The 57,671-nt window shown below is 61.9% G+C and carries 51 protein-coding genes, 1 other RNA gene and 1 pseudogene (2 of these 53 only partly in view); 21 read left to right on the top strand and 32 right to left on the bottom strand.

From position 1 onward, the window contains the following. The 6 genes from ASC80_RS01560 to ASC80_RS01540 all read right to left on the bottom strand — a co-directional run. A protein-coding gene (locus ASC80_RS01560) for a TRAP transporter large permease (protein WP_056292227.1) crosses the window boundary here: on the bottom strand, positions 1 to 907 show its 5' portion. Its footprint begins 386 nt before the window's first position; only the first 907 of its 1,293 coding nucleotides appear in the window; it begins with the start codon at positions 905 to 907; its stop codon lies off the left edge, out of view. Then, complete coding sequence (locus tag ASC80_RS01555; RefSeq protein ID WP_056292224.1) at positions 904 to 1,461, bottom strand: TRAP transporter small permease; 558 nt, start codon at positions 1,459 to 1,461, stop codon at positions 904 to 906. Before ASC80_RS01555 ends, ASC80_RS01560 begins: the two co-directional genes overlap by 4 nt. Positions 1,462 to 1,547: 86 nt before the next feature. After that, on the bottom strand, positions 1,548 to 2,540 hold the full coding sequence (locus ASC80_RS01550) for a TRAP transporter substrate-binding protein (RefSeq protein WP_056292221.1): 993 nt from the start codon (positions 2,538 to 2,540) through the stop codon (positions 1,548 to 1,550). Between the two features lie 196 nt (positions 2,541 to 2,736). Then, positions 2,737 to 4,299: a 2-isopropylmalate synthase gene (locus tag ASC80_RS01545; protein WP_056292218.1), complete on the bottom strand. Its 1,563-nt coding sequence runs from the start codon at positions 4,297 to 4,299 to the stop codon at positions 2,737 to 2,739. 99 nt (positions 4,300 to 4,398) lie between these two features. Further along, a complete protein-coding gene (locus ASC80_RS24505; protein ID WP_283805031.1) occupies positions 4,399 to 4,524 on the bottom strand; it encodes a hypothetical protein in 126 nt (41 codons plus the stop codon). 163 nt (positions 4,525 to 4,687) lie between these two features. Further along, on the bottom strand, positions 4,688 to 5,638 hold the full coding sequence (locus tag ASC80_RS01540) for a polyphosphate kinase 2 family protein (RefSeq protein WP_056292216.1): 951 nt from the start codon (positions 5,636 to 5,638) through the stop codon (positions 4,688 to 4,690). Between the two features lie 108 nt (positions 5,639 to 5,746). On the opposite strand from ASC80_RS01540, the gene ASC80_RS01535 reads away from it, so the two are divergent. Next, positions 5,747 to 6,532, top strand: coding sequence for an ATP-binding cassette domain-containing protein (locus ASC80_RS01535; protein WP_056292212.1), 786 nt, complete (start codon positions 5,747 to 5,749; stop codon positions 6,530 to 6,532). Next, positions 6,529 to 8,085, top strand: a complete 1,557-nt coding sequence (locus ASC80_RS01530) for a glycine betaine ABC transporter substrate-binding protein (RefSeq protein WP_056292209.1) — start codon at positions 6,529 to 6,531, stop codon at positions 8,083 to 8,085. Before ASC80_RS01535 ends, ASC80_RS01530 begins: the two co-directional genes overlap by 4 nt. Positions 8,086 to 8,142: 57 nt before the next feature. On the opposite strand, the gene ilvC is transcribed toward ASC80_RS01530, so the two are convergent. From ilvC to miaA, 6 genes are all read right to left on the bottom strand, one after another. Then, on the bottom strand, positions 8,143 to 9,162 hold the full coding sequence (gene ilvC / locus ASC80_RS01525) for a ketol-acid reductoisomerase (protein ID WP_056295430.1): 1,020 nt from the start codon (positions 9,160 to 9,162) through the stop codon (positions 8,143 to 8,145). 151 nt (positions 9,163 to 9,313) lie between these two features. Next, positions 9,314 to 9,919, bottom strand: a complete 606-nt coding sequence (locus ASC80_RS01520) for a LysE family translocator (RefSeq protein ID WP_056292207.1) — start codon at positions 9,917 to 9,919, stop codon at positions 9,314 to 9,316. Positions 9,920 to 9,930: 11 nt separating this feature from the next. After that, complete coding sequence (locus ASC80_RS01515) at positions 9,931 to 10,806, bottom strand: EamA family transporter (protein WP_056292204.1); 876 nt, start codon at positions 10,804 to 10,806, stop codon at positions 9,931 to 9,933. Between the two features lie 24 nt (positions 10,807 to 10,830). After that, a complete protein-coding gene (ilvN, locus tag ASC80_RS01510; RefSeq protein ID WP_056295427.1) occupies positions 10,831 to 11,373 on the bottom strand; it encodes an acetolactate synthase small subunit in 543 nt (180 codons plus the stop codon). A gap of 17 nt (positions 11,374 to 11,390) precedes the next feature. After that, a complete protein-coding gene (locus tag ASC80_RS01505) occupies positions 11,391 to 13,169 on the bottom strand; it encodes an acetolactate synthase 3 large subunit (RefSeq protein WP_056292200.1) in 1,779 nt (592 codons plus the stop codon). A 260-nt stretch (positions 13,170 to 13,429) separates the two neighbouring features. Beyond that, complete coding sequence (gene miaA, locus ASC80_RS01500) at positions 13,430 to 14,407, bottom strand: tRNA (adenosine(37)-N6)-dimethylallyltransferase MiaA (protein WP_056295423.1); 978 nt, start codon at positions 14,405 to 14,407, stop codon at positions 13,430 to 13,432. Between the two features lie 11 nt (positions 14,408 to 14,418). Here miaA and serB point away from each other — a divergent pair, with 11 nt between their 5' ends. Both serB and arsC read left to right on the top strand, forming a co-directional pair. After that, positions 14,419 to 15,312: a phosphoserine phosphatase SerB gene (gene serB / locus ASC80_RS01495; RefSeq protein WP_056292198.1), complete on the top strand. Its 894-nt coding sequence runs from the start codon at positions 14,419 to 14,421 to the stop codon at positions 15,310 to 15,312. A 30-nt stretch (positions 15,313 to 15,342) separates the two neighbouring features. Then, on the top strand, positions 15,343 to 15,771 hold the full coding sequence (gene arsC / locus ASC80_RS01490; RefSeq protein WP_056292197.1) for an arsenate reductase (glutaredoxin): 429 nt from the start codon (positions 15,343 to 15,345) through the stop codon (positions 15,769 to 15,771). Between the two features lie 54 nt (positions 15,772 to 15,825). Here the strand turns inward: arsC and ASC80_RS01485 are convergent, their stop codons facing one another. The 7 genes from ASC80_RS01485 to ASC80_RS01455 form a co-directional block, all read right to left on the bottom strand. Beyond that, a complete protein-coding gene (locus tag ASC80_RS01485; protein WP_056292196.1) occupies positions 15,826 to 17,340 on the bottom strand; it encodes a DegQ family serine endoprotease in 1,515 nt (504 codons plus the stop codon). A gap of 138 nt (positions 17,341 to 17,478) precedes the next feature. Next, complete coding sequence (locus ASC80_RS01480) at positions 17,479 to 17,685, bottom strand: DUF2065 domain-containing protein (protein ID WP_056292195.1); 207 nt, start codon at positions 17,683 to 17,685, stop codon at positions 17,479 to 17,481. Positions 17,686 to 17,727: 42 nt separating this feature from the next. Beyond that, on the bottom strand, positions 17,728 to 18,639 hold the full coding sequence (hflC, locus tag ASC80_RS01475) for a protease modulator HflC (RefSeq protein ID WP_056292193.1): 912 nt from the start codon (positions 18,637 to 18,639) through the stop codon (positions 17,728 to 17,730). Beyond that, entirely contained in the window at positions 18,636 to 19,805 is a 1,170-nt protein-coding gene (gene hflK / locus ASC80_RS01470) for an FtsH protease activity modulator HflK (protein WP_056292191.1), read from the bottom strand. Before hflK ends, hflC begins: the two co-directional genes overlap by 4 nt. 144 nt (positions 19,806 to 19,949) lie before the next feature. After that, positions 19,950 to 20,462, bottom strand: a complete 513-nt coding sequence (locus ASC80_RS01465; RefSeq protein ID WP_200941163.1) for a dihydrofolate reductase — start codon at positions 20,460 to 20,462, stop codon at positions 19,950 to 19,952. A gap of 20 nt (positions 20,463 to 20,482) precedes the next feature. After that, on the bottom strand, positions 20,483 to 21,277 hold the full coding sequence (locus ASC80_RS01460) for a thymidylate synthase (protein WP_056292184.1): 795 nt from the start codon (positions 21,275 to 21,277) through the stop codon (positions 20,483 to 20,485). 149 nt (positions 21,278 to 21,426) lie between these two features. Continuing rightward, positions 21,427 to 22,413 carry a tripartite tricarboxylate transporter substrate-binding protein gene (locus tag ASC80_RS01455; RefSeq protein WP_056292183.1) on the bottom strand — a complete coding sequence of 329 codons (987 nt, stop codon included), beginning with the start codon at positions 22,411 to 22,413 and terminating at the stop codon, positions 21,427 to 21,429. On the opposite strand from ASC80_RS01455, the gene ASC80_RS23460 reads away from it, so the two are divergent. After that, positions 22,412 to 22,627 (top strand): hypothetical protein, encoded by a 216-nt coding sequence (locus tag ASC80_RS23460; RefSeq protein ID WP_156464213.1) that lies wholly within the window; start codon positions 22,412 to 22,414, stop codon positions 22,625 to 22,627. The genes ASC80_RS01455 and ASC80_RS23460 overlap by 2 nt on opposite strands. A gap of 33 nt (positions 22,628 to 22,660) precedes the next feature. Here ASC80_RS23460 and ASC80_RS01450 read toward each other — a convergent pair whose 3' ends face one another. Both ASC80_RS01450 and ASC80_RS01445 read right to left on the bottom strand, forming a co-directional pair. After that, positions 22,661 to 23,194: a chromate transporter gene (locus ASC80_RS01450; RefSeq protein ID WP_056295420.1), complete on the bottom strand. Its 534-nt coding sequence runs from the start codon at positions 23,192 to 23,194 to the stop codon at positions 22,661 to 22,663. Beyond that, positions 23,191 to 23,804, bottom strand: a pseudogene (locus ASC80_RS01445) (chromate transporter). The gene ASC80_RS01450 and the pseudogene ASC80_RS01445 overlap by 4 nt, the downstream one beginning before the upstream one ends. Positions 23,805 to 23,918: 114 nt before the next feature. Between ASC80_RS01445 and ssrA the strand changes: the two are divergent. The 6 genes from ssrA to ASC80_RS01420 all read left to right on the top strand — a co-directional run bounded on the left by ssrA (position 23,919) and on the right by ASC80_RS01420 (position 27,888). Next, positions 23,919 to 24,284: a transfer-messenger RNA gene (ssrA, locus tag ASC80_RS22875) on the top strand. A gap of 201 nt (positions 24,285 to 24,485) precedes the next feature. Next, complete coding sequence (locus ASC80_RS01440) at positions 24,486 to 25,007, top strand: SspB family protein (protein ID WP_056292180.1); 522 nt, start codon at positions 24,486 to 24,488, stop codon at positions 25,005 to 25,007. A 118-nt stretch (positions 25,008 to 25,125) separates the two neighbouring features. After that, entirely contained in the window at positions 25,126 to 26,529 is a 1,404-nt protein-coding gene (fumC, locus tag ASC80_RS01435; RefSeq protein ID WP_056295417.1) for a class II fumarate hydratase, read from the top strand. Positions 26,530 to 26,814: 285 nt separating this feature from the next. Next, positions 26,815 to 27,003: a DUF4169 family protein gene (locus tag ASC80_RS01430; RefSeq protein ID WP_056295414.1), complete on the top strand. Its 189-nt coding sequence runs from the start codon at positions 26,815 to 26,817 to the stop codon at positions 27,001 to 27,003. Beyond that, positions 27,000 to 27,248: a ribbon-helix-helix domain-containing protein gene (locus tag ASC80_RS01425; RefSeq protein ID WP_056292179.1), complete on the top strand. Its 249-nt coding sequence runs from the start codon at positions 27,000 to 27,002 to the stop codon at positions 27,246 to 27,248. Before ASC80_RS01430 ends, ASC80_RS01425 begins: the two co-directional genes overlap by 4 nt. Positions 27,249 to 27,549: 301 nt before the next feature. Next, positions 27,550 to 27,888 carry a ribbon-helix-helix domain-containing protein gene (locus tag ASC80_RS01420; RefSeq protein ID WP_244487159.1) on the top strand — a complete coding sequence of 113 codons (339 nt, stop codon included), beginning with the start codon at positions 27,550 to 27,552 and terminating at the stop codon, positions 27,886 to 27,888. Here ASC80_RS01420 and ASC80_RS01415 read toward each other — a convergent pair. From ASC80_RS01415 to ASC80_RS01405, 3 genes are all read right to left on the bottom strand, one after another. After that, positions 27,885 to 31,448: an AsmA family protein gene (locus ASC80_RS01415; protein WP_056292178.1), complete on the bottom strand. Its 3,564-nt coding sequence runs from the start codon at positions 31,446 to 31,448 to the stop codon at positions 27,885 to 27,887. The two genes, ASC80_RS01420 and ASC80_RS01415, sit on opposite strands and share 4 nt — an antisense overlap. A gap of 149 nt (positions 31,449 to 31,597) precedes the next feature. Further along, positions 31,598 to 32,377 carry a 2-keto-4-pentenoate hydratase gene (locus ASC80_RS01410; RefSeq protein ID WP_056295410.1) on the bottom strand — a complete coding sequence of 260 codons (780 nt, stop codon included), beginning with the start codon at positions 32,375 to 32,377 and terminating at the stop codon, positions 31,598 to 31,600. 45 nt (positions 32,378 to 32,422) lie between these two features. Then, a complete protein-coding gene (locus ASC80_RS01405; protein ID WP_156464212.1) occupies positions 32,423 to 33,832 on the bottom strand; it encodes an FAD-binding oxidoreductase in 1,410 nt (469 codons plus the stop codon). 106 nt (positions 33,833 to 33,938) lie between these two features. Between ASC80_RS01405 and ASC80_RS01400 the strand changes: the two genes are divergently transcribed. Beyond that, positions 33,939 to 34,454: a thioesterase family protein gene (locus ASC80_RS01400; protein ID WP_056292176.1), complete on the top strand. Its 516-nt coding sequence runs from the start codon at positions 33,939 to 33,941 to the stop codon at positions 34,452 to 34,454. Positions 34,455 to 34,458: 4 nt separating this feature from the next. On the opposite strand, the gene ASC80_RS01395 is transcribed toward ASC80_RS01400, so the two are convergent. Continuing rightward, the gene (locus ASC80_RS01395; RefSeq protein ID WP_082512466.1) at positions 34,459 to 34,632 is read right to left on the bottom strand and encodes a DUF1328 domain-containing protein; all 174 of its coding nucleotides are present in this window, start codon (positions 34,630 to 34,632) and stop codon (positions 34,459 to 34,461) included. Between the two features lie 408 nt (positions 34,633 to 35,040). On the opposite strand from ASC80_RS01395, the gene ASC80_RS01390 reads away from it, so the two are divergent. The 3 genes from ASC80_RS01390 to ASC80_RS01380 all read left to right on the top strand — a co-directional run bounded on the left by ASC80_RS01390 (position 35,041) and on the right by ASC80_RS01380 (position 39,367). Next, on the top strand, positions 35,041 to 37,596 hold the full coding sequence (locus tag ASC80_RS01390; protein WP_056292174.1) for an ATP-dependent helicase: 2,556 nt from the start codon (positions 35,041 to 35,043) through the stop codon (positions 37,594 to 37,596). Between the two features lie 70 nt (positions 37,597 to 37,666). Beyond that, a complete protein-coding gene (locus ASC80_RS01385) occupies positions 37,667 to 38,587 on the top strand; it encodes an ABC transporter ATP-binding protein (protein ID WP_056292173.1) in 921 nt (306 codons plus the stop codon). A gap of 18 nt (positions 38,588 to 38,605) precedes the next feature. Further along, positions 38,606 to 39,367, top strand: coding sequence for an ABC transporter permease (locus tag ASC80_RS01380; RefSeq protein WP_056292171.1), 762 nt, complete (start codon positions 38,606 to 38,608; stop codon positions 39,365 to 39,367). 74 nt (positions 39,368 to 39,441) lie between these two features. Here the strand turns inward: ASC80_RS01380 and ASC80_RS24280 are convergent, their stop codons facing one another. Further along, entirely contained in the window at positions 39,442 to 39,747 is a 306-nt protein-coding gene (locus tag ASC80_RS24280) for a hypothetical protein (RefSeq protein ID WP_056295408.1), read from the bottom strand. 225 nt (positions 39,748 to 39,972) lie between these two features. On the opposite strand from ASC80_RS24280, the gene ASC80_RS01370 reads away from it, so the two are divergent. After that, entirely contained in the window at positions 39,973 to 40,794 is an 822-nt protein-coding gene (locus tag ASC80_RS01370) for a L,D-transpeptidase (RefSeq protein WP_056292169.1), read from the top strand. 39 nt (positions 40,795 to 40,833) lie between these two features. Here the strand turns inward: ASC80_RS01370 and ASC80_RS01365 are convergent, their stop codons facing one another. After that, a complete protein-coding gene (locus ASC80_RS01365; RefSeq protein WP_056292166.1) occupies positions 40,834 to 43,110 on the bottom strand; it encodes a spermidine synthase in 2,277 nt (758 codons plus the stop codon). Between the two features lie 239 nt (positions 43,111 to 43,349). Here ASC80_RS01365 and ASC80_RS01360 point away from each other — a divergent pair, with 239 nt between their 5' ends. The 5 genes from ASC80_RS01360 to ASC80_RS01345 all read left to right on the top strand — a co-directional run bounded on the left by ASC80_RS01360 (position 43,350) and on the right by ASC80_RS01345 (position 49,650). Then, the gene (locus ASC80_RS01360; protein WP_056292165.1) at positions 43,350 to 44,951 is read left to right on the top strand and encodes a phytoene desaturase family protein; all 1,602 of its coding nucleotides are present in this window, start codon (positions 43,350 to 43,352) and stop codon (positions 44,949 to 44,951) included. 225 nt (positions 44,952 to 45,176) lie between these two features. Then, the gene (locus ASC80_RS01355; protein WP_056292162.1) at positions 45,177 to 46,088 is read left to right on the top strand and encodes a 50S ribosomal protein L11 methyltransferase; all 912 of its coding nucleotides are present in this window, start codon (positions 45,177 to 45,179) and stop codon (positions 46,086 to 46,088) included. A gap of 21 nt (positions 46,089 to 46,109) precedes the next feature. Next, positions 46,110 to 46,265 (top strand): hypothetical protein, encoded by a 156-nt coding sequence (locus tag ASC80_RS23455; RefSeq protein ID WP_156464211.1) that lies wholly within the window; start codon positions 46,110 to 46,112, stop codon positions 46,263 to 46,265. Between the two features lie 232 nt (positions 46,266 to 46,497). Then, positions 46,498 to 48,333, top strand: coding sequence for an aminopeptidase P family protein (locus tag ASC80_RS01350; protein WP_056292158.1), 1,836 nt, complete (start codon positions 46,498 to 46,500; stop codon positions 48,331 to 48,333). Positions 48,334 to 48,372: 39 nt separating this feature from the next. Continuing rightward, a complete protein-coding gene (locus tag ASC80_RS01345; RefSeq protein WP_056292155.1) occupies positions 48,373 to 49,650 on the top strand; it encodes a multidrug effflux MFS transporter in 1,278 nt (425 codons plus the stop codon). On the opposite strand, the gene ligA is transcribed toward ASC80_RS01345, so the two are convergent. The 5 genes from ligA to ftsZ all read right to left on the bottom strand — a co-directional run. Next, positions 49,651 to 51,804, bottom strand: a complete 2,154-nt coding sequence (gene ligA / locus ASC80_RS01340; protein WP_056292152.1) for an NAD-dependent DNA ligase LigA — start codon at positions 51,802 to 51,804, stop codon at positions 49,651 to 49,653. It lies immediately after the preceding gene. A gap of 11 nt (positions 51,805 to 51,815) precedes the next feature. After that, positions 51,816 to 53,489 (bottom strand): DNA repair protein RecN, encoded by a 1,674-nt coding sequence (gene recN, locus ASC80_RS01335; RefSeq protein ID WP_056292151.1) that lies wholly within the window; start codon positions 53,487 to 53,489, stop codon positions 51,816 to 51,818. A gap of 12 nt (positions 53,490 to 53,501) precedes the next feature. Beyond that, positions 53,502 to 54,395: an outer membrane protein assembly factor BamD gene (locus ASC80_RS01330; RefSeq protein WP_056292148.1), complete on the bottom strand. Its 894-nt coding sequence runs from the start codon at positions 54,393 to 54,395 to the stop codon at positions 53,502 to 53,504. A 239-nt stretch (positions 54,396 to 54,634) separates the two neighbouring features. Further along, the gene (lpxC, locus tag ASC80_RS01325) at positions 54,635 to 55,603 is read right to left on the bottom strand and encodes a UDP-3-O-acyl-N-acetylglucosamine deacetylase (RefSeq protein ID WP_056292145.1); all 969 of its coding nucleotides are present in this window, start codon (positions 55,601 to 55,603) and stop codon (positions 54,635 to 54,637) included. A 329-nt stretch (positions 55,604 to 55,932) separates the two neighbouring features. After that, positions 55,933 to 57,671, bottom strand: partial view of a cell division protein FtsZ gene (gene ftsZ, locus ASC80_RS01320; RefSeq protein WP_056292142.1) — the 3' portion only. Its footprint extends 37 nt past the window's final position; only the last 1,739 of its 1,776 coding nucleotides appear in the window; its start codon lies off the right edge, out of view — the gene reads right to left on this strand; its stop codon occupies positions 55,933 to 55,935.

The raw sequence follows: 57,671 nt of genomic DNA, 5'->3' as shown, positions 1-57,671 counted from the left end.
GAGCAATATCCTGCGGGATCTGGGCCGTTGTCAGCACGTGGCCGAACAGGAAGGCATTGGCGATGATGAACATGAGCATCACGGTCACGCGCGACGAGTCGGTCAGCACCTTCGGCACATCGCTGAGCTTGAGGTCCCGATAGATGAAGACCGCCGCGAAGAACGCGTAGACCGCAGCGACGGCGGCCGCTTCCGTCGGCGTAAAGATGCCGCCATAGATGCCGCCCATCACGATAAAGATCAGCAGCAAGCCCCAAATCGCTTCCCTGAACGAACTTATGCGCTCACCCCATGAAGCCTTGGGCTGGCGCGGCAGATTCTTAATCCGCGCCACGATATAGATTGCCACCATCAGCAAGGTTCCGAGCAGGATGCCCGGCACAACGCCTGCCATGAACAGCCGGCCGACCGATGTTTCGGTCGTTGCCGCATAGACCACCATCACAATCGAGGGCGGGATAAGAATGCCTAGCGTGCCGGCATTGACGATCACGCCGGTGGCAAATTCCTGCGTGTAACCCACACGGACCATGCCCGCGATGACGATCGAGCCGATCGCCACCACAGTTGCCGGCGAAGATCCGGACACAGCGGCGAAGAACATACACGCCATAACCGACGCGATGGCCAGACCGCCCGGCAAGTGACCGACCGTGGACACCGCGAAATTAATCATGCGCTTGGCTACGCCGCCAGTGGTGAGGAAGTTGCCCGCCAGAATAAAGAACGGAATGGCGAGCAGCGTGCTTTGCTCCATGGTCTGGAAAAATTTCAGAACAAGCGACGCGATACTGTCCGGCTGGAAGAACAGGATGACCGCGAGCGATGACAGGCCGAGCGCAATCGCGATCGGCATACCAAGGAACAGGAAAACGAAAAGAAGGATAAAAAGGACTGCTGTCGTCATCGTGACACCACGGTCGCGTCAGGGTTCTCGTCACCGCCGACATCGCGAATGGCATCGCGCGCCTCATCAGCGAGTTCGTAGCCGGGAGATTGGCCTGTAACGATTCGCCACGTCATTTCGAGCAATCGATAGAACAACAAGGCAAATCCGATTGGCAGGCACAGGCTGAGGATCCATCGCTCGACCGGAATATCTTCGGCCTCGACGGCCATAATGTGCAGGCGGTCAATATATTCGTAAGAGCCGTAGAGCATCAGTCCGGTGTACAGGAGTGCGAGACCTACAACGAGAATGCCGATGGCACGCTGCGTCGGCGCCGGAAACAATCGCACCAGAGCGTCGACGCCGATGTGTGCCTTGACGCGCACGCCATATGAGATACCGAGCAAGACGAGCCAGCCGAACAAATAGAAATTAACCTCAAGCGCCCAGAGCCAACCGGAGTTGAACCCGTAGCGCAGCACAACCTGGACGAATGTGAGCACAGTCATCGCGCACAACAGTGCAGCGAGAATGCTCTCTTCAAGTCGATGCAGAATCGAACGAAATGTCATGACGCCCCTCCCCCGGGAACATACAGACCAGACTAGAAATAGAAAAAGCGACCGCGGGATTTCCGCGGTCGCTTGATCTTAGATCATTAGCTCTTGCCGCCACTGTTTGATTTCTTGGCGGCCTCGATCAGATCCTTACCGATGCCGCCTTCAAACTTGGCCCACACCGGCTCCATGGCCTTTTTCCATTCCTGACGCTGCGCCGCAGTCAATTCATGAACCTTCGCTTGCGAAGCTTCGATCTTCTTGCGCGCATCGCTGTTGAGCTTGCCCGCAACGTCGTTGTTGACCTTCGTTGCCTCTTCCATCGCCTTCTTCAGGCCGGCCTGGATATCCTTCGGCAGCTTATTCCACCAGCCGGTGTTGGTGACGACCATATAATCGATCACGCCATGCTCGGTCGCAGTGAAGTCAGACTGCACTTCCTGATACTTCTGCGAGAAACAGTTGGACCAGGTGTTTTCCTGTCCGTCGACAGTGCCCAGCTGCAGGGCCTGATAGACTTCGGCGAACGCCAGCTTTTGCGGATTTGCGCCAAGCTGCTGGAACTGTGCGGCCAGCACGTCGGACGCCTGAACGCGGAACTTCAGACCCTTGGCATCGGTTGGAACCAGCAGCGGCTTCTTGGCCGACAGCTCCTTCATGCCGTTGTGCCAATAGGCCAGCCCAAGAAAGCCCTTCGACTCCATGGCGTGCAGCAGCTTCTGTCCTTCCGGACCATGCTGAAAACGATCGACCGCCTCGATGTTGTCGAACAGGAACGGCAGGTCGAACACCTGAAGCTTTTTGGTGTACTTGTCGAATTTCGACAGTGAGGGCGCGATGAACTGCACGTCACCGAGCGCGAGCGCTTCCATTTCCTTGCCATCGCCGTAAAGCTGCGAGCTCGGATAGACCTCGACCTTCACCTTGCCGGGCAGAAGCTTTTCAGCCTCTTCCTTGAACTTCAGAGCTGCCTGCCCCTTCGGAGTGTGCTCCGCCACGACGTGGCTGAACTTGACGACGATGGGGTCCGCTGACGCGGATCCCGCGAACGCGAGCGCCGCAACCGACGCAGCAGCAAGAATAAACTTATTCATGTGTCCTCCTCAGGTTTATTGGGAGAGCCGACGCTGCCGCCTCTCCAACGAAATCTGGCCGAACCGGATCATTGCAGAGCCGCCGGGTCAAGGCCATTGCCCGTTAGCAGGGGGTGAAACAGCGTTATGCTGCAACGCAAACGCGGCGTACCGTTGAGTACGCCGCGCTGTTCCTAGACTGCGACCGATTGAAGCGTCAATGGCCGGCGGCAGCAACCGGCACGTCGCGCTGCCGTTTCATGACAATCTTGTTGAGAGCGCCGAGATAGGCTTTCGCCGAGGCGACCAGCGTATCCGGATCAGCCGCGCGCGAGGTCATCGAGCGGCCTTCATGGCCAAGACGCACCGAGACCTCTGCCTGCGCATCGGTTCCTTCGGTAACGGCGTGGACCTGATACAGCTCCAGCTTGGCCTCGTGCGGCACCAGCGACTTGATGCAGTTGAACACCGCATCGACCGGACCATTGCCCTCGGCTTCCTCGATCCGCGTCTGGCCTTCGATGTCGAGCTTCATGGTCGCGCGCTGCGGACCATGAGTGCCGGCGATCACGGTCAGCGACATCAGCTTGATGCGATCGTGCGATGCGGCCATTTCCTGATCGACCAGCGCCTCGATATCCTCGTCGTAGATATCCTTCTTGCGGTCGGCGAGCGCCTTCATGCGGACGAATGCGTCTTCCAGCTGATTGGCAGACAGCTTGTAGCCCATCTCCTCGAGCTTGTGGACGAAGGCATGGCGGCCCGAGTGCTTGCCGAGCACCAGCGACGACTGCTTCAAACCGACCGAAGCCGGCGTCATGATCTCGTAGGTCTGCGCGTTCTTCAGGACGCCGTCCTGATGGATGCCGCTCTCGTGCGCGAAGGCGTTCCGGCCGACGATCGCCTTGTTGTACTGCACCGGAAACGACGTCGCCGCCGACACCAGCTTCGAGGCGCGGGTCAGCATCGTGGTGTCGATCTTGTTCCAGTACGGGAACCGGTCATTGCGGACGTTGATCGCCATCGCGACTTCCTCAAGCGCGGCGTTGCCCGCACGCTCGCCGATACCATTGATGGTGCATTCGATCTGGCGCGCGCCACCGGCGAGCCCGGCCAGCGAATTCGCCACCGCCATGCCGAGATCGTTGTGGCAGTGCACCGAGAACACCGCCTTGTCGGAGTTCGGCACCCGCTCGATCAGCGCACGCATGAAGTTGGTATACTCGTCGGGCACCGTGTAGCCGACCGTGTCCGGGATATTCACCGTAGTCGCGCCGGCCTTGATCACCGCCTCGACGATCCGGCACAGAAAATCCATCTCGCTGCGGGTACCGTCTTCCGCCGACCACTCCACGTCGTCGATGTGATTGCGGGCGCGGGTGACGTTGGCGATCGAGGTTTCGATCACCTGCTCCGGCGTCATGTTGAGTTTCACCTTCATATGCAACGGCGACGTCGCGATGACGGTGTGGATGCGTCCGCGGCGTGCAACCTTGACGGCTTCTGCACAGCGATCGATATCCTTGGGGTGCGCGCGCGACAGGCCGGCAATCACGGCGTTCTTCGAGCGACGACCGATCTCCTGAACGGCCTGGAAATCGCCTTCCGAGGTAATCGGAAAACCGGCCTCGATCACATCGACGCCCATCTCGTCCAGCATCTCGGCGACCTCGAGCTTTTCCTCGAAGGTCATGGTAGCGCCGGGGCACTGCTCGCCGTCGCGCAGGGTGGTGTCGAAAATGATGACGCGGTCCTTGTCGGACTTGTTCGCGGTGGTCATGGGAAAATTCCTTCGGTCAATGGCGCCGCTTGGGGCGCTGTCAGGTTTCGGTGCTTCGTCCAACCCCTGAGTGCCCAGGCAGCCATGCCCAGACGGCCCTCAGGGGCAGATAAGAAGCAGGAGCCCGCCAAGGAGGGACGAAATGGACGCGGCCGGAATCGCGGCGAAACCAGCGGAAATCACCGCCGTTTCTTGCATTTCCTGCTCTGTGCCGCGAATCGCCATTCAAAAACCCTCGGGAACGCAATGATCGGCCCAAACCATTGACAGTTGGTTGCCGGAAGCGCCCGCAACCCTTTCTAGACGAGAAAGGACGGGCCCGGCAACGTCAAAAAACGGTCAGTAGCCCTCCCCCGTTCCGCCCACCCGGCCTCCGAGCCAGCAGCCGTCAGGCACCACGGGCACGTTTTTTCGGCACCGCCGAAACCCCGCGGCCTTCCTGCTCAAGAACCGCACGGACCTTTTGCAACTCGTCGAGCGAGCCTTTCGCCACTTCAGGAAAATGCAGATTGAGCTTCTCCAGAGCCTCGACAATGGCCGAACTGATGACCACCCGGCCAAACCATTTGTGATCGGCGGGGACCACAAACCACGGCGCATGCCTGGCCGACGTGTGGCGTATCAAGTCCTGATAGGCGGCCTGATACTTGTCCCACAGCTTGCGCTCTTCGACGTCCCCCAAAGAGAATTTCCAGTTCTTCCCCGGCTCCTGGAGCCGGTCGAGAAAGCGCTTGCGCTGCTCTTCCTTGGAGACATTGAGGAAGAACTTGAGAATAACCGTACCGTTGCGCGCGAGATATTTCTCGAATGCCGAAATATCCTCGAAGCGCTCATGCCAGATGTTTTTCGTCACCAGCGACGTTGGAATTTTCTGCTTCGCCAGAATTTCCGGATGGACGCGAACGACCAGCAGTTCCTCGTAGTAGGAACGGTTGAAAATGCCAATGCGACCGCGTTCGGGCAGTGCGACGCTGGTGCGCCACATGAAATCGTGATCGAGTTCTTGCGTTGACGGTTGCTTGAACGAATAAACCTCACAACCCTGCGGATTGATGCCCGACATGACATGCTCGATGGCACTGTCCTTGCCGGCGGCATCCATGCCCTGAAAGATCAAAAGCACCGACCACCGGTCCTGGGCATACAGCTTCTCCTGAAGATCGCGCATCCGCTTGTTGTTGGCTTCAACGATGTCCTTCGATGCCTTCTTGTCGAGCCCCCCATTCTCGCCCGGATTGTGAGAGTGGAGATGAAACTCGCGCGAACCGTCGATGATGAACGGCGAGACATAGGACTTCGCGAGTTTCGCCTGCGATGGGGTTTCTTTCTTGCCGCTCATGATGCGCTGCGCTCCAGTTACGCTGCGACGCTACACGGCAAGGGAAGTTTTCGCCAGCGTCGCTCCCGCTTGGTCAGCGCACACCGCCGTGATAATCCATCGGGGCATATGAATGAACGAACACCAGCCATCGCGTTCGAGCATGTGGTCAAAAGCTTCGGCGCCGGCCGCACGGTCGCCGTTGCCGACCTTTCGCTCGAGGTCGCGCAGGGCGAATTCCTCGCCATCGTCGGCGGCTCCGGTTCGGGCAAGACGACGCTGCTGCGGCTCGCCAACCGGCTGATCGACCCGGACAGCGGTACGATCAGGATTCAGGGCAACTACATCCACAACAGCGATGTCATCGCGTTGCGCCGAAGCATCGGCTACGTCTTTCAGAGCGGCGCGCTGTTTCCTCATATGACCGTTGCCTCCAATATCGGCATCACGCCGCGCCTGCTCGGAACGCCGCCGAATGACATTACTGCACGCGTCGATGAATTGATCGATCTGGTGCGCCTCGATCGCAATCACAAGAACCGGTTTCCGCACGAACTCTCCGGCGGACAACGCCAGCGCGTCGGCGTCGCACGCGCGCTTGCGGCGGCACCGCAGATCATGCTGATGGACGAGCCTTTCGGTGCGCTCGATCCCCTGACCCGCGACGCGCTCGGCGATGATTATCTCGGCCTGCACCGAAAGTTCGGACTCACCACCGTGATGATCACCCACGACATGGCGGAAGCCTTGCTGCTGGCGGATCGGGTCGCGGTGATGCGTTCCGGCCGGCTGCTCGCGCAAGGCACAGCGAAAGAGCTTGCTTCCGTCGATGATGCATATGTCGGCGAGTTACTGCGAACGCCGCGACGGCAGGCGCTGCGCCTGCAATCACTATTGGCAAAAGACACGCCATGACGCCGTGGTCCGATCCCCGCTGGAGCGAAGCGTTGGCGCGGCTGCCGGATTATCTCGGCAGCCATGTGCGCGTGAGCCTGACCGCGCTGGTGCTTGGCCTCGTCGTCAGTCTGCCGCTGGCGCTAACGACGCGGCATCGGCCGGTGATGCGAAGCGTCCTGCTCGGCTTCGCGAGCATCGTGCAGACCGTTCCCGGACTGGCACTGCTCGCACTGTTCTATCCGCTGTTGCTGGCGCTGGCCGGATTGACGCTGACGTGGTTCGGCTTCGAATTCTCCGCGTTCGGCTTCCTGCCGTCGGTGCTCGCGCTCGCGCTCTACAGCATGCTGCCCGTGCTTCGGAATACCATCACAGGCCTGCAAGGCATCGATCCCGCCATCGTGGAAGCCGCGAAGGGCGTCGGCATGACGCCGCACCAGTCACTGACCATGGTCGAACTGCCGCTGGCGCTACCGGTGATGATGGCCGGCATTCGCACTGCCGCAGTCTGGGTGATCGGCACCGCCACGCTCTCAACTCCGATCGGTCAGACCAGCCTCGGAAACTATATCTTCGCCGGCCTGCAGACACAGAACTGGGTCTTCGTCCTGTTCGGCTGCGCTGCCGCCGCACTGCTGGCGCTCGCCGTCGATCAGCTGCTGGCACTTATCGAAACCGGCATCGGCCGCCGCAGCCGGCTGCGTGTCGCGATCGGCGTGATCGGATTGGCCGCACTGATCGTCGCAACGCTTATACCGTCCATGACGCGGTCCCGGAGCAGTTACGTCATCGGCGCGAAGACCTTTGCCGAGCAGTATGTGCTGTCGTCGCTGATCGCGCAGCGGCTGCAGGCCGCGGGTCTCAGCGCAGCACCCCGCGAGGGCCTCGGCTCGAACGTCATCTTCGGAGCGCTCGCCTCCGGCGATATCGACGTTTACGTCGATTACTCGGGAACGCTATGGGTCAATCAGCTCAAGCAGTCAGATATCCCGCCCCGCAAGGAGTTGCTGGCCGATCTGACGAGAATCCTTGCCGACAAATATAACGTCACGCTGCTGGGCAATCTCGGATTCGAGAACGCCTATGCGCTGGCGATGCCGCGCAAGCGAGCGGACGAACTCGGAATTCATTCGATTGCCGATCTCGCCGGACATGCCGGCTCCTTCTCGATCGCCGGCGACTATGAATTCTTCTCAAGGCCTGAGTGGACGTCGGTGAAAAAGACCTACGGGCTGTCGTTCAAGGAACAGCGCCAGATGCAGTCGAACTTCATGTATGCGGCAGTCGCGTCCGGCGAAGTCGACATCATTGCCGGTTACACCAGCGATGGTCAGATCGCGAAATATGATCTGGTCACGCTCGACGATCCGAAGCAGGCCATTCCGCCTTATGATGCTGTCGTCCTGCTCTCGCCGGATCGCGCCGCCGATCAGCCATTGCGCGCCGCGCTGAAGCCACTCCTCGGCGCCATCGACATCACGACGATGCGCGAGGCCAACCTGCGCGCCAGCGGCAACGGCCAGTCGTCGTCGGACGTCGCTCGGTGGTTGTGGGAGAAGATCGGCAAGCGCTGAAAGCAAAACCGGCCGCCTTGCGGCGGCCGGTTTGTCACGATGCGATCTGACTGAGCCTTAGTTCTTGGTCTTGTCGACCAGCGCGCCCTTCTTGATCCAGGGCATCATGTCGCGAAGCTTTGCGCCGACGTCCTCGATCTGATGTTCGGCAAGCTTGGCGCGGGTCGCCTTGAATGAGGTCTGGTTGACCTTGTTCTCGAGCATCCAGTTGCGCGTAAACACGCCGTTCTGAATGTCGGCGAGAACACGCTTCATTTCCTTCTTGGTCTCGTCGGTCACGATGCGCGGGCCGGTGACGTACTCGCCGTATTCCGCGGTGTTCGAGATCGAGTAGTTCATGTTGGCGATACCGCCTTCATAGATCAGGTCGACGATCAGCTTCACTTCGTGCAGGCACTCGAAGTAGGCCATCTCCGGCGCGTAGCCAGCCTCAACCAGCGTTTCGAAACCGCCCTTGATCAGTTCGACCAGACCGCCGCAAAGAACAACCTGCTCGCCGAACAGGTCGGTCTCGCACTCTTCCTTGAAGCTGGTCTCGATGATCCCGGCGCGGCCACCGCCGATCGCCGAGGCGTAGGACAGACCGAGATCGTGAGCGTTGCCCGACGCGTCCTTGTTGATGGCAATCAGGCACGGCACGCCGCCGCCACGCTGATATTCGGAGCGCACGGTATGGCCGGGACCTTTCGGCGCGATCATCAGCACGTCGAGATCGGGGCGCGGATCGAGCAGATTGAAATGCACGTTGAGGCCGTGAGCGAACAGCAGCGCAGCGCCCTGCTTCATGTTGGCGTGCAGATGATCGCGGTAGATATCGCCCTGCAGTTCGTCGGGGGTCAGCATCATCATGACGTCGGCCCACTTGGCAGCTTCGGCGACTTCCATCACCTTGAAGCCGGCGGACTCCGCCTTCTTGGCCGATGCCGAACCCTTGCGCAGAGCGATCGCAACGTCCTTGACGCCGGAATCCTTCAGGTTCAGCGCATGGGCATGGCCCTGGCTACCGTAACCGATGATGCAGACCTTCTTGCCCTTGATCAGGTTCAGGTCGGCGTCGCGATCGTAATAAACACGCATCGTCTTTTCCTTTTTTGGCGGCCACTCGGCCAATTAACGCAAGCGTTCGGGGTGGATCGGGTCCTGGGACCCGGATGAATTGCCGCCGTTGTGTAGGGCGGCTGGTGCCGCGAGACAAGCCCGCGACGGCCATTTCTGCGGTGCAATGCGCTCAGGGCTCCATCAAAACCGGGTACAGCGACGCCAGCAGCAGCAGCGCCATGGTGACGTTGAAGATCCGCACCGCCCGGGGAGAACGGACCAGCGACTGGAGCGAACTGCCGAACAGCACCCAGGTCACCGACGAGGTCAGCCCGACCGCCAGAAGCAGCGCCGACAAGGTCAGAATGTTCCATGGGTAGCTGGCGATCGCGGCGTAAGCCGTAATGGTGCCGACCGCGATCACCCAGCCCTTGACGTTGACCCACTGGAACGCCGCGGCGCCCAGAAATGTCATCGGCCTGCCGCTCTCGCCGCCTGCCGAGTCAGCGGACCCGGACATTGCGATGATCACCGCCAGATAGATCAGATACGCCGTCCCGGCATATTTCAGGATCGTATGCAGAACCGGATAGGCGGCGAACACTGCGCCGAGGCCCAGCCCTATGACGCAGACCAGAAACGAAAAGCCGATGGTGACACCGGCGACATGCGGCAGCGAACGGCGGAAGCCGTAGTTCAGGCCCGAGGCCATCAACATCACGTTGTTCGGCCCCGGCGTGTAGAGCATCGCCGCGGCGAACACGATGAAGGCGATGAGCAGCTCATGCGACACCATGGCACGCCTCCTCAGGCGACCTTGGGCAGGCTACGGCGACGGCCGGCCAGCACCATGATCGCGATACCGAACACCACGGTCAGCATTCCGCCCAGCCGCAACCGGCCAAACGTCTCGCCGAACACAATAGCAGAGGCGCCGGCACCGATGAACGGCACCAGCAACGCAAAAGGAACGACCTGCGCGGCGGAGTAATCCCGCAACAGGCGGCCCCAGAGGCGGTAAGCAAAGCTCGTGGTGATCGCGCCGATCACAAACATGCTGGCGATGCCGACCAGCGACAAATTCCAGATCGCATGCCATGTCGCGTGCGGTCCCTCGGTGACGAGGGCCAGCGCCACGAGCGGCAGCGCCGACATCAGGCAAAGCCATGAAAACAGATCGAACATCGCAACGTTTCGCGCGCGCCGCAGCATCAGGTTGCCGATCGCGAAGCTGACCGGCGAAATCATCAGGATGGCGAATGTGCCGACAGTGAAATCGAAGCCGACGGTGCCGCAGATCATCAGCAGGCCGACGGTCGCAACACCAATGCCGACGACCTGCGCGCGGTTCGGAATGTCGCGAAATGCCAGCGCGGCGAAAGCGACGGTAAACAGCGCCTGGCTCTGCACGACCACGCTGGTCAGACCGACGGGAACACCATGCGCGATCCCGTAGGCCTGCGCCAGAAACTGAGCCAGAAAAAGAGTGACGCTGGTCAGGATGAGCGTCATCCACGGGACATCGGGCCGCCGCAGGAACAGGCACGGCACCGCGGCAATGGCGAAGCGCAATGCCGTCATCAGCGTGGGCGATAATTCGTCCAGCGCCAGGCGGCTGGCGACAAAGCCTAGCCCCCAGACGATCGCGACAACGATCGCGAGAGCGACGTCGACCGGCTTCATGTGGTGAACACGATCACAACGGACTCACATTACCTCGGGCCCGCGGCCGATCGCGGCGACGCCGGTCCGCGAAATCTCGACCAGGCCGAGCGGCACCATCAGCGCAATGAACTGATCGATCTTGGCGGTACCGCCGGTGATCTCGAACACGAAGCTTTCCGTAGTCGCGTCGATTACGCGGGCGCGGAAGGCTTCCGAGAGACGCAGCGCCTCGAGCCGCGAATCGTTGGTGCCCTTGACCTTGACCATCGCCAGCTCACGCTCGATGGAACGGCTGGAGAGTGTCATGTCGACCACCCGGTAAACCGGAATCATGCGGTCGAGCTGATGCTTGATCTGCTGGATCACCATCGGCGTTCCCGTCGTCACGATGGTGATGCGCGACATGTGCTTGGCGTGTTCGGTCTCCGACACCGTGAGACTGTCGATGTTGTAGCCGCGGCCGGAGAACAACCCGATCACACGCGCGAGCACACCGGGTTCGTTCTGCACGAGGACCGACAGCGTATGCGTCTCGTTCGGATCGTGACGCTCTTCCATGAAGTAGGCGGAGGCAGGCTGTTCCATTGTTTTCGTTTCCATGATCACACCAGCGCCTTGCCGCCGGCGAAGGCAGCAGCAGTCGTCTCGTCATTGGCTTCCGCAGGCAGAAGCATTTCATTGTGCGCCTTGCCCGACGGAATCATCGGGAAGCAGTTCTCGAGCGCGGCGACACGGCAATCGAACAGCACGGGCTTCTTGACCGTGATCATCTCCTTTATCGCGCCATCGAGATCGTTCGGCTTGATCACCTGAAGACCGACGCAACCGAACGCTTCCGCCAATTTGACGAAATCCGGCATCGCCTCGGTGTAGGAATGCGACAGCCGGTTGCCGTGAAGCAACTGCTGCCACTGGCGTACCATGCCCATGTACTGGTTGTTCAGAATGAAGATTTTGATCGGCAGATCATGCTGAACCGCCGAGGACATCTCCTGCATCGTCATCTGCACCGAGGCGTCGCCGGCGATATCGATCACGAGACTGTCGCGATGCGCCGCCTGCACGCCGAGCGCCGCCGGCAAGCCATAACCCATGGTGCCGAGACCGCCGGACGTCATCCAGCGATGCGGCTCCTCGAAACCGTAGAACTGCGCCGCCCACATCTGATGCTGGCCGACTTCGGTGGTGATGTAGGTGTCACGGCCCTTGGTCAGTTCGAACAGACGCTGGATCGCATACTGCGGCAGGATGACGTCGTTGTTCTTCTTGTAGGCCAGCGAATTGCGCGCGCGCCAGCGCCCGATCTCGAACCACCACGGATCGATCTTCGGTTTCTTCGCCTCAGCCTTGAACACTTGCAGGATGTCGCCGAGCACATTGGCGACGTCGCCGATGATCGGCACGTCGACGCGGATGTTCTTGTTGATCGACGAGGGGTCGATATCGATGTGGATTTTCTTGGAATTCGGCGAGAACGCATCGGTGCGACCGGTGATGCGATCGTCGAAGCGCGCGCCGACGCACAGCATGACGTCGCAATCGTGCATCGCCATGTTGGCTTCGTAGGTGCCGTGCATCCCCAGCATGCCGAGCCAGTTCTTGCCGGAGGCCGGATAGGCGCCAAGGCCCATCAACGTCGAGGTGATCGGGAAGCCGGTCACTTCGACCAGTTCACGCAACAGCTTCGACGCTTTGACGCCGGAATTGATGACGCCGCCGCCGGTGTAGATCACCGGCCGTTTCGCGGAGGCAAGCAGCGCCACAGCCTTGCGGATCTGCGCGGCATCACCCTTCACGCGCGGCGCGTAGGACACATGAACGTCCGACTTGCGCGGTGGATGATAGGTGCCCGTCGCGAACTGGACGTCCTTCGGCACGTCAACCACCACCGGACCGGGGCGGCCGGTGGTCGCGACGTAAAAAGCTTCATGCAGGACCTTCGGCAGATCCTCGATCCGGCGCACGAGCCAGTTGTGCTTGGTACAGGGACGCGTGATGCCGACGGTGTCGCATTCCTGGAATGCGTCGTTGCCGATCAAATGCGTCGGCACCTGGCCGGTGATGCAGACCAGCGGGATCGAATCCATGAGCGCGTCGGTCAGCGGCGTTACCATGTTGGTCGCGCCCGGTCCCGAGGTGACCAGCACGACTCCCGGCAGGCCGGTCGAACGCGCATAGCCTTCCGCGGCATGACCTGCGCCCTGCTCGTGACGGACGAGGATATGCTCGACATCGCTCTGCTGGAAAATCTCGTCGTAAATCGGAAGGACCGCGCCGCCCGGATAACCGAAGATGTGCTTGACCCCGTGATCCTTGAGCGCGCGGACGATCATCGCAGCGCCGGTCATCTGGTTGGGATCGTGGCTTTTGCTTTCACTCATGGTTCGCTCCGGGGCGCTGTTCGCGCAGGTAGGTCCGAGACTTGGACGACTTAAAAGACTTGGACGACTCAAAAGAGGTTTGGAAAATAAAAAAGGGCCCGAGAGGACCCTTCGCACACCGCCTTGTCGTGGGTGGCCGTCAGCCACCCCCAGCGGTGCGCCAGGGTACGACGATAATAAGAAGGCTGGTAATTTTATTTCGCATCATCGTCTCTGTATTTCCAAAGGTTGCGCGGTTTATAGCTTTCGCATAGCGGAAGTCAAGGGCGCATCCCGGCGCTGACACTAACGAGTTCCAGCGCGTTCGGCGAGAGCGAAAGTTCACGGGTGAGCCATGCGGAAGCCTGATCCGGTGCCACCCAGTCGAATTCTGGAAGCTGGTGCCGGAACCAGGTGAATTGCCGCTTGGCGTAATGGCGGGTATCGGCGCGCCCGATCTCCTCAGCCTGCTCCAGCGTGATCTCGTCGGCGAGATGCCGGATCAGCGCCGGCACGCCATGGGCTTTCATGGCAGGCAGCAGCGGATCGAGGTTCCGCGCCGCCAGTGCCGCGACCTCATCCAGCGCGCCGTTTCCCAGCATTGCCGTAAAGCGGCTATTGATCCGGGCGTAGAGTTCCGCGCGATCGGGCGCCAGAAACACTGCAATGCTCCCACCTTCCGGCAGCAAGGGCGGCAGCGCTTCCCGATGCCAATCGCTCAACGGACGGCCGGTCGCCTCGATCACCTCCAGCGCCCGCGCGATACGGGCCTGATCGCGCGGCTTGAGCCGCTCGCCTGCAACCGGATCGCGCACAGCCAATTCCGCGTGCAGCGCTTCGACACCGTCCCGTTCGAGTCGGGCGCGCACGTCGTCGCGCACCTGTGACGGGATCGGCGGCACCGCCGACAACCCGCGGGTCAACGCCTTGAAGTAGAGCCCCGATCCGCCGGTGAAAATCGGAAGCCGGTTTTCCGCGCGCACCTCAGCCAGGACGCGTTCGACATCCGCGACCCACATGCCTGCCGAGCAGTTCACCGCGGCATCGCAGGTGCCATAGAGCCGATGCGGAACACGCACTTCCTCATCGGCCGTCGGGCGTGCGGTAATGACATGCAGGTCGCGATAGACCTGCATGGAATCGGTATTGATCACGACCCCGCCAGTCGCTTCAGCCACAGCAAGCGCCAGCGCCGACTTGCCGCTGGCGGTCGGCCCTGCGATAAGCACCGCCTCGGTATTTTTCCCGGTCCGGTTCACGTCAAACACTCATGTCCCTTGTCGCCACGCTGATCTGCAATCCTGCCGAACCCGAGCTCGACAGCACGGCGATCGATGCCGCACGCTCGGCCCTTCTCTCGCCTGAACGCGGAGACTGGTTATTCGAGGGCACGGCCGCCGACATCCGATTTAGCAGTACCGAGGACCCTCGCACAATTTCCGGCCGCCTGCGCGAAGCCATGAACGGCATTCGCGTCGATATTGTCGTGCAGCCGCAAATCGATCGGCGCAAGCGCCTTCTGCTGGCCGACATGGATTCGACCATGATCGAACAGGAATGCATCGACGAACTCGCAGCCTTCGCGGGTCTGAAAGACCATGTCGCGGCGATTACCGAACGTGCGATGCGCGGCGAGATCGCCTTCGAGCCCGCTCTGCGCGAACGCGTCGCGCTGCTGAAGGGTCTTCCCATCTCGGTGGTCGATGAAGTGCTGGCGAAACACATCACCCTGACCCCCGGCGCCGTGCAGCTCGTCCGCACCATGCGCGCCCATGGCGCCTACACCTGTCTTGTCTCCGGCGGCTTCACTCTGTTCACCAGCCGCGTTGCCGAAATGATCGGTTTTCAGGAGAACCGCGCGAACACCTTGATCGCAGAAGACGGAAAGCTGACGGGCATGGTCACCGAGCCGATCCTCGGCCGCGAAGCCAAACTCGCAGCGCTAACCGAACTGCGCGAATCGTTCGACTTCGACAATCTCGATACGCTGGTGGTCGGTGACGGCGCCAACGACCTTGCCATGATCGAACAGGCCGGCCTTGGTGTCGCCTATCATGCCAAGCCTGCAGTCGCGGCGGCAGCCGGCGCGCGGATCGACCACGGCGACCTCACCGCATTGCTTTATGCGCAGGGGTACAAACGCAGCGAATTCGTGGACGCCTGAACTGCACAGGCCAACCGAAACGGAACCGCCATGACCGACGTCGTCATCTATCACAACCCTCGCTGCGGCACGTCCCGTAATACGCTCGAACTGATCCGCAATGCCGGTGTCGAGCCGCACATCATCGAGTATCTCAAGTCGCCGCCATCGCGCGATGTGCTGAAAGATACTCTCAGACGCGCCGGTCTCACGCCGCGCCAGGCCATACGCGCGAAGGAAAATCTTTATCGCGAGTTGAAGCTGGATGATCCGGCTGTGAGCGACGATCAGCTGCTCGACGCGATGATCGCGCATCCTGTCCTGATCGAGCGTCCGCTCGTCGTGACATCGAAAGGCGTCCGCCTGTGCCGCCCATCGGAACTTGTGATCGACCTGCTGCCGCCACAGCGCGGCCCCTTCGCCAAGGAAGACGGCGAGCGCGTGATCGACGAGCACGGCCAGCGCGTAGCAAACACATAAACGAACGGGGCGGCCTCAGCCGCCCCGCATAGCAATCAGTAGAGATCGAACGGCTCAGTTCACGCTGAGCGCCACGAACCGCAGTTCGCCGTTGCCGTTGGACACCAGAAGCAGGATCGACTTCTTGCCGTCCTTCTTGAGCTGATCGACACGCTTTTTGACATCCGCGGCGGTGCTGACGGATTCCTGCGCAACTTCGACGATCACATCGCCTGCACTGAGGCGCTTCTCGGCCGCGTCGGAACCGCTATCGACATTGACGACGATCACGCCCTTGACGCTGTCCTTGATCTTGTAACGGCTGCGCAGGTCCTTGCTGAGCGCCGCGAGATCGAGGCCCAGCGCCTTCTGCGTGACCGGCTTCGCCTTGTCTTCCGGCGTGGTGGTCTTGATCGACGCCTCAACCGCCTTCTCGCCATCGTCCAGCCGGCCGAGCGTGACTTGTCTGGTCTGCTCCTTGCCCTTGCGGATGATGAGGACATCGACCTGCTTGCCGACCGCCGTATCAGCAACGGCGCGCGGCAGGTCCTTCATCTCCTTGATGTCCTTGCCGTCGAACTTGATGATCACATCGCCGGCTTCGATGCCGGCTGGCTTCGCAGGTCCCTTGTCGTCGATCCCGGCGACCAGCGCACCGCGCGCGGGCTTGATGCTGAGACTTTCGGCAATTTCATCTGTCACCTGCTGGATGCGGACGCCGAGCCAGCCGCGCCGCACTTCCTTGAACTGCCGCAGCTGATCGACGACGCCCATCACGGTTTTCGACGGCACGGCGAAGCCGATGCCGATCGAGCCGCCGGACGGTGAAATGATCGCGGTGTTGACGCCAATAACCTCGCCGTCGAGGTTGAACAGGGGGCCGCCCGAGTTGCCGCGATTGATCGCGGCGTCGGTCTGAATGTAGTTGTCGTAGGGGCCGGAATTGATGTCCCGGTTGCGCGCCGAGACGATGCCCGCCGTCACCGTGCCGCCAAGACTGAACGGATTGCCGATGGCGATCACCCATTCACCCAGCCGCAGTCTGTCGGAATCGCCGAATTTCACCGCAGTCAGCTTCTTCTCCGGCGGCGTGAACTTCAGCACCGCGAGATCGCTCTTCTTGTCCCGACCGATCAGTTCGGCGCGGATCTTGGTGCCGTCGTTGAGAATGACATTGATCTCGTCGGCATCGGCGATGACGTGATTGTTCGTCACCACGGTTCCATCGGTGTCGATGATGAAGCCGGAGCCCAGCGAGTTGACCTTGCGCGGTGAGTTTCCACGATCACCCATGCCGCCACGCCGGTTCTTGAAGAACTCCTCGAAGAACTCGTTGAACGGCGAGTCCGGCGGCAATTGCGGAGTTGCGCCGCCGCCGTTGTTACCTTTCTGGTCGTCATTCTTGGCGTTCACAGTTTGCGAGGTCGAGATATTGACCACCGCATCGATGACCTTCTCGGCGACATCGGCGATGCCGTCCGGACCGCGCGCAAGGGCCGGTGCGGACACGAACAGACTCGCAATGCCGAGACTGACAGCCGCGGCGAAAGGCAGAACGCGGCGGCTCAAGGCCTGGGTCGCATCGGACATTGTCTAATCGTCTCCTGAAAACGGGAATAATCGGGTCGGCTCAGAGTGCGCCTGAATACCGCGCAAGTGCAAGCACCGCCAACGGTTCAGAAGGGCCCGGATTGCGGCGAAAAGCTGGCGCGACCCGTCACGACGACGTTAGCGGGCGTGGCGGAAGAACCAGATCAGGATCAGCCCGACCACCGCCGTCACAAGGCCGACGATGCGGAGCATGTTGTCCGGCATCTCCAGCGCGCTCTTCATCGCCTTGCGCACCCACTCGGGGGCCGCTGCGAACAACAACCCCTCGATGACAAAGAGCATCCCGATGCCAACGAGAAAGTCGATGAACGCCATGGATTTCATTCTAACCCGACTCCCGGCCGAATCGCACGCAACGGCGTCATCTTAGCGTTGCGGCGCCGCACCGGTAGCAGGGGCAGCAGGCGGCTGCCCCGAAGGATTGGCGAAGAACCGGAAGAATTCGGAATCCGGCCGCAGCAGGAAGCGGGTGTCGTCGCTCTTGAGGCTGGTTTCGTAAGCGCTCATCGCCCGGTAGAAGGCGAAGAACTGGGCATCCTTCGAATAGGCCTCGGCATAAATCCGGTTCCGCTCGCCGTCGCCCTCACCTCGCGTCCGATCCGCCTGCGAATTGGCTTCGGCGACGATCACGGTCGCCTCACGGTCCGCCTTGGAGCGGATTTCCTGGGCTTTCTGTCCGCCCTGGGCCCGGAACTCGGCAGCTTCGCGCTGACGTTCGGTCTGCATCCGCTGATACACGGCCTGGCTGTTCTGCTCCGGCAAATCGGCGCGGCGGATACGAACGTCCACCACCGAGATGCCGTAGGCATCCGCCTGCTTGTCGAGCTGATCACGAATACGGCCCATCAAGGCTTCGCGCTCGTCGCGCACCACCTGGATAAACGTCACTTCGCCAAGGACGCGGCGCAGCGCGGCGTTGAGCAGCGTCGTCAACTGGATGTTGGCGGCCTGGATCGACCCGATGCTTTGATAGAACCGCAGCGCGTTCTTGATGCGATAGCGTGCGAATGCGTCCACCACCAACCGCTTCTGGTCGGAAGCGATCACTTCCTGAGACGGATTTTCAAGATCGAGGATGCGCTTGTCGATGCTGATGACGGTGTCGATGAACGGCACCTTGAAATTCAGCCCCGGCTCGGTGACGACGCGGATCGGTTCACCCAGTCGGACCAGCAGCGCCTGCTCGGTCTGTCTGACCGTGAACAGAGAGCTGTAGCCAACGACAACCAGGACCACCAAAACGATCAGGGCAACAATGCCCGAAATTCCTGACTTCATCGCCGGCCTCCACCCTGCTGCGACGACGGCGACGAGGCGGCGGGCGCCGACCTGTGACCCAATTCATTCAAGGGCAGATAGGGCACGACGCCCGGCGACGATGAGGAGCCTTGATCGAGGACGAGCTTGTCCGCGCCGCCCAGGACGCGTTCCATGGTTTCCAGATAGATACGCTCGCGCGTCACGTCCGGAGCCTTTTTGTATTCCTCATAGACGCTGAGAAAGCGTGCGCTCTGACCCTTGGCTTCCGCCACCGCCTGCTCCTTGTAGCCTTCGGCCTGCTGCAGAATCTGCGCCGCACGGCCCTTGGCTTCGGGAATCACGCGATTGGCATAGGTCTGGGCTTCGTTCTGCACGCGCTCCTGGTCGGCACGCGCCGCCTGAACGTCGCGGAACGAGTCGATCACCTGCTGTGGCGGATCAACCTTCTGCAACTGCACCTGCTGGATGAGAATTCCCGAGCCGTAACCATCGAGCGTCTTTTGCATCAACTCGTGGACGGCGACTTCCGTCGTCGTGCGCGCGCCGGTCAAAATAGGCTGAATGTCGGAACGGCCGATCACCTCGCGCATCGCGCTTTCGGCCACCGCCTTCACGGTGCCTTCCGGATTCTGAATATTGAACAGGAATTCGCCAACGCCGTCGCGAACGCCATCTCCGGTGGGCTTGATCCGCCATAATACGGTGAAATCGACGTCGACGATGTTCTCGTCGCCGGTCAGCATCAGGCTTTCTTCCGGCACGTCGCGCATGATGCTGCCGCCGCGGCGGGCAGGATCGCTGCTCAGCGTCATGCCGATGCTGAGCGTGGAGACGCGCAGCGCCTTCGGCAGCAACACGGTCTCGATCGGATACGGCAGGTGATAGTTGAGGCCGGGCTGCACGGTGCGCACATGCTTGCCGAAACGCAGCACGACGCCGAGTTCTTCGGACTGAACGCGGAAGAAGCCGGAGAGCCCCCAGATCGCGAGCGCTGCAACCACAACCAGCGCGATGCCCATGCTGCTGAAATGACCGCCTGGCAGCAATTGCTGCAGCTTGTCCTGGCTGCGTCGCAGAATGTCCTCGAGATCCGGCGGATTCGGTCCTGACGATTGCGGACCGGAACCCCAAGGTCCTTTCGGTCCCGGACCCCACGGGCTTCCGCCTTGATTCTTCCACGGCATCAGCAGTCTCCTCCACGCGAACGTCGGTCCGCGAACTCTGCACGGCTTTATATGGGACTGTCCCGGTCGTTACAACGCAGGCGACCAGACTGAATGAGCTATGCCGGACAGCCAATTTGTCAATGCGAACATCGGCAAACGGGGTTAATGGCCGGTCTGGCGCCTATATGTCACATAGGAGAAATCGGCGGTGTCGCTGTCCGTGCGCGCATGCCGGACGCGCGCCGTTTCTTTCCATTCCCCACCGTTGATCAGGCAAAGGAACGTATCGCCATCGGGCGCTGCATGAACCTCGGTGATCTCAAGCCGGGTCGCGTTCGCCATCCACTGCGTGAAAATTTCGGCGCCGCCGATCACCACAATCTCAGTGGCGAAACGTCGCAGCGCGTCGCCAAGGGCGACATCCTGTGCAGCCTCGAGCGATGGCACCGTCACAACGCCAGGCGCGTGAAATCCGGGATCGCGGGTCACGACAATGTTGGTGCGCCCGGGCAGCGGGCGGCCGATCGAGATGAAGGTTTTCCGCCCCATCACCACCGGCTTGTTCAGCGTGAGTTTCTTGAACCGCTGCAGGTCGGATTTGAGATGCCACGGCATCTTGTTGTCGCGGCCGATCACACCGTTTTCTGCGACAGCAACGATGAGGACCACGTCCATCTGGGCATTGACCGTCGCGGTCACACCGCGACCTCGGCCTTGATGTGCGGATGAGGATCGTAGTTCTCGAGCGTGAAGTCCTCGTAGCGGAATGCGAAGATATCCTTCACCTCGGGATTGATCTTCATCGTCGGCAACGGCCGCGTCGGGCGCGTCAGCTGCAACCGCGCCTGATCGAGATGATTGGAATAAAGATGCGCGTCGCCCAGCGTATGGACGAAATCACCGGGCTTCAGTCCGGTTACCTGCGCCATCATCATCGTCAGCAGCGCATACGATGCGATGTTGAACGGCACGCCGAGGAAGACGTCGGCCGAACGCTGATAGAGCTGGCAAGACAGCCTGCCTTTGGCGACATAGAACTGAAATAGACAATGGCACGGCGGCAGCGCCATCTTGTCGACGTCCGCCGGATTCCACGCGCTCACGATCAGGCGGCGTGAATCCGGGTTATTGCGGATCATGTCGACGACGTTGGAGATCTGATCGATGCTTCGCCCGTCCGGCGCCGGCCACGAGCGCCACTGCGAACCGTAAACCGGACCGAGATCGCCGTTGGCATCTGCCCACTCGTCCCAGATGGTGACGCCGTTGGCCTGCAGGTAACGCACGTTGGTATCGCCGGCGAGGAACCACAGCAACTCATGCACGATCGCCTTGAGCGGCAGCTTTTTCGTCGTCAGCATCGGGAAGCCGGCCGACAAATTGAACCGCATCTGATGCCCGAACACCGACAGCGTCCCGGTCCCGGTGCGGTCGTGCTTCTCGGCGCCGTCACTCAGAATTCGTTCAAGCAGGTCGTGATACTGGTTCATCGGGTCAATTTCTCGCGGCCGGTTCGTCCACCCTATCTAGCTGCTGGGGTGGAGGCGGGTTAACCGCGACTCGCGCCTTTCCCCCGATTATACCCTGAAAAATGGTGGCCGCCGTAGCCGGCGACAAGTCGCCAGTCCCATCACCACCGTCATTTCGCCGCCGTCTGCAAAAGCGGCGTCCACCGCGCGATCTCACTTTTCACAAGTCCGGCCAGTGCCTTGGGACCACGTTCCGCAGGACCGGGGATCAGGCTTCCGAGCCTCAGCAGTTCCGCGCGGACGTCCCTGTCGTCCAAAGCAGACGATACCGCCTCGTTCAGTCTGGCGACGATCGGTGCTGGCGTATCTTTCGGGGCAAAAATCGCATTCCATGCCTGAATTTTGAGAGCCGGCAGACCCGCCTCACGGGTTGTCGGCACGTCCGGCAGCACCGGGCTGCGGGCGCGCGACGCGACGGCATAGGCCTTGACGTTTCCCGCTGCGATCGGCGGCACCGCATTGACGATCTGGTCGCACATATAGTCGACCTTTCCGCTCTCGAGCGCCTTCATCGCCGGACCGGTTCCGCTGAAAGGCACGCCGGTCGGGTTGATGCTCAGAAACGAATTCAGCAGCAAACATGTCACATGCGACACCGAGCCCACGCCGGCATGAGCCATATTGATCTGGTCGGTGTTCGCTCTCGCGTAATCGATGAATTCGGCCAGCGTCCTGGGCGGGAAATCCTTCCGCGCAAGGATCAGGATCGGCACCGTCGCAATCAGCGCCACCGGTTCGAAATCATGCTCGGGATGGTAGGCCAGGTTCGGATAAAGCGGCACGGCGGCGGCATGAGTCCCCATGTGCCCGACAATTACGGTGTAGCCGTCGTTCGGCGCCCGGGCCACACGGGCGGTTGCGGTCGTGCCGCCCGCGCCAACAGCGTTCTCAATAACGATCGGTTGGCCGAGCGTTCGGGACATCCTGCCGGCAACGGTGCGAGCGATGACGTCGGTCGGTCCTCCGGCCGCAAACGGCACGACCATTGTGATCGCGCGCGTCGGGTAATCCTGAGCCTGGACCGGCACGAAACATGCTGCCGACAAAACCACGCACCCTGCCGCCGATGCCGCGAGGACGCGCCGAAGGAAGCTCATGACAATCTCCGGTGATTTAGGAAAATTCGATCCACGCTGGCGCCGGCCTGACGTTAACAATCAGGATCGAGCGCGCCGCGATACAGAACTAAGGTTCAATTTTCTGATACAACAAAACAACATCGCGCTGACGGCCGATCGATGGCAAAACCGCCACAACGATCAGGATCAACGACACGGCGCCACCTCGAAATCGTGCTTCACCAGCCAGTAGCCAACCGGCCCGAATACTACAGCCAGGATCACATTACACGGCGCCGGCGAATCCAATACAGCCGCCGATAACCAGCATCCAAAGCGGATTGAGGTTGGTCGTGAACGTGACCACTGCCGCGGCGATGGTCAGGCCAGCCGCGGCCCATGATCGGTCGACGGTCAACGCCAGCACCAAGCCGCTCGCGCACATCAGCCCGATCGATACCGGAACCAGGGCGGCCTGCAACAGCGCCGGCCATGGCGAATGGCTGGATCGCTTCAGCACGTGATTGATGAAATAGGCAAACATCGCCGACGGACCGCACATCGCCAACGTCGCCACCGCCGCACCGCCGATGCCGGCAACGTGGTAGCCGATCAGCGTCACAATCAGGACATTCGGCCCCGGTGACAGTTGGGCAATGCCGAACATGTCGGCGAACTGGGCATCGTTCATCCAGTGATGAACATCGACGGCAAGCCGGTGCATCTCGGGAATAACGGAATTCGCGCCGCCGATCGCCAGCAACGACATCAGACCGAAGGTCCATGCCATCGTCAGGTACGCGCCCAGACTGGTGTTCATGCCGCGGCCCGCCTGCGAATCCACCAGGTAATCGCGACGCTGGCGGGAACCGCCACCACTAGCACCACCGGCAGCGGAAACCGGGCAATTCCGATCGCGATGAACACCGCGACCAGAACGACCAGCGCAACCGGATCGCGATGTTTCAACAACGGCAGCGTCATCCGGGCAATCACCGCAAAAAAAAGCCCACGGCGGCACACGACACGCCCGCCAGAATCCGCTGCAGCGCATCGATTTGGCCGTAGCGCGCATAGATCGCCGCGAGAACGGTGACGATCACCACCGGCGGGCCGAGCAATCCGATGAGCGCTGCAATGCTGCCGGGAACGCCGCGAAAACGGGCGCCGAACACCACCGACAGGTTGACGATATTGGGCCCCGGGAGGAAGTGACAAAGCGCGAAGGCTTCCTTGAACTCCTCCGCCGTCATCCAGCGATGCTGATCGACGAGCGCGCGGCGCGCCCACACCAGCACCCCACCGAAGCCCGCCAGTGACATCTTCGCGAAAACAACGAACAACTCCACCAGCCCCGGTGGCGAAACAGCGGGAGCAGGAGAAACGGCCGTGTCGGGAGCAGAATCGGTGGCGACGGAGTCCGTGGGCATGAACGAGATTTAGAATGAGGCTCGAACCGGGCCAACAGCTTTTCGCGGCGGGTGCGTCTGCGGCCAGCGCAGCCCGGAAGATAAACCAGCGAAAACCCCGGTCAGGCCCCCAAAGGCCTTTTTTCGTCAACCTTCGCCCCCTATATTGAGAGGGCCGGTTCGCCGGCTATGGAAATAAATGGCCGTCGTAATAAACCATTCGGACCCGGGGGCAGCACCCGGCGCCTCCACCAAAGCCCGAATTGCCCAGCCAGCGCTGGCGGGCTTCGGCGGGGGCGAAACAGGATCGACGAGGGCGTAAAGGGCGAGTTTTTTCCCGGTATTGTTCCGCCGTTATCGGGCTACGCAATAGTTGCAAACGACAACTATGCTCCGGTTGCTCAGGCTGCGTAACGCAGTTTGAAAGACCATCTTAAAGTCCTGACGGGTTAAGCTCCGGCAGGCGGGGTTCGGAGGCACCTGGCAACAGAAGCCTCCACTTCACTCCCGATGCCAGCCGACCTGCCCAGACCTCACGATTTGGTGCTGCTTTTTCGCATCGGGGGCGAGAATTTCTCTGGATCGGCCCGGACGATGCTGACCGCGGCGGTGCGGCGCGCTAGCATGGCCCAAGTTGGCCGAGTCGGATCGTCTGCTTCGACACCGTGTATGGTCGTGATTACAATTCGACGGGACTGACCGATGGCAACCGATCAAATTCGCTATGATGTTCTGGCGCGCGACGCGCTGCGCGGCGTCCTGCGCCGCGTCCTGACTGACGCCGCAGAGCATGGGCTGCCCGGCGAGCATCATTTCTACATCACGTTCCTGTCGAACGCCGAAGGCGTCAAGCTGTCGCCGCGTCTGCTGTCGCAGTACCCGCAGGAAATGACCGTTATCCTGCAGCATCAGTTCTGGGACCTCATCGTCACGGAAGAGCGTTTCGAAGTCGGACTATCATTCGGCGGCATTCCAGAGCGGCTTGTCGTGCCGTTCAGCGCCATCAAGAGTTTCTTCGATCCGTCGGTCCAGTTCGGCCTGCAGTTCGAGACCGCCGATCTGTCCGCGCCGGACGCGGAATCCGATGACGCCTCGCAAACCGCGCCCGCCGCCGTTTCGACCGATGCAGCTCCATCGCCCGCCCCCGAAAGCGGTGATGACGAATTGGACAAGCCGCGCGAGGGCGCCGAGGTCGTCAGGTTAGACCGTTTCCGGAAAAAGTAGTCCTCGCCGGACTTGTCCCGGCGCGGTTTCCACCGTTAGTTGCCTGCTGAATGACCGGGTTGCCATCGCAGCCCGTCTTAAGATGCCGATCCCCGATCGGCCGACAGCAGGTGACATCATGGCCGGATCGCGCAAAGCAACCCGAACCGAAACCGACACGTTCGGGCCGATCGAAGTTCCGTCCGATCGCTATTGGGGCGCGCAGACCGAACGTTCGCGCCAGAATTTCCGGATCGGCGAAGAACGGATGCCGACGCCGCTGATCCGCGCGCTCGGGATCGTCAAGCTGGCGGCGGCGAAAACCAATCTCGAACTTGGCCTTCTTGATCAGCGGCGCGCGCGCGCGATTTCACGTGCCGCCCGCGAGGTGATCGACGGCGAGCTCGACGGCCACTTCCCTCTCGTCGTGTGGCAGACCGGTTCGGGCACCCAGAGCAACATGAACCTCAACGAGGTCATCGCCAATCGCGCCAACGATCTGCTCGGCGGCGAACTCGGCACCAAAAAGCCGGTTCATCCGAACGATCACGTCAATATGAGTCAGTCGTCGAATGACTCGTTTCCGACGGCGATGCATATCGCCGCTGCGGAGCGCATCACCAATGACCTGATTCCGGCGCTAACCGTTCTGCTCGACGCACTCCGCAAAAAGGAGAAAGCGTTTGCGAAAATCGTCAAGATCGGACGAACCCATACGCAGGATGCGACACCGCTCACGCTCGGTCAGGAATTTTCCGGCTATGCCGCGCAGGTGGAAAGCGGCATCGCACGCCTGCGCGTGACGGTGAAGGATCTCTATCCGCTGGCGCAGGGTGGCACCGCAGTCGGCACCGGCCTCAATGCCAAGCCGAGATTTGCGAAGCTGTTTGCCAAACATGCCGCCGCGATCACCAAACTGCCGTTCACCAGCGCGCCGAACAAGTTCGAGGCTTTGGCATCGAACGATGCCTACGTCTTCGTGCATGGCGCCATCAACGCGATGGCGACCGGGCTGTTCAAGATCGCCAACGACATCCGCCTGCTCGGCTCCGGCCCGCGGTCGGGTCTCGGCGAATTAATCTTGCCGGAGAACGAGCCCGGCTCATCGATCATGCCGGGCAAGGTCAACCCAACTCAGTGCGAAGCCATGACGATGGTGTGCAGCCAGATTTTCGGCAACCACACCACCATCACCGTGGCAGGCAGTCAGGGACATTTCGAGTTGAACGTCTACAAACCGGTACTGGTATACTGCATGCTTCAATCCATCCGATTGATGGCGGATGCCGCACGCTCCTTTACCGAACATTGCGTTGTCGGAATCAAAGCTGACGAGAAGCGCATCGATGAATTGATGCAGCGTTCGCTGATGCTGGTGACAGCGCTGGCGCCGAAAATTGGCTACGACAACGCAGCGAAAGTTGCCAAGACCGCTCACGCTCGCGGAACGACTCTGAAAGAGGAAGCGGTGCGCTTCGGCTTCGTCACCGCTGCTGAATTCGACAGGCTGGTGAAGCCGGACAAGATGACGCACCCGGGATGAAATCTCGTCCTGATCTCTCACACCCATTGCGCATCAGTCGCATTTGCGAATAACCGCAGCCCTATCGCCTAAAGGTGTAGACCTTCGCACTACCGTCGACGCAACTCATCATGTTAGACCTTCAGCATACCAGCGTTTGTGCGGTGCAAGACGATCGGTCCACGATCGCACGCCCACTCAGACGAAGGATCGAAGCTGATGGACTCAGACTGGATGATGCAAGGCGTGTTCGCAAGAAACTGAACACGGTGCACACTCACAGTCTGCTACATGAAGGAGGCCACGGTGGGGGACCTGGTCAATCTCAAGAGATTCAGAAAGCGCGTTGAGCGCGAGGCGTCGGCGAAAGAGGCCGAAGCCAATCGGACAATATTCGGCCGGACCAAGGCTGAGAAAAAACTGACGGCAGAGCAAGCCCGCCGCGCCGAAAAAATCCTGAACCAGCATCGTCTCGATGATGAGGAGGCATCATGAAATCTCCCGTCGTCAAACGTTCGATCGTCGTCGCCGGCCACAAAACCAGCGTCAGCCTTGAAGAAGCCTTCTGGAACGGCATGAAGGAAATCTCGTCGGCTCGGAACATGACACTGTCCGAACTCGTCGGCGAGATCGACAGCAAGCGCCAGCAAGGTAACCTGTCCTCCGCGATCCGGCTTTTCGTGCTCGACTACTTCCGGTCGCGGACGCTGACGCCCTCTCCTGAACTGGCCGACAGCTAGTTTTCATTCCAGCGCCGAGCGCTCGTCGGATGATCCGGGAAAATCCGGATCATCGCGTCACCATTGTGACTCACCCTTACGTTGTTTGCCGAATATCCAGGATCGGCGACCGCCGTTACTATGTACCTGTGTCGCGGCCTTCCACGGACAGACCCCGGCACAACCGAAGGGTGACCGGGTGTCATGCCGGTCCGATTTCCAGACGCCAGATTTTGTTCTGAACACGCCGTTCGGTGAGATGTCGCCGTGCGCGACCATGCGCGGCCGTCGTTCAACCGGATCGAACGGAATGGAGCATCACATGTTGAACGATGAGGCCGAGATAATGGATGATGCGCGGTCCGCGCCGGTCAAGGAGTTCGCCGTGGTCAAGCGATCCGTCGTGATCGGCGGGCACAAGACCAGCGTCAGCCTGGAGGACGCGTTCTGGGCCAGCCTCAAGGACATCGCCGCACGTCGCGGCATCACGCTCTCGCGGCAGATCGCATCCATCGACCAACACCGCAGAACCAGCAACCTGTCGTCCGCGATCCGGCTATTCGTCCTCGACTATTTCCGGACCCGCGCGATGAGCGCGGTATTCATCGGCGAACGGCAGAAGCCGCCGAGCATCGTTCCGGCGCTGGCTGACCGAGTCTAGAACGACGCGCGCGGCGGCGAAGCGGCTGGCGGATGCGGCTTCTGGTGAAGCATTCCGGGCGCCGGCCGGATATCGATCGGTGGTGGCAGAGGCGGCGCCCGTAACGCTGGAGCGGTCGCGTCGGGACGCGGCGGTATCGTCGCCGTCGCTGCGGGTGGCTTCGCCGCCGGTGCCCGCTTGCGCGGATCGCCGCTTGGGATCCGCACATCCGACGGCGGGAGCGCATCGCTCTGCGGAGGCTTCGGGTTGGCGGGAGGAGCCGGCAGCGCCGACGGCTGCGCCCCGCCCTGCAACCGGTCGAGCCGCCTGGTTTCGCGGTCAATCGCGCGCAGCATCAGCCACGACGACAACGACGTGATGTCGACGTCACGATCGAACGCGTCGGGAGTGCCGTGCAGGAAGACCTGGATTTCCGGACGCACACCTTCTGTTCCAGTGGCGTTCGACGACAGCGCCGCGCGAACATTGAGCTGATCTGCCGCGATATCGTAGCCGCCGGACACCACGGCGCGAGCATCCTTGCCATCGAGCGTGGTTGCACCGACCCGCAGCCGGCCGTCGCGGATATCGAACGGAATGTCCGCCGACGCCACTTGCAGCGCGCCCTGCGCCAGCACGGGATCGACCAGAGCCTTCACCTTGCGATCATTGGCGACCTGATCGAGGTCACCGGCGCGAATGGCGGCATCGAACGCCTGCGGACCAAGACCCGCGATTTTCGCGCCTTGAAGCGACACCACGCCGCTACCGGACAGACTGCCGGACAACGCGGCAAGACTGCGACCGCGACTCAGCAGGGTGAGCTTCAGCGCAACGCGGCCCTCCGGCATCGCGAGACCGCGATATTTCAGCGCCGCGCCATCGACGCCTTCCAGTTGCGCGCGAGCGCTCACGGCAAGACCATCCGCGGTTTGCCGGCCCTCGACGGTCGCGGTGAGCTCGCCGCCACCGATGCCGGCCTTCAGCCCGTCGAGCACAAAGGACTGACCATCACCGCGAAAAACACCGCTGACTGGCCGAAGTTCACTGCCGCCCCGCAGATTCCCGCGCAGGGACTGGAAAGCGACCCGGCCGCGCCAGGTCTGCACCCATCCGGGACGAAGCGGCTCTGTTGCGGCATGTCCGGCCGTGCCGAGCGCCAAACCGGCCAGTGACGAAAGATCGATGGTATCCATGCCGATCTCGCCGTCGACGCCAGTGACGTCACCGCGCGTCACCGCGAGTTTCCCGCGAATGCGAGATCCGTTCACCGTACTGTCGAGGTCCTCGAATGTCAGTTTGTCGCCTGCTACCGCAAGACGCGACGTCATGCTGACGGGAAGCGGCTCGCTTGTCCCGAACAGCGGTGCGAGATTGGCCTTGCGCACCACGAGAGCGATCGCAGCCTTCGGTTCCGCCGTCCATATATCTCCGCTGCCCTGCGCATCGGCATCTAGCCCACTGCCGGTCACCTTCGCCTTGAACTGCGTTGCGCCGCGCCATGTTCCATGCACCGACGATTCAAGGCGCGCGGGACCGTCGCCCGCCGTCAGAATTCCGTCCACGCCCGCGAGCACGAGCAGTGCCTGCCCTTGCTCCGATGTGAATTTCGCCTCGAGCGTCATCTCGCTTTTGGCCAGTGTATCGAGATCGAGACCGGCGGCAGTGATCACAGGCGCAGCAGTCAGCGTGGCGCTTCCCTTGATCCCGGAACCATCGAGATCAAGCACCGCACGGGCTGTAGACCGGCCTGGATTATTTGCGGCCTTGCTTACGTCAACCGCGAAGCGGGCGCGAGCACTGCCTTTGGTGACCTTCACGGCTTTCAGCCGCGCGGCGATCGCCGGCGCGAACGGCGCGATGACTTCACCGAACCGGGACAACGAAGCCGCCGTCGCATCGAAAGCGAATTTTCCTGTTGCAGCCGAACGATCGAACGTCCCGCTGCCTTCGACAGCAACACCGCCTGCTCCGCCGAGTTTCAGCCGATCGATCGAGACGGTCTTCGGTCCATAGGAAAATTCGAGCGCGACCGGGCGCACCTCCTGCCCCGCGAGAATTCCGCGGGCGACATCAAGCGACACATGTGCCTCGCCCGGCCAATTGGTGCGCTGACCGGATAGTGCACGGGCCAACTCGGTCGTCGCATCGAGATCGAGCGATTCAGATTTCAGCGTCGCATCGAACCGCGCGTCAGACACCGTGACATTGCCCTGAAGCGCGCCGCCATCGAAATCGCCCTTCATTCCCGTGAGAGAGAAATCATCGGCACTCAGGGTCGCGGTGCCATTGACGCGCAACGGTTTCCGGCTGCGGAAAGCGATATCGCTACGGCCTTGCAGCCACGACATCAGCGCGGCCGGATCGCCGGATTCGAGCACGACAGGACCGGCGAAGCGCGTGGTGTCATTCTGCCTGTTCAGCGTTCCCCGCACGGTCAATTGAGACGCGCCCGGCGTCCGCAACGCGATGCCGTCGATGGCCCATTCATGCTCTTCGCCATGAAACGCGGCCGTGAAATCCTTGACCGGCCTGCCGCCGAGCGCGATCTGATCCGCGCTCAAATCAACCTGCATCGGAAACGGCGGCAACGGCACCGAGGCGAGCAGCGCTCGCAAGCCGGGGATAAGGTGAACAGTCGTGCCCTCGGGTTGCCCCTTCAGCACCATGCGATCGGCATCGAGTTGTCGCGCCGACAATGCCATGTGAAGCAACGGCTGGGCACCGAGCCGCAGATCGCCGCTCCCCGAGAGCTTCAGGGCAACATCGTCCGGCCCGTAGGCGGCTTCGACCTGCTCGAATGCCGCAACGCCCGGATCGGCCTTGATCCGGCCTGTTATGCGCCACGGCGTCCCTGAGGTCCGCGCCAGCGTCAGCGCGCCATCGAACCGCGGCGAGCGGGTATCGAAAGTCAGGTGGCCATCGAGATCGGCGGACACCGGCCAATCGCCGGGGTCGAGTGTGAGCCGCACCCGCGCGCCCTTGCCGTCAGGTGCTTCTCCCGACGAAACCCGGAACGGAACGTACGCGCCGGCAATCCGCGCGCTGCCCTCGCCGCGTAACGCGCCTGCCAATGCGCGGACATCGCCGCTGAATTTGAGATCGTCGAGCGTGAGCTGACCGCCGCTTGCGCCATAATGAAGCACTGCGCGCCCGGCAAGGTTGAGCCGGTCGATCGCCAACGACCCGAAATCGAAGTATCCGCGTGACGCGGGCCAATCGATCCGACCCTGCCGATCGAGGCCGAAGTCGAGATCCAGTCCCTGAAGCGACAACTCGCTGGCGCGCCATTCACCGCGCATCAGCGACGCAAGGCTGAATTCGACATCGAGCTTTTCGACGCGCACCTTGCTGGGATCGTTCTGCGCGCCGATCGCCACCGATTTCAGCCGTAGCGTCGGCGTCGGCAAGAGCCGCGCATCGAGCGCGCCCGCGACCCGCACCGGGGAGCCGATGATCCGCGACGCTTCGGCCTCGAATTGCGGCCGAAATTGATTCCAGTCGACATAATACGGGCCGACGAGCGCAGCGATCAGCGCAATGATGAAGGCAATCGCCAGTCCGAGCAGCGTTGTCTGCAAGGTATGTCCTCAAAGCGCGCGACGCCGCTCTCGGCATCGCGATCCCATCACATTAGAGACAAGTGAGGCGAAGTCACAGCATCGTTTCGCGCAAGCGAACGGGCGCTGGAGAACCTCCGCCACCGCGCGATTCTACCGCAAGAGTGAGGTCAGCCAAAGCGGATATCGATACCGTCCAGAGTCACGCCGGAGAGCGCCGTCGTCCAGCGCTCGCCGGATTTGACGGGCATTGCCTGGGTCAGGGTTCCGGTTGTCACGATCTCGCCAGCAGCAACCGCCGGATTGACTGTATCGTGCGCGAGCAGTTCGACAAGGTGCCGCAGCGCCGACAGTGGCCCGTCGAGCACATTGGCTGCATGTCCCCGATCGACCACCTCGCCGTTGCAATGAAGCGCGATATCAAAGTTCGACAACGTCCGAAGCCATTCCTCGCGATTGGAATCCGAAACCGGGTGCCGCTCACCGATCAACAGCGCGCCATGCAGCCCGAACGCAGCGACGGTGTCGGGCGCCGGAAACCTCCAGTCCGGGAAGACCGACTGCACAATCTCAAATCCGTGCGCGACCCACGCGATACAACCGAGCAACTCCCGCTCGTCCATGCCGGCGTCCGGTGCGGCAGCTACCCCGAACACGATTTCCGGTTCGATCCGCGGTTCGGCGAGTGTCGCCAGCGAAAATTCGCCCGCGATCTTCGCCAGATCATGCACCGTGCTGTCGTAGACGTAACCCCAGATCGGCGCATAGACGCCGTACTGCGCCCAGATCGTGCGATTGGTGAAACCGATCTTGCGGCCCAGAACCCGCTCGCCAGCCGCCTCGCGCATCTTCCGGACTGCGGCGGTCACCCGATAGGCTTCGTCCAGATCGAACGCCGGGTGGCGCGAGGAGAACGGGGCGATCTGGCGCCCCTTGCCAAGCACCGTCATCGCTTCGCTGGCGACCTCTTGCACCTCGGCCACTCCGTCCGCTCCTTATGCGGGCAAAATCTTGCCGGGGTTGAGGATGTTTTGCGGATCGATGGCACGCTTGAGCGTGCGCATCATCTCCACCGCTTCCGGGCCGAGTTCATTGACCAGGTATTTCTGCTTGCCCTGACCGATGCCATGTTCGCCGGTGCAGGTGCCGTCCATCGCCTGCGCGCGCTCGACCAGACGATGGAGGAATCCTTCGGCGCGTTCCATCTCCTCGGGATCGTTCACATCGCACAACAGCGAGCAATGGAAGTTGCCGTCGCCGACATGGCCGACGATGGGCGAGATCAAGCCGAGCGTCTCCATATCCTTCTCGGTTTCGACCACACATTCCGCCAGCCGCGAAATCGGAACACAGACATCCGTGGCGACGGCCTGCGCACCAGGCCGCAGACCGCGCACCGCCCAATAGGCATCGTGCCGCGCCTGCCATAGCCGCGTGCGGTCCTCTGGACGTGAGGTCCACTCGAAGGCGCCACCGCCGCACTCCTTGGCGATCTCACCGAACGCCTGCGACTGCTCGGCGACTTCGGCATCGCTGCCGTGAAATTCGAGCAAAAGGAGCGGCGTTTCCGGCAATGACAGCTTTGAATAGGCATTGCAGGCCTTCACCTGCGCCGCGTTGAGCAACTCGATCCGCGCCACCGGAATTCCGGTCTGGATTGCCATGATGGTGGCGTTACAGGCGCCCTGCACCGTATCAAACGAACATGCCGCAGCCGCGATGGTTTGCGGAATGCCGCGCAGCTTGATGGTCAGTTCGGAAATGATGCCGAGCGTGCCTTCTGCACCCACAAACAGATGGGTCAGGTCGTACCCCGCCGACGATTTCTTGGCCCGGGTGCCGGTGGTGATGATCTCGCCATCGGCGCGCACCACTTTCAGCGCCAGAATATTGTCACGCATGGTGCCGTAACGCACCGCGTTGGTGCCCGACGCACGGGTTGACGCCATGCCGCCGATCGATGCGTCAGCGCCGGGGTCGATCGGGAAGAACAGGCCCTGATCGCGCAGATATTCGTTGAGCGCCTTGCGCGTAACACCCGGCTCGATCACGCAATCCAGATCGTCGGAATGAACTGCGATGATGCGGTTCATTTCTCGCAGGTCGATGCAAACACCTCCGGCGGGCGCATTGACCTGCCCCTCCAGCGAGGTGCCGGTGCCAAATGGAATGACCGGCACGCCGTTCCTGGCGCAGATCCGGACCACATCCTGAATATCCTCGGTGGACTGCGCCATCACCACGGCATCCGGCGGTTGCGGCGCCAGCCAGGTGGTGGTGTGGGCGTGCTGCTCGCGCACAGCCTGGGACGTGATCAGCTGATTTCCGAACCGCGCGGCAAGCGCTTCGAGTGTACTGGCGAGCGCCTGGGGCGCGGGACGTGTCAAGGTGCTGGAAGGGGCCACGTTCGTCCACTTTGTCTGGGGATTGGCAATGCTCCACCGACCGTGGCAAAGGAAGGATAACGGGTCAAGTGAGACCCTCACGCGCTGAAATGAGACGGGTTTGGATATGACGACCAGTTCTTCCCAATCAGAGGCGCCGCAGCAATATGCTGCGCCGTTCCTGACGTCTGTCATGCAAATCGAGCCGCAATGGATCGACTACAACGGCCACCTGAACATGGCCTACTACAATGTGTTGTTCGACCGCGGCATCGATCAGATGTGGCTCGAACTCGGGATCGGTCCCGAATACATGAAAGAGCGCAATGGATCGACCTTCACCGCCGAGTGCCATGTGCGGTATCTGCGCGAGGTTCATCTCGGCGATCCGGTTCAGGTTTCGGTGTTTTTGGTCGCGGCTGACGACAAGCGAATTCACACATTTGAGGAGCTTCGCCACGCCACCGAAGGCTGGCTTTCCGCGACCTCCGAAAACATGACGCTTCACGTCGACATGCGGGCACGAAAAACGGCGCCGTTTCCGCCGGACATCGCCGCACGCATCCGCGCGGTCGTCCAGGCTCACAGCGCCGTTCCCCAACCCGATGGCATCGGCCGCCGGGTGGCAATGCCGGTCAAATAACGCCTCAGACGCTGCCGCGACCGCGCACCAGGCTGACAAGGGCTGACACCACGAACAGTGCGATCGCGATGAAAAACACGATCTTCGCGATCTCAATCGATGCGCCGGCGATTCCGCCAAAGCCCAGAATACCCGCGATCAGCGCGATAATCAGGAACGTAACGACCCAGCTCAGCATGACATTCTCCTCAAATTCGATCATTGGAACGCGCTCACCGCGCGGCGGCTGAAAAAACAATCCAAACCGGGAATGAAAGTTCCAGCACGCGGAAAGCCCGGGAAACTCAAAAAAGTCTGGCTGGCAGGGAACAAAGCCATGCCCGGCTGTCGTCCCGGCGCGCGTTGCGCGATCCAAAAACGTCGCCTCGCGCGAGCCTGTCCGAAAGGCCCGTTAGTGCCTATATCTGCCCCGATCCTGCTATGAGCCACCCTTTCGGCGCACACGTGTGATCCGCAGAAGCGCAAGCGGTCCAGCGACAAGATCTTGCGCCGATTCAATGATTTAGGGCGCGACCGGACGCAAAACCGGATTCCGCTTTTGCTGATCGCGCCCTGGGGTGCCATCGTAGGGATAAAGACGATTCGCATGAATGAACCGAACAAGCTGCCGCCCTTCGATGTGCCGAGCCACCAGCCCGTGGCTGGCGGCATTGCCGCGCGTGCGCGCGCCGCCGCGGCTCCGCAATATCTGGCAGCGCTCAATCCCGAACAGCGCGATGCCGTCGAAACCCTCGACGGTCCAGTGCTGGTGCTGGCTGGTGCGGGGACCGGCAAAACCCGCGTTCTGACATCGCGTATCGCACACATTCTCAGCATGGGGCGGGCACGGCCGGGCGAAATCCTGTCTGTGACCTTCACCAACAAGGCGGCACGCGAAATGAAACACCGCCTCAGCGAGATGCTGGGTCAGGCGGTCGAGGGAATGCCGTGGCTCGGCACCTTCCACTCCATCGGCGGCCGCATCCTGCGCACCCACGCGGAACTGGTGCAGTTGAAATCCAATTTCACCGTGCTTGATGTCGACGACCAGATTCGCCTGCTGAAACAATTGCTGCAGGCCGAGAACATCGACGACAAGCGCTGGCCGGCACGGATGCTGGCCGGGCTGATCGACGGCTGGAAGAATCGCGGGTTGACGCCCTCGCAGGTGCCGCCCGGCGAGGGCGCCGTGTTTGCCAACGGCAAGGGCGGCAAGCTCTACACCCAGTATCAGGAGCGGCTGAAGATTCTCAACGCCGCGGATTTCGGCGATCTGCTGCTGGAGAACATCCGGCTGTTTCGGGAACATCCCGACGTGCTGCGGCAGTATCAGCATCGCTTCAAATACATTCTGGTGGACGAGTATCAGGACACGAACGTCGCGCAGTATCTGTGGCTGCGGCTGCTGGCGCAGGCGACGTCCGGCATGTCATTGCCGGGCGAAAAGCGCGAAACGTTATCCTCCAATATCTCGACCCGACAATCCATCGCATCTCCGGAAAATGGATTGCCGGATCTCGATGCTGCGCGTCAGCCCAGTGATGACGATACGAACAAGGTCACTCCTCTCCCCGCCCTGAAAAATATCTGCTGCGTCGGCGACGACGACCAGTCGATCTATGGATGGCGTGGCGCCGAGGTCGACAACATCCTGCGCTTCGATCACGATTTTCCCGGCGCGAAAGTGATCCGTCTGGAACGCAACTATCGCTCCACCGGCCACATCCTTGCTGCCGCTTCCCATCTGATTGCGCACAACGAAGGCCGCCTCGGCAAGACGCTGCGCACCGAAGACGTCGACGGCGAGAAGGTCACCGTCACCGGTTCATGGGATTCGGAAGAAGAAGCTCGCGCCATCGGCGAGGAAATCGAGCAGATTCAGCGCGCAGGACAAAAGCTCAACGAGATTGCCATTCTGGTGCGTGCTTCATTCCAGATGCGCGAGTTCGAAGATCGCTTCGTCACCCTGGGCCTGCCCTATCGCGTGATCGGCGGCCCGCGATTCTACGAACGCGCCGAGATTCGCGACGCGCTCGCCTATCTGCGCGTCATCAATTCTCCGGCCGACGACCTTGCCTTCGAACGTATCGTCAACGTGCCAAAGCGCGGCCTCGGCGACGCCACGGTGCAGTTGCTGCATGATCACGCGCGCAAACGCCGTATTCCGCTGACCGAAGCCGCCCGCGCCATCGTCGAGACTGACGAATTGAAACCGAAGGCTCGCGGCAGCCTGCGTGACGTAATCACCAATTTCGACCGCTGGCGCGCGCAGCGCGAGGTGGTGCCGCACACTGAACTGGCTGAAATCGTGCTGGACGAAAGCGGCTACACCGAGATGTGGCAGAAGGATCGCTCCGCCGACGCTGCCGGCCGGCTCGAAAATCTGAAAGAACTCGTGCGCTCGATGGAGGAATTCGAGAACCTGCACGGCTTCCTCGAACACATTTCACTGGTGATGGATCGCGAAGGCGGCGCCGACGAGGATGCGGTGTCGGTCATGACGCTGCATTCCGCCAAGGGACTCGAATTCGACAACGTGTTCCTTCCCGGCTGGGAGGAAGGCCTGTTTCCGCACCAGCGCGCGCTCGACGAGCAGGGCCGCGCCGGGCTTGAGGAAGAACGACGCCTTGCCCATGTCGGCATCACACGCGCGCGCAAACGCGCCATGCTTTATTTCGCCACCAATCGCCGTATTCACGGGTCATGGACCACGACGGTGCCGTCGCGCTTCCTCGATGAACTGCCGGCGCAGAATGTCGAGATCACCGAGTCCAAGGGCGGCTCGGGTTGGGGCGGCTTCGGCGGTTTCGGCGCGTCACGTTTCGACAATGTCGAATCGTTCGGTTCGACCTATACGACGCCAGGATGGCAGCGCGCCCAGGCTAACCGCGCCCGCAGCGGCGGCCGCGGCTTCGACGAAACCGGCGCTCGCTACGAGTCCGGCCCGCGCAGCGGCGGCTTCACCCGCAAGCCAACGACGATCGAGGGCGAACTGATCGCGAAATCCACCGGCGCCAATTCCGAATTCTCGCTCGGCGACCGGGTGTTTCACCAGAAGTTCGGTTACGGCCTCGTCGCCCGGGTCGACGGCAACAAACTCACCATTGCCTTCGAGAAAGCCGGCGAGAAGAAGGTGGTCGACAGTTTCGTGACGAGGGCGTAAGCCGTTGCACCCGCCAGGGGGCCTTCCTATCTCTCCCCTGCCCGCCACATTCAACCTCCCGTAAATCCCGATGCAGCCGATCATTTCCGTTTCCAACGTCTCGAAGACCTATGCCTCCGGCTTGAAGGCGCTGTCGAATATCAACCTCGATATCCGGCGCGGTGAGATTTTCGCATTGCTGGGTCCGAATGGTGCAGGCAAGACCACGCTTATCAGCATCATCTGCGGCCTCGCCAAGCAGACCGAGGGCACGGTGACGGTCGACGGCCACGACATCGTCGGCGACTATCGTGCCGCGCGATCACTGATCGGCCTGGTGCCTCAAGAGCTGCACACTGACGCATGGGAAACCCCGTGGGCGACCGCCTCCTTCAGCCGCGGCCTGTTCGGCAAACCCAAGGACCCGGCGCACATCGAAAAGGTGCTCAAGGATCTGTCGCTGTGGGACAAGCGCAAGAGCCAGATCATCACGCTGTCCGGCGGCATGAAACGCCGCGTCATGATCGCCAAGGCGCTGGCGCATGAGCCTAAAATCCTGTTCCTCGACGAGCCGACCGCAGGTGTCGATGTCGAATTGCGCAAGGCGATGTGGGACGTGGTTCGCTCGCTGCGCGATGCCGGCGTCACCATCATCCTGACCACTCACTACATCGAGGAAGCCGAGGAGATGGCCGACCGCGTCGGCGTCATCAACAAGGGCGAGATCGTGCTGATCGAGGACAAGGCCCTGCTGATGCAGAAGCTCGGCAAGAAGCAGCTCAAACTTCACCTCCAGCAGCCGCTAGCTGCCGTTCCCGACAGCCTGGGCGCCTATCGCCTTGAACTGGCGGATGGCGGCCGCGAGCTGGTTTACACCTACGATACCAAAGGCGAGCGCACCGGCATCACCACCCTGATGAATGATCTCGCCCAGGCGGAAATCCGGTTCAACGACCTCAACACCACACAAAGCTCGCTGGAAGAAATCTTCGTGAGCCTCGTCAAGCAATAACGATCGAGTGAAGCCGCAATGAATTTTCGAGCCGTCCGCGCAATATACGTTTTCGAAATGGCGCGCACCTTTCGCACGCTGCTGCAGAGCGTCGTCTCGCCGGTGATTTCGACGTCGCTGTACTTTGTCGTGTTCGGTGCGGCGATCGGCTCACGCATCACCGAGATCGACGGCGTCAGCTACGGCACCTTCATTGTGCCGGGCCTGATCATGCTGTCGTTGCTGACCCAAAGCATCGCCAACGCTTCATTCGGGATTTATTTTCCGAAGTTCACCGGAACGATCTACGAATTGCTGTCGGCGCCGGTGTCGTCTTTCGAGGCCGTGCTTGGCTATGTTGGCGCAGCCGCAACGAAATCGATCATCCTCGGCCTCATCATCCTCGCAACGGCCGGATTGTTCGTGCCGCTGAAGATCGCTCACCCGTTCATGATGATGACGTTTTTGGTGCTGACCGCCGTGACATTCAGCATGTTCGGTTTCATCATCGGAATCTGGGCGGATGGTTTCGAGAAACTGCAGGTGATCCCGCTGCTGGTCATCACGCCACTGACATTCCTCGGCGGCAGCTTCTATTCGATCCACATGCTGCCGACGTTCTGGCAGAACGTGACGCTGTTCAACCCGGTGGTCTATCTGGTGAGCGGCTTCCGCTGGAGCTTCTTCGAGATTGCTGACGTCAGCGTCGGCGTAAGTCTCGGCATGACACTGGCGTTCCTCGTGCTCTGCACCAGCACGATCTGGTGGATATTCCGGACTGGTTATCGCCTGAAGACCTGAGCGTTATTCACTCCATAAAGCGAAAAAAGGGACTGGCCCGAGCCAATCCCTTTGAACACTTCACTCATCACGACTCAGTAGCGGCGATGATGCCGGTAGTGATGACGATGACGATAGTGCCGATGGGCGCGCCGATCCGGAATTCCCAGAACGCCCTTCACACCACCGACCGCTCCGCCGACGCCCGCGCCGATCGCGCCGCCGACAACTCCACCGACGGGTCCGGCTGCGCGATTGCCTCGACGAACGCCTTCCTCAGCGCCGCCGATAATTCCTTGCGCGTGCGCAGTAAACGGCACCGCCAGCATCGCAAGAAACGCGAACGCCCAGAGCAAGCGTCGCGACTGCGTGGCGTTCATGGTTAAAACCGCTGATTTCATCATTTCTGTCCTTGCCCATCGCCATTAGATCATCCCTATAACGTTACACTGCCGGAAAAGTTTCGATGCGACAGGCCGAAGGACCTCATTTGCGTCAATAGAACAGGGCCTGACTGCATATCGCCCCGTGCGTTCACTATAACGGCATCCAAGCCCCTGTTGAAAAAGCCATTTTTCGTGCCTAACTTCGCATTGGCGGCGGGAGAGGCCATTGGAGGCCAGTCGATGCGTGCGTTGTGGAGTCCGGTTACAGCTTTGATGCTTTTCGTGGGCATCCCGGCGGCGAACGCCGCAGTCTCGATCACAGTCAACAAGGATTTGCAGGAGATGACGGTCTCCGTGGATGGCGTACCGCGCTATCATTGGCCGGTGTCGAGCGGAAATCCCTCGCACGAAACGCCGAACGGAAAATTCCAGACCTTCCGCATGGAAGAGGATCACTACTCGAAAGAGTTTGACGATGCGCCGATGCCGCATTCGATCTTCTTCACCAAGCAGGGCCATGCGATCCACGGCACTGACTCGGTTAAAAGCCTCGGTGCGCCGGTTTCCCATGGCTGCGTACGGCTATCACGCGCCAATGCCACTACGCTGTGGAATCTGGTGAAGCAGGAAGGATTGCTGAGCACGACCGTGACCCTCACCGGCTCCTCTCGCGTGGCGCTGGCGCGTAATCCTCGCAACGTCGCTTCTCGCGGGAACAGCGCTAACACAGCAGCCGGACAACCGATCGAAATTGCCCCGGACCGCTCGTTGAACGCACCGGGTTACGATAGCAGCCCTTATGGCAATTCTGCATCGCAGGGCACCTATCAAGACAGCCGCGGCCAGGATCGTATGTATCGCCAGCGGGCTTACCAGGACGGCTTGATCCAGCAGGATCAGGCCTACTATGGCAATCGCGATATGCAAGCACCGGGCGGACGTCGGCTCTATCCCGACCCGCGATCACCCGGCAGGTATCTCGAGGAAAGCAACGATCCCGGTGCCGCGGCGGCGTATCGCCGGCAGGTTTATCCGCAAAGCCGCTACTACGTGTACGACTGAGGCCGTCACTGCGCACCGAACGACAACGCCGTAGCACAGTCAGTGGTCGCCGTTCCGCAACCGTCGCCAGACTGCGCCGAGCACGTTGGAATAATCGTCAGTCCAGACGCGTTGGCCCTCGGTGGCTTTCGTCAACGTCCACTTGTCATCCGCCGCCACATGGCCAACGTCGGCGGCTTCCCGTGCCGATAACACGACCTCCGTGGTGAAGATATATTCGCCGTCTCGCCCGGAATCCTCGTTATAGACCCAGCTCTTGAGATCGTTCTCGTCCGCAATCCCGACGACGACGCTGGCCAGTTCGAGATGCCGGTTGGACACGTGCATCAGCACCGCGCCATGTTCGGCGAGCTTCGACTTGTAGATCGCCATCGCCTCTTCCGTGGCGAGATGGATCGGGATTGCATCCGAGGAATAGGCATCGACGATGATCAGATCGTAGACGCCATCCAGCTCTCTGGCGAAAGTCAATCGTGCGTCACCGAGCACCGGCTGCATATCGGGTTGGCACGATGAGACGAACGTGAAGTATTTCGGATCGCGCGCGGTATCGACCATCGACTGATCGATCTCGAAAAACTTCCAGGTCTCGCCCGGCATGGACTGGCAGGCCAGCGTCCCGGCACCGAGGCCGATCACCGCGACGCGGAGCGGCGCGCCCTTGCGCGCGCGGATCGCCGTGATGGCCCGGCCGATCCCACCGTCCTTATGATAGTAGCTGATCGTTTCCGGCCGTCCGGTCACCGGCGTGCCATCGTCATTCTGGAATTTCTCGGCACCGTGGATCGTCGTGCCGTGCATCAGGACGTGATACTGGCCGCCGGGAGTGACCACGATCTTGTGAACGCCGAAAAAGCTGCGCACGGTTTCGACGCGCCCTTCATCGGCAGGATAGACCCGGATCAACATCAACCCCACGGCGACCAGCGCCGCCAACTTCCAGCGGCCGATCCCGAATGGCACCGCGAGCAAAACCGCCACAACAGCTACGCCTGCAACGAGCCAGACACGATTGGTCTCCAGCATCTCGACGGTGTGCCCTGTCCAGTAAGAAGCAGCGATCAAGCCTACCGCGACAACCATCGCAATCGCCCACAAGCCGGATCCGCCCCTTGCCTCACGGGTGGATGCAGGCCGGCACAAAGCGGCGAGCGCGAGCAGAATCGGATACTCCGCGATCCATGAGAACGTGAACGGCGCGACCAGACCCGCGAACAATCCGCCGACCATGCCGCCGAACGACAGCGCAACATAAAAGCCGGTCAGATAACGCGCGGCGGGGCGGGTACGCGCCAGTTCACCGTGGCAAGCCATTGCGATGATGAAGAAACACAATTGATGTCCGCCGAGCGTCAGCAGCAGGTTCTGCTCGCCACCGACCGCGAGCAGCACCATGACGCCTGCGATCGCCAGCGGCTGCAGCCCGAGCATCCAGGCATGCGGCAATAGCGGCCGCGACTGGAACACCAGCACCCACGTCAACAGGTACAGCGATAGCGGAAGCACCCACAGCAACGGTGCGGCGGCGACGTCGGTCGAGATATGAGCAGTTACTGCGATCAAAAGACCCGAAGGAACTGCCGCAAGGAAAATCCAGCGCGCTCGAATTGCCCAGCTCGGCGCGGGCGCATCTCCATCGGACGCCTCGACCGCGGCGGGCGTCATCGCCGGCGAACGGACCAGCAGCACGCCGCACAGAGCAATCAGCAGGATCAGAACGCCATACCCCACCGTCCACATCACATTCTGCGTGTGCAGCGTGAATATCGGTTCCAGCAGCACCGGGTACGACAGCAGCGCAAGAAAGCTGCCGATATTCGACGACGCATAGAGGAAATATGGATCAGGCCCATCGGGGTGGCCGGTGCGGACGAACCACGCCTGCAGCATCGGATTGTTGGCGGCCAGCGCGAAGAACGGCAGGCCGATCGACACCGCGAACAGGCCGAGCAGCCAGATCGCGTAGCCACTCGCCGGCGGCGTCCCCCATCCTTCCGAAATCGAAAGAGGCAGCGTCAGGAGCGCCGCAACCAGCAGGCATAGATGGATGACCACCGGAATGACCCGGCTCTTCAGCGTCATCAGATAATGCGCGTAGGCATAGCCGCCGAGCAGCAATGACTGGAAGAACACCATCGCCACCGACCACACCGCCGGTGAGCCGCCGAGACGCGGCAGTACCATTTTGGTGAACAGCGGCTGGACTGAAAACAACAGCAGGGCGCTGGTGAAAATCGCCGCCGTATAGACGACAAGCACACGAGCGTTTCGCTTGCCGGAGACCTCGCTCGCGGACACGGACGGCATCGACGTCATGAAAGCTCCGCAGAAACCCGGCACATCGCCGGAGGCTCGCCGATTGGACCACAGCCCCACCAGCCGGGCAATAACATGCCCGTGACCAATTGGCGCCGGCGGCACAGACTGGCACGTCATTCCACAGCGGCCTGATTTGCCTCCGCCGCCGCGCCGGGCCGTTGCCGTTCTTAATGTATGAGCAATTATCTGTGCCGAAATCCGGTTTCCACTTTTCCGGATCGTGCCTAAAATGATTCATGTCCGACTACGAAGCACTCATTATCGGCGCGGGCCACAACGGCCTGACCTGCGCCGCCTATCTGGCGATGAACGGCCTGCGGGTGAAGGTCGTCGAGCGACGCAAGGTGGTCGGCGGCGCGGCCGTGACCGAGGAATTCCATCCCGGATTCCGCAACTCGGTGGCGGCCTACACCGTCAGCCCGCTGAACCCGAGGGTCATCTCCGATCTGGAGTTGCATCGGCACGGGCTGCGGATCGTCGAGCGCCGCGCGCAGAATTTCCTGCCGGCACCGGATGGCAGCTATCTCCTGACCGGTGAAGGCCGAACGCACACATCTCTTGCGAAAATCAGCCCCCGCGATGCGGAGAAAATCGACGGCTTCAATCGCGAACTCGAGATCATCGCCGACGTGCTGCGCTCGTTCGTGCTGCGTGCGCCGCCAAACGTTGTCCAGGGCATGAGTCTCAATACGCTGCGCGAAATCAGCAACGCGCTGGAAACCGGCAACATCCTGCGCCGCCTGTCGATCGAACATCAGCGGACATTGCTGGACCTGTTCACGTTGTCGGCGGGTGAGATGCTCGATGACCGTTTCGAAAGCGACCTCATCAAGGCGCTGTACGGCTTCGATGCCATCGTCGGCAACTATGCCAGCCCCTACGCCGCCGGCTCGGCCTATGTCATGCTGCATCATGCCTTCGGTGAGGTGAACGGCAAGAAAGGGCTGTGGGGCCATGCCATCGGCGGTATGGGCGCGATCACACAGGCGATGGCGGCGGCCGCGCGGGCGCAGGGCGCGGATATCGAGACCGATGCCGGCGTGCGCGAGATCATCGTCGAGGGTGGCCGAGCCGTCGGCGCAGTCCTCGACAACGGCGCGACAGTCCGTGCGCGTTACGTTGTCTCCAACCTCAATCCGAAATTACTTTACACGCGACTGATCGCGGCAGATGCCCTGCCGAAGCCGTTCCGTGATCGCATCGAAAAGTATCGCAACGGTTCCGGCACCTTCCGCATGAATGTCGCGCTGTCGGCGCTGCCGTCATTCACGGCCCTGCCCGGGAACGGCGATCACCTGACCAGTGGCATCATCCTCGGGCCGAGCCTGGGTTACATGGACCGTGCCTGGCAGGATGCGCGACAGCATGGCTGGAGCCGTGAGCCAGTGGTGGAGGTCTTGATCCCCTCCACGCTCGATGACTCGCTGAGCCCGGCGGGCCAACACGTCGCCAGCCTGTTCTGCCAGCACGTCGCGCCGCAGTTGCCGGAGGGGATGTCGTGGGACGACAAGCGCGACGAGGTCGCGGATCTGATGATCGCGACGGTGGATCGCTATGCGCCCGGCTTCTCCGCCAGCGTGATCGGACGGCAGATCCTGTCGCCGCTCGATCTGGAGCGCGAATTCGGCCTGATCGGCGGCGACATTTTCCACGGCGCGCTGACGCTCAACCAGTTGTTCTCGGCGCGGCCGATGCTGGGCCATGCCGACTATCGCGGGCCGCTGAAGGGGCTCTATCACTGCGGCGCGGGCGCTCATCCCGGCGGCGGCGTCACCGGCGCGCCGGGCTTCAACGCAGCCCAGACCGTCCTGCGCGACCATCAGGCGCTGTTCCTTTAGCCTGTGGATAAATCTGTGGATTTCATGTTGACATGCCTGTGGATAATTAGCCCATAAGCCCGGGATAACCCTGTGGGTAGGACAGGGCATATCTATGTTTAGAGTCTGCGGACAACTGATCAGCCAGACTGTCGATAAACCCTGTATGACCGGTGGATATCGGGTGGACAGGCTGTGGGAAAATGAGCAATTGAAGCTGGTTTCACAGCGATTTACGGGCATTCCATGACCTCCCCCGATCTTTCCGGCTCTTCGATGTCAGCGGCCGCCAGCCGTGCTACCTGCGCGGTCGGCGACGAGCGCACGGCGAGCCGGCTCGTGGATGTCCTGTCGGAGAGTCTCGACGGCAACGACGTCGCCGTTGTCGCTTTCGAACAGCCCGGCGGCCGCTGGGACGTCACCATGTATTTCGCGCAGGAACCGGAGCGCGATGCCATCCGCGACCTGATCGCGCAGGCAGCGGGTCAGGCTGTCGCCGATACGTTGACGTTCGACGCAGTTGCGGCGACGGATTGGGTCAAATCGAGCCTCGAGGGGCTGGTGCCGGTCAGCGCCGGACGGTTTGTCGTTCACGGCAGCCACGACCGTGCCCGCGTGCAGCCTAACAAGCTCGGGATCGAGATCGAGGCAGCGCTGGCGTTCGGCACCGGCCATCACGGCACCACGCGCGGATGCCTGCTGCTGCTCGACCGGGTCCTGTGCCAGCGCACACCCAAGCGCGTGCTCGACCTCGGCTCCGGCACCGGCGTTCTCGCCATTGCCGCGGCCAAAGCGTTGCGACGGCCTATTCTTGCCAGCGACATCGACCCGCGCTCGGTCATTGTCGCACGCGAGAACGCCCGCCTGAACGGCGTTGGCAATTGGGTGGAATCGATTTGCGCGACCGGCTTCGCTTCACCACGCTTCACCGCAAACGGCCCGTTCGGACTGGTGCTGGCAAATATTCTGGCCAATCCGCTTCGCCAACTCGCGATGCCGATGGCCAGGCATCTGGCACCGTCGGGTTACGTCATCCTGTCAGGACTTCTGCCTCATCAGGCCGACAGCGTGGTCGCGGCCTATCGAGCGAACGGAATCAAACTTGTCCGGCGGCTGCAGGTCGACGGCTGGGCCAGCCTTTTGATGCAGCGGGCGTGAACAGCGAAAAGTGAGCTATCAATGATCCCGGCCGCGCTTGGGCGCAACATGGGTCTTTTCCGGAGCACGTTTTGTGCGGCGGAACGCGCGAACGTCGCGCTGCATCCGCGCTTCCGCAATCCGGTCGAACAATTGAATAATGATCCCGCGATGCGCCGTATCGGCCTGGCCTACTGAAGCCAGAGGTGGCGGCGGCGCGATCTTTTCAAAGCTGAATAGTGGCATGTCGAATCCCCCTTCACCGGCCGGGACACACATCCCTCCGCGCTCCTGCGGACCGGCGAAAAGAACGCCGGAGAGACCAAATCGTTCCCTATCCGGCTTTTTGCTCAGGTACTAAATATCGGCACAAACGCCGCCGATGATGGCAACATTCGCCGGCAATCCCACACGACCGAGGCCAGCCCCCATGTTTGAAGCCCAGTTCCAGACGTTTGAAGATCCCGAGGGCGGCGTCGCCCTGGCGGCGCGTCTGGCGGCCCTGCGGGAGGAAATCGCGCGCAGGAGACTGACCGGCTTCATTGTCCCGCGCGCAGACAGCCAGCAGAACGAATACGTTCCTCCATCCGAGGAGCGCCTTGCGTGGCTGTCCGGCTTCACCGGGTCGGCGGGCCTCGCCATCGTGCTGGCGCAGCAGGCCGCGATCTTTGTCGACGGCCGTTACACTTTGCAGGCCGCACATCAGGTCGACACTGCCGTATGGCAGGTCGAATCCCTGATCGATCCCCCGCCGGAAAGCTGGCTGACGTCACATCTCACGGCGGACGACCGGATCGGCTTCGATCCCTGGCTGCATACGACTGCCGCGGCTGAGCGGCTCGCCAAGGCTTGCGAAAAAACCGGTGCCGTTCTCGTCCCGGTGGATAGCAATCCAGTCGATGCGGTCTGGCAGGAACGGCCAGCACCACCGCTTGGCGCGGTTGCGGTTCACGGCCTGCAGTTCGCCGGCGAAGGCGAGGCCGAGAAGCTCGCCCGCATCCGCGCCGAAATTACCAGGAGCGGCGTCGACGCTCTCGTACTGTCGGATTCACATGCGGTCGCGTGGACGTTCAACATTCGCGGTGCCGATGTCGCCCACACGCCGTTGCCGCTGTCCTACGCACTGGTGCCGAAAGACGGCCGGCCCGTCATCTTCATCGATCACCGCAAACTGTCGAACAGTGCGCGGGACCACCTTGAACAACATGCAACGGTCGAGGAGCCCGATGCCCTGGCGTCGCGCCTGACCGAACTCGGCCAGCGCGGCACAGCCGTCGGCCTCGATACCGCGACCGCCGCCGATGCGCTGAGCCGATTGATCGCGACGGCGGGCGGCAAGCCGGTCCGCCTTGCCGATCCGGTCGCACTTCTCAAGGCGGTCAAGAACGCCACCGAAATTTCCGGAACACGCGCGGCGCATCGCCGCGACGGCGCGGCGCTGGCGCGCTTTCTTGCGTGGATCGACCGCGAAGCGCCGAGCGGCGTGCTGACCGAAATCGACACCGTCGAAGCACTGGAGTCGTTCCGCCGCGATACCGGCGCGCTGAAAGACGTTTCATTCCCGACCATTGCCGGTACCGGACCGAACGGCGCCATCGTGCACTATCGCGTCACCCGCAAGAGCAATCGTCGCATCAATCCCGGCGATCTGCTGCTGATCGATTCTGGCGCACAATACGAGGATGGCACCACTGATGTGACCCGCACCATCGCCATTGGCGACCCGACCGACGAAATGCGCGACAGATTCACCCGCGTGCTTCGCGGCCACATCGCCATCGCTCGCGCGTTTTTTCCCGACGGTACCAGCGGTGCGCAGATCGACGTGTTGGCGCGGCAGTTCCTGTGGCAGGCGGGCATCGATTTCGAACACGGCACGGGGCACGGCGTCGGCAGCTATCTGTCGGTCCACGAAGGACCGGCCCGTATCTCGAAGCTGGGCACCACGCCGCTCAAGCGCGGCATGATCCTGTCCAATGAGCCGGGCTACTACAAGACCGGCGCGTTCGGCATCCGGATCGAGAATCTCGAGCTCGTGGTCGAGGCCAGGATCGAGGGCGCGGAAAAGCCGATGAACGGCTTCGAGACCCTCACGCTGGCACCGATCGATCGCCGCCTGATCAATGCGTCACGCATCAGCAAGCAAGAACTGCGCTGGCTGAATGCCTACCATGCGCGCGTGCGGCAAGAAATCCGCCCGCTGGTGGACGAAGCCACCAAAGTGTGGCTCGATGCTGCGACAGAACCGCTGGAGCCCTCGCGATAAGTGGTTGAACACAACAATTCATAACAGAGTCCGGACAACGTGACCGACCCCAAGGCCAAAGTGGCCATCGCGGATCTTGCAGCTACCCCCTGGAAAATCCTGCCCTTGCTCGTCGCGATGAACGGCATCGCGCCGGTCTCGCTGTACATGCTGGTGCCGATGTTGCCGCTGCTGGCAACCACATTCCAGCAGGACATCTCGGTCGCGCAGATGACCGTATCGCTCTACATGGTCGGCTTGGCGTGCTCACAACTGGTGATGGGTCCGCTGTCCGATCGCTATGGCCGGCGCCCTGTTCTCATGTGCTGCCTCGGGCTGGTGGTGGTGGCGAATATCGGCTGCATTTTCGCGGAGACGCTGCCGCAGCTGATCGTCGGGAGATTTCTTCAGGCGGTCGGGGGAGCGGCCGGCATGGTCATCAGCCGCGCCATCGTCCGCGACATCTATGAGCGCAACCGCATCGGCGGCATGATCAGCCTGGTAATCGCGGTGATGATGATCGCGCAGATGATCAGCCCATTGGTCGGCGGCCTGCTCGATTACTGGTTCGGGTGGCGCTCGATCTTCTATGTGCTCGCGGTCGTGACAACGCTGACTGTGGTCGCGATCATGCTGGCCCTGCCGGAAACCCGGCGGTTCGAGACCAAGACGAACACCGCCGGATTCCTGAAGGATGTTCGGGCCCTGTCGTCGAGCAAAATGTTCCTCGGCTATGTGCTGTGCCAGATGTTTGCCTCCGCGATCATTTTTGTCTTTGCGGGGGGCGGACCGTACATCGTCGTCGATCACATGAACCGCTCGACCACGGAGTACGGCATGTGGTTCGCCACCGCCGGCTTTGCCTACATGATGGGGAATTTTGCTTCCGTGCGGCTGTCGCCGCGCCACGGACTCGACCGGATGATCGTGATAGGTCTTATGCTGCAGATCGTGGGGTCGATCCTCAACGTCGCGTGGGGTATCGCGGGCCTGAACCAGCTGCCCGCTTGGCTGTTCGGCACCCACATGATCGTCATGTTCGGCAATGCCTTCGCGATGTCGAATGCATCCGCCGGCGCGATCAGCGTACGTCCGCAGGCCGCCGGCACCGCCTCCGGCGCCATGGGCTTCCTGCAAATGGGATTCGGTTCGCTGTGCTCGCAGCTCGGCGCGTCCCTCGGCGGCCACTTCGCCACGCCGCTGGCGATGAATATCGCGATGCTGATGCTGTCACTGGCATGCGCCGCGGCGATCCTTTTTCTGGTGCCGCGCAGATCGATACCCGTTACGGCGGAGAAGATGATCGAGGCGGAGGAACAGGAAACGGGTTTGTTGTAGCTAGCGATCGCCGACCAGCGCCAGCCACTCGTCTTCGGTCAGCACTGCAACGCCCAATTCCTTCGCCTTGGCAAGCTTCGAACCAGCATCTTCCCCGGCGACCACATAGTCCGTCTTTTTCGAGACGGAGCCTGCGACTTTCGCGCCAAGCTTCTCAGCCAGTGCCTTGGCCTCGTCGCGAGTGAATTTCGTCAACGAACCGGTAAAGACCACGGTCTTGCCGGCCACGGCAGAGTCCGTCCGCGCCTTCTCCGCCGGAAGGACCTCGATTTCGGCGAGCAGATCGTCCACCGCCTTGACGCTGTGCGGTTCGGCGAAAAATTCGACAATGGCGTTGGCGACGACCGTGCCGATACCCTCGATCGCATTGAGGTCGCGATATGCCTCCGACTCCGGCCCCTTCCCGGCAGCTATCATCGCCGCGCGAAAATCCTCTACCGTTCCATAGTGCCGCGCCAGCAGCTTGGCATTGCCTTCCCCGACGTGGCGGATGCCAAGGCCGAAAATAAAGCGATGCAGGGCGATCCTGCGTCGGGCGTCGATGGCCGCAAAGAGATTACGCACGGACGTCGCGCCGAAGCCCTCGCGGCTGGAGAGTTTTTTGAGCGACCGGGCGTCACGCTTTTGCAGCGTGAAAATATCCGCCGGCGCCATCACCAGACCGTCGGCGAAAAACTCCTCGACCTGCCTGTCGCCGAGCCCATCGATATCGAACGCCAAACGCGAGACGAAATGCTTCAAGCGTTCCATCGCCTGCGCCGGGCATGCCAGCGAATTGGTGCAGCGGCGCACGGAGTCCTCGCGCCCGGTCTTCGGATCGGCTTCCCGCACCGCATGGCTGCCGCAAGCAGGACAAATCTGCGGAAATTTGTACGGCGTTGCGCTCTTCGGCCGCTTGTCGAGAACCACACTGACGATCTGCGGGATGACGTCGCCGGCGCGCTGGATCACCACCGTGTCACCGATCCGGATATCGACGCCGTCGCGAATCGGCTGGCCGTCGCTGCCGATTCCCTTGATGTAGTCTTCATTATGCAGCGTCGCGTTCTGCACCACGACGCCGCCCACCGTGACCGGCGCGAGCTTGGCGACCGGCGTCAGTGCGCCCGTGCGGCCGACCTGGATTTCGATGTCGTTCAGAACAGTCGTCGCCTGCTCGGCCGCGAACTTGTGCGCGATCGCCCAGCGCGGGCTGCGCGACACAAACCCCAGCCGCTGCTGCCAGTCGAGCCGGTTGACCTTGTAGACCACGCCGTCGATGTCGTAGCCGAGCGCGCCGCGAGTCTCTTCGATCTTGCGATAGAAGGTCAGCACGGCATCGACGCTGTCGCACAGCGTCGTGAGCCGGTTGGTGACAAATCCAGCTTTGGCCATCCATTGGATCATGCCGAACTGGGTATCCGCCGGCATCTCACTCATCTCGCCCCAGGCATAGGCGAAGAATTTCAGCGGGCGCGACGCGGTGATCGAGGGATCCTTCTGGCGCAGTGAACCGGCCGCCGAGTTGCGCGGGTTGGCGAAGATCGTATCTTCGGCCTCAGCCTGCTTCTTGTTGAGCGCGAGAAAATCGCTTTTGAGCATGTAGACTTCGCCACGCATCTCGCATACGGCCGGGATAGCGCGACCTTTCAATTTATGCGGGATATCGGCGATGGTCCGCACATTGGCGGTGACGTCCTCGCCCTCGAAGCCGTCGCCACGGGTTGCGGCGGTCACCAGATCACCGTCTTCATAACGGAGCGACAGCGACAAGCCGTCGATCTTCGGTTCGGCAACGATGGCTGGGATATCCCCGTCGCCCAGTTTGAGGAAGCGCCGCACGCGCTCGACAAAATCGGTCACATCCTCGTCGCTGAAGGCGTTGCCAAGCGACAGCATCGGCACGGCGTGAAGTACCTTCGCGAAACGTCCCGATGTCTGTACGCCAACCTTCTGGGACGGCGAATCCTTGGTAACAAGTTTGGGAAATTTCTTTTCGATGGCCTCGCTGCGCCTGCGCAGCGCATCATACTCGGCATCTGAAACCGTCGGCGCGTCTTTCTGGTAGTAGCGCTCATCATGCGCGGCGAGTTCCGTCGTCAGCCGCCTGTATTCGCTTTTCGCCTGCGCCTCGGACAGTTTCTCGATAGCGATTTTCGACCGGTCAGCGGGCATGGCAATGCACGTCAGGCTGTGGCGGCACGGAGCAGGCGTTCCGCCGCCGCGCGCGCTTCGGCGGTGATTTCGGCGCCGGCCAGCATCCGCGCGATTTCCTCACGGCGATGATCGGCCGCCAGTGCGTTGACGCGAGTGGCGACGCGCTTGCCCTTGTCGAGTGCGTCCTTGGAGATCAGCAGGTGCTGGTCGGCCCGTGCCGCGACCTGCGGCGCATGGGTTACCGCCATCACCTGAACCTTTTCAGCCAGCCGCGCCAGCCGCGCGCCGATGGCGTCGGCCACCGCACCGCCGACGCCGGTGTCGATTTCATCGAATACCAGTGTGGGCGCCGAACCGCGATCGGACAACACAACCTTCAGCGCCAGCAGGAAGCGGGATAGTTCGCCGCCCGACGCCACCTTCATCAACGGCCCCGGCTTGGTGCCGGGGTTGGTCTGCACCCAGAACTCGACGCGGTCGAAACCCTGCGGTCCCGGCGAAGCCGGATCGCTTTCAATCTGGGTGGTGAATTTCGCGCGATCGAGCTTGAGCGGCGCCAGTTCAGCGTTGACCGCCTTGTTGAGCTTGTCGGCGGACTTCACGCGCGCCGCCGACAGCTTCTTCGCCGCCGCCGAGAAAGCATCGTCGGCTTCCCGTGCTGCCTTTTCGAGACCCTTCAGTTGACCAGCACCGGCATCGATCAGCGCGACGTCAGCCTTGAATTTCTGCGCCAGCCCTGCGAGGGAATCGACCGGCGTCGAATACTTGCGGGCGGCCGCGCGCAGCGCGAACAACCGCTCCTCGATGCGCTCCAGTTCGCCGGGGTCGAAATCAGCCGCAACGATTGCCGCCTGCAGATGCTGCTCGGCTTCCGCCAGCGAATTCAGCGCGGCATCCATCGCCTTGACCGCATCCTCGACCAGCTTCGGCGCGCTGGCGGCACGGCGCTCCAGCCGACGGACAGCGGCCGCCAGTGAGGCGACCGGCGATTGCGGACCGCCGACGGCGCCATGGGCCTCGCGCAAATCCTCGGCGATCTTCTCACCCTGCATCATCGCGGTGCGGCGCTCGGCAAGCGAGGTTTCCTCGCCCTCCTGCGGGTCGAGCTTCATCAACTCATCGGATGCATGGCGCAGGTAATCGGCATCGCGGGCGGCGCGCTCCATGCTCGCGCGATGCTCAGCGAGCGCGGTCTGCGCGGCCCGACGGGCTTCCCACAGCCCCTCAACCGCGCCGACGTCCTTTTCCAGACCGGCGAAGGCATCGAGCAGCATCCGATGCGTTGCCGTATCGACCAATGCCCGCTCGTCATGCTGACCATGGATTTCGACCAGCGTAGAGCCGATCGCTTTCAGCGTCTGGATGCTGATGGCCTGATCGTTGAGGAACGCGCGAGTGCGGCCGTCCGACAACTGGACGCGACGCAGGATCATCTCGCCGGTATCTTCGAAACCGTTATCGCGCAGGATGGCGGCGGCCGGATGTTTTTTTGGCACGTCGAACACAGCAGTCACCTGCCCCTGCTCGACGCCATGGCGGACCAGACCCGCATCGCCACGGCCACCGAGGGCCAACGCGAACGCATCAAGCAGAATGGATTTGCCGGCGCCGGTTTCGCCGGTCAGCACCGCGAGGCCTTTGGAGAAATCGATGTCGAGCCGCTCGATCAGGACGATGTCACGGATCGAAAGCCGGGCCAGCATTTGAAATGGATCCTAACCGAGACCTAACTTCCGGAATGCCTTGCTGATGTAGGAACCCTGGTTCTCACTCGGCTCGACACCACCCGACTTTACAAGATTATAGGCGTCTTTGTACCAGCGGCTGTCAGGAAAGTTGTGGCCAAGCACAGCGGCGGCGGTCTGCGCCTCACCGACGATGCCGATCGCCATATAAGCTTCGGTGAGGCGGGCCAGTGCCTCCTCGACATGGCGCGTGGTCTGGTAGCGGGTCACGACCACCTTGAAGCGGTTGATCGCGGCCGTGTAATCGCGGCGCTCCATGTAGTAACGGCCGACATTCATCTCGCGGCCGGCCAGCTGGTCGCGCGCGACTTCCATCTTCTTCTTGGCGGCGTTGGCATATTCGGAGGTCGGGTACTTGCGGACCACCTCCTCGAGCGCGGCGATGGCCTTTTCGGTGCGGCCCTGATCGCGGGTGACGTCCGGGATCTGGTCGAAATTCGATGCCGCGATCAGATACTGCGCATAGGCCGCATCGGCACTGCCGGGATGCAGGCTGATGTAACGGTTCGCGGACGAGATGCACTCATCGTAATTGCCGGCTTCATAGGACGCGTAGGCCGACATCAGCAGCGATTTGCGCGCCCAGTCGGAATAAGGATGCTGGCGGTCGACTTCCTCAAACTTCTTCATCGCCGACCGGGCGTCATGCTTCTGGTTCAGCATGTACAAGCCCTCGTTGTAGAGCTTGTCCGCCGGCTCATCGACGAAGGTTTCGTCCTTGGCCAGGAACTTGTCCCACAGCGCACCGGTGCCGCAGCCGCCAAGAGGCGCCGCAAGAACGACAAGTCCGGCGACAAGCAGGAGATGGCGACCGACACGGTTCGCGAAGGAGCGTTCAACTGAACTGAGCGACTCAACCATCATACGTGATGCAGACCTAAGTGGAGCGAATGGCGACCATGATGACTGGTTCGGAGCGCGCCCATGGACACCCGAAACCCGACCCACTCGTCAAGGGGGTCTATGTAGCTGAAAAAAATACCTTAACCAACCGGATAGGCAGACAATTCGCCCGGATTAAGGCGGCTAGATGCCACCCCTCGATGGCTTCGGGGACAGCACCATTGATGCCACAGGCCGGAAACCCCTGACCCGGCAAGAAATCAGGAAACGTCGGGGGCAAAGGCTGGGGCGACGATACCGCCGCCCAGTATTCCACCGACCACTTCCGCGGCGGTACGAACACGGCGGGCCGGTTCGAGTTCCGCCTCCACCACCCGCCAGGCATGGCGGTCGGCCATCAGGGCGGTGAGCACCGCATGATTGAGCTTGTGGCCGCCACGAACCGACCGGTAGAGGCCGACCAGCGGCAACCCGGCGAGCGCGAGGTCACCGATCACGTCGAGAACCTTGTGGCGCGCACATTCGTCGGCATAACGCAGGCCTTCGGTGCTGAGCAGACGATCGTCGTCAAACACCACCGAATTATCGAAGGACGCACCGAGCGCATAACCTGCGCCCCAGAGCTTGGCGACGTCTTTCATGCACCCGAATGTACGAGCCCGGGCGATATCGCGGCGGAAGCTATCTGGATCGAGATCGAGATTGAAAGCCTGACGGCCGATCATCGGGTGGGCGAAATCGATTTCAACTTCAGCGCGGAAACCCGCCGCATAGGGGCGCAATTCGCCGAAGGATTGACCGAATTCGACCTGCACCGGCTTCAGGACTTCGATGTAACGGCGTGGCGCGGACTGTTGCACGATGCCGGCGCGATCGATGGCAGCAACGAATGGAGCCGCGCTGCCATCCATAATCGGAATTTCGGGACCATCGACTTCGATGGTCGCGTTATCAATGCCCATGCCGCGCAGCGCGGCAAGAACATGTTCGGCGGTGGAAACCACAGCGCCATCACGATCGCCCAGCACGGTGGCAAATGCTGTCGCGGTGACGGCAGAGGCAGCGGCACGAACTTCGCGGTCTGGACCGTCAAGACCGGTGCGGATGAAAACGAAACCGGAGTTGGTGTCGGCAGGGCCGAGCACCAGCGTAACCGGTGCCCCTGAATGGACTCCGACGCCCGTCAACGTGACGCGCGACCGAAGCGTTGTCTGCCGGCTAAACTTCATCCCAACTTCGCCCAATCACTAACCGACTTCAGAACCATTTCAGCCTGTTAAGCCGACTGTCTTGTCCTGAGTCGTCCCCAATCACGGTTTGACATTAGCCAATGAAATGAGGAGCGCTACTCACGGTTGTTTACCGATTGTTACCCCAAACCCGCCGCAATCACGCCCGTTCCCGCCACAATCATCGGCCATTGCACGAGTTTGCATAGACCATTTTCCTTTATAAACATCAATGGCTTGAACAAACTCCCAATAACTACATACCGGCCAAACAAATACCCCGGCGCAAGCGCCGGGGCATGGCTGTCGACATGATTCGTTACACGTCTTTACTGCGCCTGACGGCGCAGAAAGGCGGGGATATCGAGCTGGTCGTCCGACGGTGCCGCGGGAGCAACCGGGGCCGGGCGTCCGTGCGTGTCGAGGCCTTGAGGCGCGGGCCGACGACCGTATTCTGATACCGGCTCGCCACCATACTGCGGCGGGATCGGACGCTGAGGTTTCCGCTCCTGCAGCGGCGGCATCTGCGGCATGGCCGGACCAGCAGCACGAGCTGCGATCGGCGGCTCGGTTTCTTCGTCGCGGCGGCCGAGACCGACATTGGCCAGACGCTGGAGCAACGAAGTACGCGCCTTCTGCGGCGGCTCGGCGGTGATCTCACCTCGCGCGCGGCGAATCTCGTTCTGCGCGGGCACCGGCAATTCGTCGAAGTTCGGCATCCGCGGCGTGCGAAGCGGCATACGCTCAGCCGACGGCGGAATGAAGTTCTGCGGCGGCGCAGGCTCGTTCAGTTCCATCGGCTCCTCGCGGTCCGGAAACAGCGCGGGCTTGGTTGGAATCGGACGGATGCTGACGTCGCCGTACGAGGCAGCCTGGGCCGGCGCGAGAGGTGCGCTGGCGGCAGCCGGTGGCGACACCGCTTCGGCAATGGCAGCGAGCGCCGCGCGATCGATCTGGTCGGCGGTGGCGCGAGGTGCGGCAGGAGCTGCAGCTTGCCCCTCCTGGCTCTTCTGGGCGCGTTCAGCCATCCGCTGATTATCCGCACGTAGGCGCGCGGTGAGATCGGCAAGCCGGCTGTCCGGGACCGACGAGGTCGGCGCAGTAGTCGTCGTTGCCGGCGTGCTGGCACGGCCGACGGTGGCCTGATCGATGCCGGTGGCAACCACGGACACGCGGATGAGACCGTCGAGGCCTTCATCGAATGTCGCGCCGACGATGATGTTGGCGTCGTGATCGACTTCCTCGCGGATACGGGTTGCGGCTTCGTCGACCTCGAACAGCGTCAGATCCTTGCCGCCGGTGATCGAGATCAGCAGGCCCTTGGCGCCCTTCATCGACGAATCGTCGATCAGCGGGTTGGCAATCGCGGCTTCCGCGGCGGCCAGCGCGCGCTTCTCGCCGGTCGATTCGCCCGTGCCCATCATCGCCTTGCCCATCTCCTTCATCACCGCGCGAACGTCGGCGAAGTCGAGATTGATCAGGCCTTCCTTGACCATCAGGTCGGTGATGCAGGCTACACCCGAGTAGAGCACCTGATCGGCCATCGCGAAGGCGTCGGCGAAGGTGGTTTTTTCGTTGGCGACCCGGAACAGATTCTGGTTCGGGATGATCAGAAGGGTGTCGACCACCTTGTGAAGCTCGGCGATGCCGGCCTCGGCGGTGCGCATCCGGCGCTGACCTTCGAAGTGGAACGGCTTGGTGACGACGCCGACGGTGAGAATTCCCATCTCGCGCGCGGTCGCTGCGATGACCGGTGCAGCGCCGGTGCCGGTTCCGCCGCCCATGCCGGCGGTGACGAACACCATGTTGGCTCCGGACAGATGATCCTTGATCTCGTCGATCACTTCCTGCGCGGCGGCTGCGCCGACATCAGGTTGCGATCCGGCGCCGAGGCCCTGGGTGACCTGGGTGCCCATCTGCACGATCCGCTCGGCCTTTGACATGGTCAGGGCCTGCGCGTCGGTGTTGGCGACGACGAAATCGACCCCCACCAGACCGGCAGTGATCATGTTATTGACGGCATTGCCGCCCGCGCCGCCGACACCGAATACGGTAATACGCGGCCGCA

The organism is Afipia sp. Root123D2, from assembly GCF_001425835.1.
Classification (GTDB): Bacteria; Pseudomonadota; Alphaproteobacteria; order Rhizobiales; family Xanthobacteraceae; genus Afipia.
The sequence above is the reverse complement of the archived record's forward strand: the minus strand, read 5'-3'. Positions and strand labels throughout refer to the sequence as shown.

Excerpts from the sequence above, each read along its gene's own strand:
- ASC80_RS01555 (WP_056292224.1), bottom strand. The coding sequence starts at position 1,461 with ATGACATTTCGTTCGATTCTGCATCGACTTGAAGAGAGCATTCTCGCT.
- ASC80_RS01550 (WP_056292221.1), bottom strand. The coding sequence starts at position 2,540 with ATGAATAAGTTTATTCTTGCTGCTGCGTCGGTTGCGGCGCTCGCGTTC.
- ASC80_RS01545 (WP_056292218.1), bottom strand. The coding sequence starts at position 4,299 with ATGACCACCGCGAACAAGTCCGACAAGGACCGCGTCATCATTTTCGAC.
- ASC80_RS24505 (WP_283805031.1), bottom strand. The coding sequence starts at position 4,524 with ATGGCGATTCGCGGCACAGAGCAGGAAATGCAAGAAACGGCGGTGATT.
- ASC80_RS01540 (WP_056292216.1), bottom strand. The coding sequence starts at position 5,638 with ATGAGCGGCAAGAAAGAAACCCCATCGCAGGCGAAACTCGCGAAGTCC.
- ASC80_RS01535 (WP_056292212.1), top strand. The coding sequence starts at position 5,747 with ATGAATGAACGAACACCAGCCATCGCGTTCGAGCATGTGGTCAAAAGC.
- ASC80_RS01530 (WP_056292209.1), top strand. The coding sequence starts at position 6,529 with ATGACGCCGTGGTCCGATCCCCGCTGGAGCGAAGCGTTGGCGCGGCTG.
- ilvC (WP_056295430.1), bottom strand. The coding sequence starts at position 9,162 with ATGCGTGTTTATTACGATCGCGACGCCGACCTGAACCTGATCAAGGGC.
- ASC80_RS01520 (WP_056292207.1), bottom strand. The coding sequence starts at position 9,919 with ATGGTGTCGCATGAGCTGCTCATCGCCTTCATCGTGTTCGCCGCGGCG.
- ASC80_RS01515 (WP_056292204.1), bottom strand. The coding sequence starts at position 10,806 with ATGAAGCCGGTCGACGTCGCTCTCGCGATCGTTGTCGCGATCGTCTGG.
- ilvN (WP_056295427.1), bottom strand. The coding sequence starts at position 11,373 with ATGGAACAGCCTGCCTCCGCCTACTTCATGGAAGAGCGTCACGATCCG.
- ASC80_RS01505 (WP_056292200.1), bottom strand. The coding sequence starts at position 13,169 with ATGAGTGAAAGCAAAAGCCACGATCCCAACCAGATGACCGGCGCTGCG.
- serB (WP_056292198.1), top strand. The coding sequence starts at position 14,419 with ATGTCCCTTGTCGCCACGCTGATCTGCAATCCTGCCGAACCCGAGCTC.
- arsC (WP_056292197.1), top strand. The coding sequence starts at position 15,343 with ATGACCGACGTCGTCATCTATCACAACCCTCGCTGCGGCACGTCCCGT.
- ASC80_RS01485 (WP_056292196.1), bottom strand. The coding sequence starts at position 17,340 with ATGTCCGATGCGACCCAGGCCTTGAGCCGCCGCGTTCTGCCTTTCGCC.
- ASC80_RS01480 (WP_056292195.1), bottom strand. The coding sequence starts at position 17,685 with ATGAAATCCATGGCGTTCATCGACTTTCTCGTTGGCATCGGGATGCTC.
- hflC (WP_056292193.1), bottom strand. The coding sequence starts at position 18,639 with ATGAAGTCAGGAATTTCGGGCATTGTTGCCCTGATCGTTTTGGTGGTC.
- hflK (WP_056292191.1), bottom strand. The coding sequence starts at position 19,805 with ATGCCGTGGAAGAATCAAGGCGGAAGCCCGTGGGGTCCGGGACCGAAA.
- ASC80_RS01465 (WP_200941163.1), bottom strand. The coding sequence starts at position 20,462 with ATGGACGTGGTCCTCATCGTTGCTGTCGCAGAAAACGGTGTGATCGGC.
- ASC80_RS01460 (WP_056292184.1), bottom strand. The coding sequence starts at position 21,277 with ATGAACCAGTATCACGACCTGCTTGAACGAATTCTGAGTGACGGCGCC.
- ASC80_RS23460 (WP_156464213.1), top strand. The coding sequence starts at position 22,412 with ATGACAATCTCCGGTGATTTAGGAAAATTCGATCCACGCTGGCGCCGG.
- ASC80_RS01455 (WP_056292183.1), bottom strand. The coding sequence starts at position 22,413 with ATGAGCTTCCTTCGGCGCGTCCTCGCGGCATCGGCGGCAGGGTGCGTG.
- ASC80_RS01450 (WP_056295420.1), bottom strand. The coding sequence starts at position 23,194 with ATGAACACCAGTCTGGGCGCGTACCTGACGATGGCATGGACCTTCGGT.
- ASC80_RS01440 (WP_056292180.1), top strand. The coding sequence starts at position 24,486 with ATGGCAACCGATCAAATTCGCTATGATGTTCTGGCGCGCGACGCGCTG.
- fumC (WP_056295417.1), top strand. The coding sequence starts at position 25,126 with ATGGCCGGATCGCGCAAAGCAACCCGAACCGAAACCGACACGTTCGGG.
- ASC80_RS01425 (WP_056292179.1), top strand. The coding sequence starts at position 27,000 with ATGAAATCTCCCGTCGTCAAACGTTCGATCGTCGTCGCCGGCCACAAA.
- ASC80_RS01420 (WP_244487159.1), top strand. The coding sequence starts at position 27,550 with ATGTTGAACGATGAGGCCGAGATAATGGATGATGCGCGGTCCGCGCCG.
- ASC80_RS01410 (WP_056295410.1), bottom strand. The coding sequence starts at position 32,377 with ATGACGGTGCTTGGCAAGGGGCGCCAGATCGCCCCGTTCTCCTCGCGC.
- ASC80_RS01400 (WP_056292176.1), top strand. The coding sequence starts at position 33,939 with ATGACGACCAGTTCTTCCCAATCAGAGGCGCCGCAGCAATATGCTGCG.
- ASC80_RS01395 (WP_082512466.1), bottom strand. The coding sequence starts at position 34,632 with ATGCTGAGCTGGGTCGTTACGTTCCTGATTATCGCGCTGATCGCGGGT.
- ASC80_RS01390 (WP_056292174.1), top strand. The coding sequence starts at position 35,041 with ATGAATGAACCGAACAAGCTGCCGCCCTTCGATGTGCCGAGCCACCAG.
- ASC80_RS01385 (WP_056292173.1), top strand. The coding sequence starts at position 37,667 with ATGCAGCCGATCATTTCCGTTTCCAACGTCTCGAAGACCTATGCCTCC.
- ASC80_RS01380 (WP_056292171.1), top strand. The coding sequence starts at position 38,606 with ATGAATTTTCGAGCCGTCCGCGCAATATACGTTTTCGAAATGGCGCGC.
- ASC80_RS24280 (WP_056295408.1), bottom strand. The coding sequence starts at position 39,747 with ATGAAATCAGCGGTTTTAACCATGAACGCCACGCAGTCGCGACGCTTG.
- ASC80_RS01370 (WP_056292169.1), top strand. The coding sequence starts at position 39,973 with ATGCGTGCGTTGTGGAGTCCGGTTACAGCTTTGATGCTTTTCGTGGGC.
- ASC80_RS01365 (WP_056292166.1), bottom strand. The coding sequence starts at position 43,110 with ATGACGTCGATGCCGTCCGTGTCCGCGAGCGAGGTCTCCGGCAAGCGA.
- ASC80_RS01360 (WP_056292165.1), top strand. The coding sequence starts at position 43,350 with ATGTCCGACTACGAAGCACTCATTATCGGCGCGGGCCACAACGGCCTG.
- ASC80_RS01355 (WP_056292162.1), top strand. The coding sequence starts at position 45,177 with ATGACCTCCCCCGATCTTTCCGGCTCTTCGATGTCAGCGGCCGCCAGC.
- ASC80_RS23455 (WP_156464211.1), top strand. The coding sequence starts at position 46,110 with ATGATCCCGGCCGCGCTTGGGCGCAACATGGGTCTTTTCCGGAGCACG.
- ASC80_RS01350 (WP_056292158.1), top strand. The coding sequence starts at position 46,498 with ATGTTTGAAGCCCAGTTCCAGACGTTTGAAGATCCCGAGGGCGGCGTC.
- ligA (WP_056292152.1), bottom strand. The coding sequence starts at position 51,804 with ATGCCCGCTGACCGGTCGAAAATCGCTATCGAGAAACTGTCCGAGGCG.
- recN (WP_056292151.1), bottom strand. The coding sequence starts at position 53,489 with ATGCTGGCCCGGCTTTCGATCCGTGACATCGTCCTGATCGAGCGGCTC.
- ASC80_RS01330 (WP_056292148.1), bottom strand. The coding sequence starts at position 54,395 with ATGATGGTTGAGTCGCTCAGTTCAGTTGAACGCTCCTTCGCGAACCGT.
- lpxC (WP_056292145.1), bottom strand. The coding sequence starts at position 55,603 with ATGAAGTTTAGCCGGCAGACAACGCTTCGGTCGCGCGTCACGTTGACG.